Here is a 57,671-nt window from a genome sequence, read left to right on the forward strand (position 1 = left end):
TTCATATCATCGGGGTTGGTGATGGTCGCCATGGACGCACGGTCCATGGTGCCGTCCGCCTTCACCGCAACCTTACCGGAGGTATCCGGCACCTGCTTCACACATACGATTGCTTTCATGTCAATATCCTCCGTTCCTTACTTCACGCCCAGATGGCTGGAAATGACCATGCGCTGAACCTCGCTGGTACCCTCGTAGATCTCGGTGATCTTGGCATCGCGCATCATGCGCTCCACGGGGTACTCACGGGTGTAGCCATAACCGCCAAAGAGCTGAACGGCGCGGCGGGTCACATCACTGGCGGCCTCAGCGGCGAAAAGCTTGGCCATGGCGGCGTCCATGGAGTAGGGCTCGCCATTCTGCTTCTTCATCGCAGCGGAGTACACCAGGAACTGGGCGGCCTGCATGCGGGTGTGCATATCGGCCAGCTGGAACTGGGTGTTCTGGAACTGAGACAGGCGGCGGCCAAACTGCACGCGCTCCTTGGTGTAGTTGATGGCCTCCTCCACGGCGCCCTCGCCCAGGCCCAGAGCCTGAGAGGCGATGCCGATACGGCCGCCGTCCAGCGTCTTCATGGCGATCTTGAAACCCTTGCCTTCCTTGCCCAGCAGGTTCTCCTTGGGCACGATGCAGTCCTCCATGATCAGCTCACAGGTGGAGGAGCCGCGGATACCCATCTTCTTCTCGTGCTTACCGATAGAGAATCCGGGGAAGTCCCGCTCCACGATGAAGGCGGAGATGCCGTGGTTGCCCGCCTTGGGATCGGTCATGGCAAAGACGATGAACACATTGGCAAAGCCGGCGTTGGTGATGAAGATCTTGGAGCCGTTGAGCACATAGTGATCTCCCTCCAGCACCGCGGTGGTCTGCTGTCCGGAAGCATCGGTACCGGCGTTGGGCTCGGTCAGGCCAAAGGCGCCGATCCACTCGCCGGAGCAGAGCTTGGGCAGGTACTTCTTCTTCTGCTCCTCGGTGCCGTTCTCAAAGATGGGGGCGCAGCACAGGGAGGTGTGGGCGGACACAACGACAGCGGTGGTGCCGCACACCTTGGCCAGCTCCTCCACCGCCATGGAATAAGCCAGCACATCGGCGCCGGCGCCGCCGTACTCCTTGGGGAAATAGATGCCCATCATGCCCAGCTTGGCCATCTTCTTGACGGTCTCCTCAGGGAAGCGCTCCTCCTCGTCGATCTCCTCGGCCAGGGGCTTCACCTCATTCTGGGCGAACTCACGGTACATTTTCCGAAGCATCTCATGCTCTTTGGACAGATGAAAATCCATATTGCTTTGCTCCTTCTAGATAAAAATACACATATACGGCTGGGAGCCGGGGACGATCTCCGTCCCCGGCTATCCGAATACTGGAATTACTTCTTGCTGTAGTCGTAGAAACCGATGCCGGTCTTACGGCCCAGACGGCCGCCGCGGACCATCTTGCGCAGCAGCAGGGAAGCGCGGTAACGGGGATCGTTGGTCTCCTTATAGAGAACATCCATGATGGCCAGACACACGTCCAGGCCGATGAAGTCGCCCAGCTCCAGGGGACCCATGGGATGATTGGCGCCCAGTTTCATGGCCTTGTCCACGTCCTCCACAGAGGCGATGCCGCTCTCGACCACATTGATACCCTCGTTGATCATGGGGATGAGCAGGCGGTTGACGACAAAACCGGGGGCCTCGTCTACTTCCACAGGGTCCTTGCCCACGTCCTTGGAGAGGTCAAAGATCGCCTTGAACGTCTCGTCGGAGGTGTTCACGCCGCGGATGACCTCAATGAGCTTCATCACGGGGGCGGGGTTAAAGAAGTGCATACCGATCACCTTGTCGGCCCGCTTGGTGGCGGAGGCAATGTCGGTGATGGAGATGGAGGAGGTGTTGGTGGCCAGGATGGCCTCGGGCTTGCAGATGGCATCCAGCTGAGCGAAGAGCTCCTTCTTCAGGGAGAGCTCCTCCACGGCGGACTCCACAACCAGATCGGCGTCAGCCGCAGCGTTGATGTCGGTCGTAAAGGTCAGCTTGGAGAGCAGGGCCTCCTTGCCGGCCTCGTCCAGCTTGCCCTTGGCAATGCGCTTATCCAGGCTTTTAATGAGGCTGTTCTTATGCTTCTCGGCGCTCTGCTCGCTGGTGGAGCGGATCACGGTATCGATACCCTTGGTCGCAAAAACCTGGCCGATGCCCAGGCCCATGGTGCCGCCGCCGATGATAACGATCTTTTTCATAAACATAGTCCTCCCAAAATTCAGTTGATCCCAAATGCTAAAGTACCCTGCGGACCCGTTCGGTCCGCCCGCGCGTTCTTTCGCGGTGGTACGGAATGTTCCTGCTCATGGTTGGTGACATGCTGTGTATTGGATCTTGCTCTGCGTGCCTCAGTTTGCTTAATCATTTTTAAAAACGGTCCAGATCAGCGGTTGAGGAAATGCTTTTCCTTCCGCTTCTCCAAAAAGGCGCCCATGCCCTCATCCTTGTCGGCCGTGCCGCAGGTGACGCCGAAGGCCTCCGCCTCGAAGGCCGCGGCGGTGTGGATATCGGTCTGCATTCCCATCCGGATGCAGCGCTTGGACTCCCGCACTGCAATCTGTGCATTAGCACAGATCGCCTGGGCCAGTTCCATGGCGCGCTCCATCAGCTCTTCTGGCGGACAGACCGCAGACACCAGGCCGATCTCCTTGGCCTCGGCCGCACCGATGACCCGGGCGGTCAGAATGAGCTCCATGGCCTTGGAGACCCCCACGATACGGGGCAGACGCTGCGTCCCGCCGAAGCCGGGTGTAATCCCCAGGCCCACCTCGGGCTGACCGAACTTGGCCTTCTCACTGGCCAGGCGGATGTCACAGGCCATGGCCAGCTCGCATCCGCCGCCCAGCGCAAAGCCGTTGACCGCGGCGATCACAGGCTTGGACAGATTCTCCAGCTTGAGGAACACATTTCCTCCGCGGACGCCGAATTTCTTTCCGTCACTGGAGGTAAAGCCCTTCATTTCCCCGATGTCGGCCCCCGCCACAAAGGAGCGGCCCGCACCGGTGAGGATGACCACATAGATCTCATCCTCAGCCTCCACTCTTTCCAGAACGGCGTCCAGATCAGAGAGGACCTGACTGTTGAGGGCATTGAGCGCATCGGGCCGGTCGATGGTGATGATTCCAACGTGTCCCTGTTGCTCAAACTTCACAAATGCCACTCGTTCTACCTCCTGTTTCTTGTAAAGTGTTGTTGGACCGTCCGGCAGCTTGTTATTTTTTTAACATATAACCTCCTAAAAAATTGCAACAGCAGGTTTTCTATCCGCAGTTGCACAACTTTACAGGTGGTTTCTTGGCTGTTCCGTTTTCTCGATCCTCGCTTAGTATAGCTCTTTTTTGGCTCATACGCAAGAGGGTTTTTGAAAAAAATCGTATTTTTTATCTACACACTTTCTTTTTTCATTCATTTTATTGTTGGTATTTTACAAATACTTAGTGAAAAAATTGACGATTTCGCGGTCTTTGCGCCTTTTGTTATTTTATTAACATTGATTAGATTCCAAATAAAAAGCACTTCGGAATCCGAAGTGCTTTGCGGAAAGGATGCTCACATCAGGGCGGTCAGCCACCGGGAGAGGGGCAGATAGGCCATGGGCAGAAACATGGCCGGCAGCATATTGCCCACCCGGATCTTTTCCCGGGGCAGTCCCAGCATGTTCAGGGCGATGCCCACGATGATGGTCCCCCCTACTGCGCTCATCTCCACCACCACGTCCTGCGGCAGATAGGGGCCTACAAACTGAGCCAGCAGCGTCAGTCCCCCCTGGTAGAGGAAGAGGGGCACCACACAGAAGGCCACACCCACGCCCATGGCCGAGGCAAAGGTGATGGCGGTCACCCCGTCGATGACACTCTTGGAAATCAGGATGGAATAGTTGTGGTTGAGGCCCGCCTCCAGGCTTCCGTTGATGGCCATGGCTCCCACGCAGAACAGGACTGTGGCATTGACAAATCCCTCTACAAAGCGGCTGTTGCCGCCGCCCCGGAGCAGGCGTCCCCGCACCAGTATGCCGATTCCCTCCAGGCGGTCTTCGATACGCAGTGCCTCCCCCAACAGCGTCCCCACGACCATGCAGACGATCACACACAGGGTATCCTGCGTGCCAATCATACTGGAGACACCGATCCCCATCACACACAGCCCCAGTGCACTGGTCAGTGTGGCGGCAAAACGGGGTTTGATATGGTCCTTGCACACAAGCCCCAGCAAACTGCCCAATAAAATCAGAACGACATTGATAACGGTGGCGATCATGGGTAACTCCTTCCGGCGGGCGCTTTCCCGCTTCACTGTATTAAATATAATGATACTCACCTTTTCGCCCCTTGTCAAAGGGGAATTCTCCTCATGTCCAGGCACTGGACCACATATGGTAGAACAGCGAAGAAAAAGGGGGGCTGTCCTTGAAAGTGAGCCGTTCATCCATGTTATACGGCACCTTACTGCTCACCGGCACCAGTCTGGTGGCCCAGGTGCTGGGATTTATCTACCGCATTTTTCTCTCCCGGCTGGTGGGGGCCGAGATTATGGGACTCTATCAACTCATCCTGCCGGTCTATTCCGTGGTCCTCTCCATCACCGCCGTTGGTCTGACCGTAGCCGTGTCCAACCTCTCAGCCGAGTATGCCGCACGGGGAAACGAGGGTGCCATGGGGGCGGTACTGCGGCGCTGCCTGACCGCCTTTCTGATCCTCTTTGCCCTGGTGGCCGGGGTAACAGTGCTGTTCTATGACCCCATTTCGGTCTATCTGCTGGGAGACGCCAGGACCCAGCTGGGCCTCCTTCTTTTACTCCCCTGTCTCTTTCTTACGGGGATTGAAAATCTCCACAAACACTATTTTTACGGCACGGGAAATATCCGTCCGCCTGCGGCAGTGGAGCTGTGTGAACAGTTCATCCGCACCGGGGCAGTCCTGGGCCTTCTGGCCCTCTTTCTCCCTCAGACGCCGGAGCGCACCGTGGGACTTATCGTGACCGGCATGGTGATCTGTGAGCTCTTTTCCTCCGTTACGCTGGTCATTCTGTACCGAAAACGGGCGGCTGGTCTGCCTCGGACCCCCGCCGACCCCGGGCTGAGCCGCCGGATCCGCGCCATTGCCGTTCCCATCGGCTTTACCGCCCTTTTGGGGAATATCATGGGCTCGGCCAACGCGGTACTCATCCCCCAGCGTCTGGTGGCCTCCGGCTCCGATGTGTCCCATGCCATGAGTTCGTTTGGTGTGCTGTGCGGCATGACGATCCCCATGCTAGTCATGCCCACCGCCTTTATCGGCGCCATGGGGCTGGTTCTGGTCCCCCGTCTGGCCCGCAGCGCCGCCCTGGGTCGTCTGGATCGGATCCGGGACCGGGTCCACAAGGCCATGCTGGCCACATCGGTCCTCATCATGCCCGCCATGGCCTTTCTGGTAGTCCTGGGACCGACCATCGGGCGTTTCCTCTTCCGGGAGGAGAGCGCGGGGGATTTTATCCTCCCCCTCTCACTGGGTGTCCTGCTGTCCTGCTATCAGTCCATCCTCTCCGGCGTGCTCAACGGCGTGGGAAAACAGCGTGCCGCCGCCTGGAACGCCATCCTCTGCGGCGGGGTGCAGCTGGGCTGCACCTTTTTCCTGATGGGCCTGCCTGGTGTGGGACTCAAGGGCTATGTGGCGGGCTTTGTGGCCAGCTCCGCCCTGGGTCTGCTCCTCAACTGGTATCAGGTGGGGCGGTATGCCCATATGCGGCCCCGGCTCTTCCAGTGGTGTACGGCCCCCGCGCTGTCCGCCCTCCTTATGGGCCTGTGCGTCAATCTGCTCTTCCGTTTCCTGTGCCGCAGCGGTGTGGAGGGCATTTGGGCTGTTCTCATCTGCCTGCTCTTCGGAAGTGTGGAATATCTCTGCGCCCTCTCGGCCCAGGGCGTTTCGGTTCGGGCCCTCTTTTCCCTACATTGACTTGTTGGTTTTTCATCCGTTTTTCTCGGCAAAAAGGGGCACTTTTTTGCATTCTCTCACAATTTCCGCCCCGCTGCGCCGGATTCCGCCCTCAGATGCTTGACAGCCCCCCGCCCACGGCTTATAATGACTTTCATGCAGCAAGGACGCTGCGGCCCTGGCCGCAGTGTCTTTTTTTATCGGTCCCCTCTGCCGGGGGACTCCATGGAGGAATGTTTTGATGAGTAAGGTCCCTGAACTCTTTGGCAGCATGGTTTTTAACGACTCTGTCATGCGGGAGCGGCTCCCCAAGGATATCTACCGCGCCCTCCGGCGCACCATCAACGAGGGCACGGCCCTGGACCCCGCCGTGGCCGATGTGGTGGCCGCCGCCATGAAGGACTGGGCGGTGGGCAAGGGCGCCACCCACTTCACACACTGGTTCCAGCCCATGACGGGCATCACCGCCGAAAAGCACGACGCCTTCCTCTCCCCCTGTGGGGACGGATCGGTCATCATGGATTTCTCAGGCAAGGAGCTCATCAAGGGCGAGTCGGACGCCTCCTCCTTCCCCTCCGGCGGGCTGCGGGCCACCTTTGAAGCCCGGGGCTATACCGCCTGGGACCCCACCTCTTACGCCTTTATCAAGGATGATACCCTGTGCATCCCCACCGCCTTCTGCTCCTACCACGGGGAGATCCTGGACAAAAAGACTCCCCTGCTCCGCTCCATGGACGCGGTGAGCCGGGAGGCCATCCGGGTGCTCCGTCTCTTTGGCAAGGATGTACGCCGGGTGACCTCCACCGTGGGCGCCGAGCAGGAGTATTTCCTCATCAACAAAGAGGACTACGGCAAGCGGGCCGATCTGATCCTCACGGGCCGGACCCTCTTCGGTGCGCCCGCCCCCAAGGGCCAGGAGATGGAGGATCACTACTACGGCTCGATCCGTCCCCGGGTCAAGGCCTTTATGGCGGAGCTGGATGAGGAGCTGTGGAAGCTGGGCATCTGCTCCAAGACCGAGCACAACGAGGTGGCGCCCTGCCAGCATGAGATGGCTCCCCTCTTTACCACCGCCAACCTGGCCACCGACCAGAACCAGCTCTCCATGGAGATCATGAAGAAGGTGGCCAACAAGCACGGCTTTGTCTGTCTCCTCCATGAAAAGCCCTTTGAGGGGGTCAACGGCTCGGGCAAGCACAACAACTGGTCCCTCTCCACCGACACCGGGGAGAACCTGCTGGACCCGGGCAAGACCCCCATGGACAACGCCCAGTTCCTGCTCTTCCTCACCGCCGTCATCAAGGCGGTGGACGACTATCAGGATCTGCTGCGCATCTCGGTGGCCAGCGCGGGCAACGACCACCGCCTGGGCGCCAATGAGGCCCCGCCCGCCATCGTCTCGGTCTATGTGGGCGACGAGCTGGAGCAGGTGGTGGATGCCCTGGTCTCGGGCGGAGCCCACGACAAGGCTGTGGATGCCGCCATGGACATCGGCGTCACCGCCCTTCCCCCCATCCCTCTGGACAACTCGGACCGGAACCGCACCTCTCCCTTCGCCTTCACCGGCAATAAGTTTGAGTTCCGTATGCCCGGCTCCTCTTTCAACATCGCCTGCACCAACGTGATGCTCAACACCGCCGTTGCCATGGTCCTGCGGGAGTTTGCCGACGAGCTGGAGGACGCCCCTGTCTTTGACACTGCCCTCTCTGCCCTCATCCGGCGGGAGCTGGCCGCCCACCGCCGGATCCTCTTCAACGGAAACGGCTACGGGACGGATTGGCCCATCGAGGCCCAGCGCCGGGGCCTGCTCAACCTGCGCACCACCCCCGAGGCCCTGGAGCGCTACGACGATCCCAAGAACGTGGCCCTCTTTGCCGCCATGGGCATCTACACCCTGGAGGAGATCCGCTCCCGCCAGGAGATCATCCAGGAGGATTACAGCAAGACCATCCTCATCGAGGCCCGCACCGCCCTGGATCTGCTCCGCCAGCAGATCCTCCCCGCCTGTATGGCCTATTCCAAGCAGGTGGCCGAGGGTGTGGCCGTCAAGCAGTCCATCGGCATCCCCGCCCCGGAGGAGAGCGCATTGGTCCGCTCCCTCACCGAGGAGACCGGACTCCTCTTCCAGCGTGCCGCCGAGCTGGAGTCCTCCCTCACTGCCCTGCCCAGCGGAGCCGCACCCCGGGCGGAATACTGCGCTCAAGCCGTCCTGCCCGCTATGGAGGCGGCCCGTGCCGTGGCCGACCGGCTGGAGGGCATGGTCAGCCACGATTTCTGGCCCTTCCCCACCTATCGGGATCTGCTCTTTTACATCTGATTTTCCTTCCTAATGAGACCGGCCGTCCGGCGGGAGTTTCCCGCCGGACGGCCGGTTTTTATACGGGCAGCTCCCGGGCACTTCTGCTCTTCCGGTGCCATAGCAGGAAGAGCAGACAGAGGGTGATCTGTACCACCGTGGCGCACGGAGTGGCCAGACCGATCTGAAACAGCGTGGGGTGGGGGCGCATACTCACCAGATAGACCACCGGGATGCGCACCAGCACGGCCCCCACGATTCCCTGCACCATCACAAAGAAGGTGTGTCCACAGCCGTTGAAGTACCCCACGCAGCAAAAGAGGATCGAGGTGAGCAGGGTGTCAATGGCGTAGGCCCTCAGATAATCGTGGGCCTGGGCGATAACCTCCGGGTCCCGGGAGAAGATCCCCGCCAGCAGATCTCCCCGGAAAAAGGCAAAGGACGCGATGACCACCGCCACGCCCAGGGCCGTGGCGATGCCATACCCCAGGGCAGCCCGGGCACGGGCCGCCTTTCCCGCCCCCATGTTCTGCGCCACAAAGGCCGACATGGACTGGGCATAGGAGGAGGGCACCAGCATAATGAACCCGCACACCTTTTCCGCCACGCCCACCCCTGCCGAGGCCGTTACATCGATGGCGTTGACCACCGTCTGAATGACGATGAAGGAGATCCCCACCAGGAACTCCTGAAGGGCGATGGGAGCACCCAGTGCCAGCTCCCGGCGCAGATAAAACCCGTCCAGGCGCAGATAGCTGGGCCGAAACTGGAACGGAAGGGGCCGCCCCCGCACCAGGACCAGCGACAGCACCACGCTGATGGCCTGGGAGAGCACCGTGGCCAGCGCGGCCCCCCGTGCCCCCATGTGGAGCACTGCCACAAAGAAGAGATCTCCCAGGATGTTGCACACGCAGGCGATGCACACGGTCACCAGAGGGGTCTTGGAATCTCCGATCCCCCGAAAGACCGCCCCCAGCAGGTTGTAAAGCACAATAAAAACGCCCCCCATGCCGCAGATGCGGATGTAGGCACAGGTCTGCTCATAGGCCTCCTCGGGCGCGTGGAGCAGACGGGCCAGTGTTCCGGCCCCACCGACCAGAAGTCCCGTAAGGAGAATTCCCAGCGCCGTAAAGAGCAGAATACCCGTTCCGATGGCCCGGCCCGCCTCCTCGCGCCGCCCCTCTCCGATCTTCTGGCCCACAAAGATGGTGATTCCCATGGTCAGCCCGGTGACCACCATGGCCACCGTCTGCATCAGCACACTGCCGGTGGAGACGCCTGACACATCCGCCGTATGGGAAAACTGTCCCACCACCAGCAGGTCCACTCCACCGTACAGCGACTGCAAAAACAGCGCCGCAAAGACCGGCATGGCAAAGCGAATCAGGGATGTGAGCACTCTTCCTTCCGTCAGATCTCTTGTCTTTCTCATGGCTTCCCGCTCCTTTGCAATAAAAAAGCTGGATAAGGAACAGACGTCTCAGTCTGTAGCCTTATCCAGCATAACATTTCCAGAGAATGTCATACCCTCCGCGCTGCTGAAAGGGTAGCATATTTCCCGCTCGTTTGTCAAGAGTGGCCGCCCCGGCGGCACATGACCAAGGCGGACAAAACAAAAAAGTCGGAGCAAGCTTTCGCTTGCTCCGACCTGGTGCCTCCGGCCGGAATCGAACCAGCGACACGGGGATTTTCAGTCCCCTGCTCTACCAACTGAGCTACAGAGGCAAATGAAAGGCCCTGCAACCAGAACCTCTCTGGTGCGGGTAACAGGACTTGAACCTGCACGGTCGCCCACCAGAACCTAAATCTGGCGTGTCTGCCAATTCCACCATACCCGCGCATCGGTCATTCTTGTATATATTATCATGCTTTTCTCCATTTGTCAATTGAAAATTTACAAAGATCCAGCTATAATGGGAATACATCCAGAAGTTTATCCGCATCCGCGCGTATTGATATCCCATCTGTAAGGAGTGACCGCTATGAAGCGCGCGCCCGAAGTGGCTGTGATCCAGGATCTGTCGGGATTTGGCCGGTGCTCGGCCACCATCGCCCTGCCGGTACTTGCCGCCATGGGAAACCGGTGTGAGACCCTGCTCACCGCCTATCTCTCCGCCCATACCGCCTATCCCTCCTCGGACCGCGCCGTCTTTCTCGACCTGACCGACGAGATGACCCGGTGCAGTGACCACTGGGCTCAGCTGGGGGCCTCCTTTGAGGCCATTTACAGCGGGTTCCTAGGCTCGGAACGCCAGATCGACGTGCTCCGGGCTTTTATCGCCCGCTTCCGCCGTCCCAATACTCTGGTACTGGTGGACCCGGTCATGGGAGATCACGGCAAGCCGTACAGCACCTATACCCCCGCCCTGTGCCAGCGGATGGGGGCCCTGGCCGAGCAGGCTGACATCATCACGCCCAATCTGACTGAGGCGGCCCTGCTTCTGGAGGAGCCCTATGAGGCTGTCCCCTCCGGCGAAGCCGGGATGGCCGCCTGGCTGGAGCGGCTCTCTCTGGGCGGGCGGCGCTCGGTAGTCATCACGGGGGTGAGTCTCTCCAACGGTGAGGTGGGGGCGGGCTGCTGGGACCGGGAGACCGGCCGCGTCTCCTTCTCCCAAACCCGGCAGGAACCCGCCCATTTCCCCGGCACCGGCGACCTCTTTGCCAGCGTGCTGCTGGGAAGCCTGCTCAAAGGCGCCCCTCTCCCCCAGAGTATGGAGCGGGCCGTCTCCTTTGTCCAGACCTGCGCCGCGGCCACTCTGGAACTGGGCACGCCCATTCTGGACGGGGTGCAGTTTGAACCTCTGCTTCACCTGCTCATGGACTGAAGCCCGAACACAAAACCGGCGGCCCGGAGGACGACTGTCCTCCGGACCGCCTTTCGTTTCATCCGGCTGGATCAGGTGTGAGAGAGCAGAGGGAAGCGGCAGGAATAGCGCTTGAGCAGCTCCTTCCCGTTCCCCAGCATGAAGAGGGTGCTGTCCCGGTCCATCAGAGGGCGGACTGAGCAGGATGCTCCGGCCCGGGGGGTAAAGCCCAGCACCGCCTTCTCGGTCTCGGGCCGGGCCAGGGCGGAGAGGATCTCCCCCAGATCACGGCCGCTGCCGCCGAAGAGATCGTGGCAGTACATGGTCTCCCCATCGTACTCCACCACCGCCACGGTGTCGTGGCTGCCCACATAGTAGATGTGCTCCCGCATCACACCGCCGCAGTGGAAGAAGAGCAGACCCGGGTTGTGCTCCCAGCTGAGCAGGGCGTGGGGATTGCCCTTCTGATAGTGGGAGAGGATCAGGGACTTGTCCTGGGAGAGCTCCGGGATAAGCCGGCACACCTGGCTCCGTCCGGGCAGGGCCTGGACCTGGGCGGTGTGGCGGAACTCCCGCACCTTCTCAAAGCCAAAGCGGGGGTAGAACTCCTGGGTGTCCCGGTTGGCAAAGAGATAGATGCCATGGCATTTCCCCGCCCAGTCGGTGAGCACCCGGGCCATGAGAAAATGGATCAGGCCCCGGCCCCGGAATTCCGGGTCACACATGACGGTACCGATCTGAAGGTAGTGCAGCTCCTTGCCCATGCACCGCAGGTCCATGGGACTCACCGATACGTTGGCCACCACCCGACCCTCGTAGACCAGGGAGTTGGGCCGGTAGCGGTCAGTCCAGTAGCCGGCCCGGTGCCAGGGCTCAAAATCCAGTCCGAACACCTTGCCTGCCAGGGCGTTAAAGCTCTCCCGCAGGCCGGGCTCCTCCTGATAGCAGGTGCGATAGTCAAAGCGGCTTCCATCCAGTGTGATCTCCATTGTGTGTCGTTCCTCTCTTTATCTCTCTATCTCTCTAAGTCCTGCACGGTCATGCGTCCTCCACAACGCAAAGACTGCCCGGAAGTCCGGGCAGCAAAAACAGAGGGGGCGGGCCCGCCGCGGGTCCGTCCCCTCCGTGCAGTTTTACGATTATATCACATCAGACGCGAACCGTCCAGCCATAGGGATCTTCCAGCGTACCCCACTGGATGCCGGTGAGGGTATCGTAGAGCTTCTGGGTCAGGGCACCGATGGCGCCGCCGTTGATGACGGCGTGCTCGTCATTCCAGCCCATCTCGCCCACCGGGGAGACCACGGCGGCCGTACCGGTACCCCAGGCCTCCTCCAGCTTACCGGCCTTGGCCGCGTCAAAGAGCTCCTGGGCGGTGATGAGCCGCTCCTCCACATCCATGCCCCAGTGACGCATCAGCTCCAGGCAGGAGCGGCGGGTGATGCCGGGCAGCACGGAGCCGGTGAGCTTGGGGGTGATGACCTTGCCGTCCACCTTGAACATGACGTTCATGGAACCCACTTCCTCGATGTACTTGCGCTCCACACCGTCCAGCCAGAGCACCTGGGCATAGCCCTGTCCCTCGGCCCGCTCGCCGGCGCGGATGGAGGCGGCGTAGTTTCCGCCGCACTTTGTATAGCCGGTGCCGCCCCGGACAGCCCGCACATCCTCGTTCTCCACATAGATGCGCACCGGGTTGATGCCCTCCTTGTAGTAGGCACCCACCGGGCAGCAGATCACGCAGAAGAGGTAGCTGTGGCTGGCGTGGACACCCAGGCTGGCGTCGGTGGCAATAATAAAGGGACGGATATACAGGGAGGTGCCCGGCTCGCTGGGAACCCAGTCTTCCTCCACCTTTACCAGCGCCTTGATGGCGTCCAGCGCCACGTCCTCCGGCAGGGCGGGGATGCACAGACGCTCACAGGAGTCGTTGAGCCGGCGCACATTGTCCATGGGACGGAAGAGCTGCACGCCGCCGTCAGGCCGGCGGTAGGCCTTCATGCCCTCAAAGACCTCCTGGGCATAGTGGAACACCATGGTGGAGGGGTCCAGCTGGAGAGGACCATAGGGCACGATCCGGCCGTCATGCCAGCCCTGCCCGGCGTCATAGTTCATCAGGAACATATAGTCCGTAAAATTGTGCCCGAAAACCAGCGTCTTGGGGTCGGGCTTGGGTTTCAGCTGCTTGGCGCGCTCAATGGGGAATTCGTTCATATGGATAACCTCCTGCCTTTTTTTGGACTGGCCTTCCGTCCTCGCGGCAAGATCCCCGGGGGCGGCTGACAATTTAGCGATTTAATTATCTGAATTATTAGCATTATAGCAGTCTCATCTTCACCCTGCAAGAGAAAGATTGACAGAAAATAGGCTTTTCCCGCCATTTGACTTATGTTATAATAGCCGCAAAGCCGTTTCTTTTTCCGGCAGCCGGCCTGCCGGACCCGGACGGCGATCAAGCGAATGGGCCGTATCCGCCCAAAAGAGTCCCCGAATATGGTATCATTTCTTTGAAAAAAGCGATTGATTCATCGGGCCTTGAACGCCGGCGCGTTCAAGGCTTGTGGCTTTCTGTCCGGCAGGACCATGTCCCGCCGCCCCCTCCGGGGTATGCAATCTCCTTTGAAACTGGCCGCACGTGCGGCGGAAAGGGCGTTTTTCTATGCGGAAAAAGAAGCTGTCCCGGTTACTGGAGCCCGGTTTTCAGCTCTATTTTGTCTGTCTGGTGCTGTTTGCCATCGCCTCCGCCTTCCTCAGCCCCTGGCTGGGCGGCGCAGAGGGCGTTGTGATCATCCTGCTCTACGTCTATTTCCGCCGGAGCAATGCCCAGCGGCAGAAGGAGATCCTCAAGTATATCGACAACATCACCTGCAACATCGATGTGGCCACCAAGGACACCATGATCAACGCCCCCCTCCCCATGGTCATTTTCCGCCCGGAGAGTGATGAGGTGATCTGGTCCAACGACCGCTTTCTTCAGCTCACCGGTGAGCGGGAACATCTCTTTGACACCAAGCTCTCCTCGGTGGTGCCCGGTTTTTCCTCCCGCTGGCTGATGGAGGGAAAGACGGAATGTCCCATGGAGGTGGAGTTGGCCGACCGCCGCTTCCTGGTCTTCGGCCATCTGGTGCGCACCGACGAAAAGGGGGCCCACAGCTTCCTGGCCACCACCTACTGGGTGGATGTGAGTGACTACTCCGCCGTGCGGGAAGAATTTTACGGCTCCCGTCCGGTGTGCGCCATCCTCACGGTGGACAACTATGAGGAGCTGATGAAGGGCATCAGCGACAATGAGAAGTCCTCGGTGGTCAACGCCATCGACGAGCATATCAGCGCCTGGTGCAAGCCCACCGGCGGTCTGCTGTGCAAGTATGACCGGGACCGGTATCTCTTCCTCTTTGAGGAGCGGTTCCTCGCCCCCCTGCGGGAGGGAAAATTCGCGGTACTGGAGGCGGTGCGGGGCGTGCTCAACCCCAAGGGCATGCCGGCCACCCTCTCCATCGGCATCGGCCGGGACGCCGATACCTTCCAGGAGCTCTTCCAGTACGCCGCCCTCTCGGTGGAAATGGCCCTCTCCCGGGGCGGCGACCAGGTGGTCATCAAGAACAAGTTCAACTTCGAATTTTTCGGCGGCCACGCCAAGGAGCTGGAGCGGCGTACCAAGGTCAAGAGCCGGGTCATGTCCAGCGCGCTGGGCGAGCTGATCGCCGACGCCTCCCACGTCTTTGTCATGGGACACAAGTTCCCCGACTTCGACTGCATCGGCGCCGCGGCCGGCGTGTGTGCCATTGCCCGCAAGAAGGGCACGCCCGTCTATTTTATCAAAGACCCCAACCCCAACCCGGCCAGCGACATGGTGGCCCGTCTCTCCGCCCTGCCGGAGTATAAGGACGTCTTCCTCTCCCCGCAGGATGCGATGATCAAGGCCGATTCCCGCTCCCTTCTGGTGGTGGTGGACACCAACCGCCCGGAACAGACCCTCTCGGAGGATCTGCTCCTCTCCTGCAACAAGGTGGCGGTCATCGACCACCACCGCCGGGCCGCCACCTATATCGCCGATGCGGCCCTCAACTTCCACGAGCCCTATGCCTCTTCGGCCAGTGAGCTGGTCACCGAACTTCTGCAGTACCTGCTGGAGCCGGCCGACCTGCTGCGCACCGAGGCGGAGGCACTTCTCTCCGGCATCGTGCTGGACACCAAACAGTTCACCATGCGTACCGGCAGCCGCACCTTTGAGGCGGCCTCCTTCCTCCGCCGGGCCGGCGCCGACACCGGCGACGTCCGCAAGCTCTTCCAGAACGATCTGGAGGGCACCATTGCCCGGTATGACATCATCCGCAACGCCCGCCTCTACCGGGACGGCATCGCCGTGGCAGTGGTAGACCACACGGTGGGCCGGGTCACCGCGGCCCAGGCCGCCGATGAGCTGCTCAACATCTCGGGCATTGACGCCTCCTTTGTCCTCTTCCCGGACGGCGACCGGGTCATCATCTCGGGCCGCTCCATGGGGGATACCAATGTGCAGCTCATTCTGGAAAAGCTGGGGGGCGGCGGAAATGCCAGCGCCGCCGGCGGTCAGATCCCCGGCGAGATCGACGATATGACCCGCAAACTCCTCACCGCCATCGATCAGTATTTTGAGGAGGAAGTCTGATACGGGGATTTTCCCCCGCGCGGAACCCATTTTAATGCTTGATTCCCACGATTGAATAGAAAGGAACGATATCCATGAAAGTGATTTTGCAGCAGGATGTGAAGGGCCAGGGCAAGAAGGGCCAGATGATCGAGGCCAGTGACGGCTACGCCCGCAACTTCCTCCTTCCCAAAAAGCTGGCTGTGCCCGCCACCGCCGAGAACATCAACACCATGAAGCAGCAGGAGAAGGCCAAGCGCGCCCAGGAGGCCGCTGAGAAGGCCGAGGCCGAGGCCACTGCCCAGCGCCTCAAGGAGATTACCGTCCAGATCAAGGCCAAGGCCGGCAACGGCGGCCGCCTCTTCGGCGCGGTGACCTCCAAGGAGATCTCCGACGCCCTCAGCGAGCAGTTCGGCATCTCCATCCCCAAGGCCAAGATCGTCCAGGACGAGCCCATCAAGGCCTTCGGCGGCTACGACCTCAAGTGCAAGCTGGGCTATGAAGTGGTGGGCACCCTGAAGGTCATGGTGACCGAGGCCTGATTCCAGCGGTTTCATTCCAGAGGAGGTGACGCACATGGATGAGACCCTTCTGGTCCGGCAGATGCCCCACTCGGTGGAGGCCGAGCAGTCTGTGCTGGGCTCCATGCTCATTGATGCCCGCTGCGTGCCTGAGGTGATCGAGTCCCTCAAGAGCGAGGACTTCTATCTCCGGCAGAACCGGGAGATCTATGAGACCATCTACTCCATGTTCAATTTCTCTCTGACCATCGATCCGGTCACCGTACTGGATCACATGAAGCAGAACGGCGTCTACGACGAGAACACCTCCCGCAATTATATCCTCCAGCTCATGGAGATCACGCCCACGGCGGCCAACGTCCGGGAGTATGTCTCCATCGTCAAGGACAAATCCCTCCTGCGGCGCATCGCGGAGACGGCGGGCGCCCTCACCGCCATGGTGCAGGAGGGGACCGGCACCGCCCAGGAGGTGCTGGAGGCCGCGGAGCAGCGCATCTATGCCATCCGGCAGGGCCGCTCCGCCCAGGGGCTGGAGCACATCTCCAGCGTCATCCTGAACGTCTATGAGCGCCTGGCCGAGCTGGCCGCCAACGACTCGGCGGTCCCCGGCCTCTCCACCGGCCTGCCCGATGTAGATATGGCCATCTCCGGCCTGAACAAGTCCGACCTCATCCTGCTGGCCGCCCGTCCCGGCATGGGCAAGACCTCCTTCGCGCTGAACATGCTCCTCCACGCGGGCAAGTTCTCCGGTAAGACCGTGGTCTTTTTCTCCCTGGAAATGAGCCGGGAGCAGCTGGCCATGCGCCTCATTTCGGGCGAGTCCTTTGTGGACAACAAGAAGCTGGTCACCGGCCGCCTGGGTGAGGAGGACTGGAGCCGCATTGCCGCGGCCTCCGCCGCCCTCAACAAGACCCAAATCCTCATCGACGACAACCCCTCCCTCAGCGTGGCCGACATGAACGCCAAGTGCCGCCGGGTGGATAATCTGGGTCTGGTGGTCATAGACTATCTCCAGCTTATGACCTCCGCCGGCGGCTCCACCCGCTCGGGCGACAACCGCCAGCAGATCGTCTCCGACATCTCCCGTGCCCTGAAGATCATGGCCAAGGAGCTCAATGTGCCGGTGGTTTGCCTCTCCCAGCTCTCCCGCGGACCGGAGAGCCGCTCCGACAAGCGCCCCATGCTCTCCGACCTGCGTGAGTCGGGCGCCATCGAGCAGGACGCCGACATCGTCATGTTCCTCTACCGGGACGACTACTATAACGAGGACAGCGAAAACCACAATCTGGCCGAGTGTATCATCGCCAAGAACCGCCACGGTGAGACCAAGACGGTGGAGCTCCAGTGGCTTCCCGAGTATACCACCTTCTCCTCCATCGACCGGCGGCATCAGGAGTATTAGACCCTATGACAGCTTCTCAACTGCCCGGCGGCTTTGCCGCCCTTACCCGCGAATACGCCATGCTCCCCCCGGGGGGACGCATTCTGTGCGCCGTATCGGGCGGCGCCGACTCCGTGTGCCTGCTCCACCTGCTCCGACGGCAGGCGGAGGAGGTGGGCTTCTCCCTCTTTGCCGCCCACTATGACCACCAGCTCCGGGGCGAAGAGTCCACACGGGACGCCTCTTTTGTGGAAAACCTCTGCCGGGAGTGGCAGATTCCCCTCACCCTGGGGCGGGGCGATGTGGCCGAAGAGGCCCGCCGCCGCCGCGCCGGGCTGGAGGAAACCGCCCGGGAAATGCGCTATGCCTTCCTGGAGGAGACTGCCCGTACCCTGGACTGCTCGCTCATTGCCACGGCCCACAACGCCGATGACAATGTGGAGACCGCCCTGCTCCACCTCATCCGGGGTGCTGGGCTTCAGGGCCTGTCCGGGATGGCGCCCCGGCGGGGCTCCCTGATTCGTCCCCTGTTGTCCACAGGGCGGGCTGAAATTGTGGAATACCTGCGCCAGGAGAACCTCCCCTATGTGGAGGACAGCTCCAACCAGGATATCACCTTTACCCGCAACCGCATCCGCCATGAGGTCCTCCCTCTCCTGCACCAGATTAACCCCCAGTTCTCCCAGCGCATGGGACAGACTCTGCGCTCCCTCCGGGCAGACCATGACTTTCTCACGGCCCAGGCCGCCCAGGTGGCCCAGAATGCCCGCTGGGCGGAGGATGATCTGGTCATCGAGGCACGCCACATTGCCCAGGCCCCCGATGCCATCGCCCCCCGCGCGGTGCGGTGGCTCCTCGGCATGCTGGGGGATGGGAGCGACGACTGTACCGCCGCCCACCTCAGCGCGGTGGTGGAGCTGGCCCGGGGAGAGGACCCCTCCGCGGTGGTCTTTCTGCCCGGCGGGAAAATGGCCCAGCGGGTCTACCGGGAGCTTTTGTTCACCACCCGTCAGCCCCCCCAGGCCCTGACCCCCGCGCCTCTGACGCTGGAGGGAGAGACCTGTCCGGCGGGGGCCCTGTGGGCCTGCCGGTGCCGCCGGACGGTCTGTCCGGCCCAGAGCCCGCCCGGCGTATATTACGTCGCCGCATTCCAGGGGACGCCGGTACTCCGTCCCCGCCAGACCGGAGACGAGATCCGCCTCCCCGGCCGGGACACAAAAACCATCAAAAAGCTGCTCATCGACCATAAATTCCCCCGGCGGGACCGGGACCGCCTCCCCGTCCTGGCCGACGAGGGCGGGGTAGTGGCCCTTGCGGGCTTTGGCCCCGAGGTCACCCGTCTGGCCCAGCCGGGCGAAGCGGCGTATGAAATTTCATTTTATCTCCCCTCCACACCTCACAAAACGGTATAGAGAGAAAGGATGCTAAATATGCTGGAACAAGATATTGATCGCGTGCTCTTTACGGAAGAACAGCTTCAGGCCCGGGTGGCGGAGATCGCCGCCCAAATCGACCGGGATTACGCCGGTAAGCAGCCCCTGCTGGTCAGCGTGCTGCGGGGCTCCTTCGTCTTCATGGCGGATCTGGTCCGCCGCATCACCCTGCCCTGCACGGTGGACTTTATGGCGGTTTCCTCCTACGGCAGCGGCACCACCAGCTCCGGCCAGGTCAAGATCGTCAAGGACCTGTCCGAGCAGATCGAGGGCAAGGACGTCATCGTGGTGGAGGACATCCTGGACAGCGGCAACACCCTGTCCTACCTCCTCAAGCTGCTGGAGGCCCGTCATCCCGCCTCCATCCGCCTGTGCACCCTGCTGGATAAGCCCGAGCGGCGCACCAAGCCCGTGGCGGTGCAGTACTCCGGCTTCACCATTCCCGACGAGTTCGTGGTGGGTTACGGACTGGACTACGATGAGAAGTACCGCAACCTGCCCTACATCGGCATTCTGAAGCCCCGTGTCTACGGGGGCGAATAAGTCCTTTTTCCGGCCCCGCGCGGCACAGCGTGGGGCCGGGCCACAGTCTAAGAGCGCGTTCCCCCGCGGGGGTGCGCCGGGGGGAGTGTCCGTTTTTTGAATAAGAGAGGAAGTCTGCGCGACATTGGCTTTTCCCTGCTGGTGGTCGCCATCCTGCTGATGAGCATCTTCACCCTTCAGGGCGTGAACAGCCAGCCCGAGCTGACCTATGGCGACATCCGGCAGCTGCTGGTCCAGCAGAAGGTCTCGTCGGTGGACGTGCAGGGCAATAAGCTCATCCTGACGCTGAAGGATCCATCCGAGTATGGCCGCAGTGTGATCACCCACAACCTGCCCAGCTTTGACACCTTCTATGAGGAATTTAACGATATGCTGATCAGCCAGCACGAGGCCGGACTGCTGACCTACAACTATACCGGCGCCTTCCAGAAGCCCTGGTGGTTTGACGTATTCTCCTGGGTGGCCATCTTTGCGGTGTTCGGTATCCTCTGGTATGTGATGTTCCTCCGCCAGAACAGCGCCGGCGGGGGCGGCGGGGCCGACCGCACCGCCCGCTTTGGCCGGGCCCGCACCCGTACCAACGACGACCAGACCAAGCCCGTCACCTTTTCCGATGTAGCCGGTGCCAAGGAGGAAAAGGGAGAGCTCCAGGAGATCGTGGAGTTCCTGCGGGACCCCAAGCGCTTTTTGAGCCTGGGTGCCCGTATCCCCAAGGGCGTGCTGCTGGTGGGCCCTCCGGGCACCGGTAAGACCCTGCTGGCCAAGGCCGTGGCCGGTGAGGCCGGGGTCCACTTCCTGTCCATCTCGGGCTCTGACTTTGTGGAGCTCTATGTGGGCGTGGGCGCCAGCCGGGTCCGTGACCTCTTTGACCAGGCCAAAAAGAACGCCCCCGCCATCGTCTTTATCGACGAGATCGACGCGGTGGGCCGCCAGCGCGGCGCGGGTCTGGGCGGCGGACACGATGAGCGGGAGCAGACCCTCAACCAGCTTCTGGTGGAGATGGACGGCTTCGGCTCCAACGAGGGCGTGGTGGTCCTGGCCGCCACCAACCGCCAGGACATCCTGGACCCCGCCCTTCTGCGTCCCGGCCGCTTTGACCGGCAGATCTATGTGGGCCCGCCCGACGCCAAGGGCCGGGAGGAAATCCTCAAGGTCCACGCCCGCAACAAGCCTCTGGCCGAGGATGTGGATCTGAGTGAGCTGGCCAAGGGCACCGGCGGCTTTACCGGTGCAGACCTGGAGAACCTGATGAACGAGGCCGCTCTTCTGGCCGCCCGGCGGCATGAGCGGTTCATCGCCATGCGGGACCTGCGGGAGGCTGTCATCAAGGTGGTGGCCGGTCCGGAGAAGAAGAGCCGCGTGGTCATTGAGCGGGAGCGCAACCTCACCGCCTATCACGAGGCCGGTCACGCCATCGTCATCCACGAGCTGGAGACCCAGGACCCCGTCCACCAGATCACCATTATCCCACGTGGCATGGCCGGCGGCATGACCATCTCCCTGCCCCAGGAGGATGTGTCCTTCCTCTCCCGGCAGGCCCTGGCTGAGCGGATCGCCGTGTGCCTGGGCGGACGCTGCGCCGAGCAGCTGGCCCTGGGTGACATTTCCACCGGCGCCGGCAACGACCTTCAGAAGGCCACCGCCATTGCCCGCAACATGGTCACCCGTTACGGCATGAGTGAGAAGCTGGGCAACGTGGTCTTTGACTCGGGCCACGACGAGGTCTTTATTGGCCGCTCCATGGCCCAGACCAAGAACTACTCGGAGGAAGTGGCCGCCCTCATCGATTCGGAGGTCAAGGCCCTCATCGACGCGGCCTATGCCCGCTGTGAGGAGATCCTGTCGGCCCATCGCAGCGAGCTGGACCGCACCGCCCAGTATCTGCTGGAGTATGAGAACATGGACGCCAAGACCTTTGAGATGGTCTTTACCGGAGAGGATCCCCTGCCTCCCCCCGCGGACAGCTCCTCCAGCGGCGTGGACGCAGGTCCCGACCTGCTGCCCGAGGTGACCGGAGCAAAGCCCCGCAAATCGGCCGAAGTTCCGGCTCCCCAGTCGGACGCCTCCGAGGAATCGGACGGAGAGGAGTGATTTCGGTGGCACGTATCACCACCCGCCTGGGCGACATCACAAAGGTAAAGGCAGACGCCATTGTCAACGCCGCCAACCGCACCCTTCTGGGGGGCGGCGGCGTTGACGGAGCCATCCATGCCGCTGCCGGCCCGGAGCTCCTGGCGGAATGCCGTACACTGGGCGGCTGTGAGACCGGTGAGGCCAAGATCACCCGTGGATACCGCCTCCCGGCCTCCTATGTCATCCACACCCCCGGTCCCATCTGGAAGGGTGGAACCAACGGAGAGGATGCCCTGCTGGCGGCCAGCTATCGCAATTCCCTGGCCCTGGCGGTTGCCCATGGCTGCCGTACGGTGGCCTTCCCCTCCATCTCCACCGGCGTCTACCGCTTCCCGCTGGAGCGGGCGGCCGCCATCGCGGTGAAAACCGTGCACGCTTTTCTGGAAGAACACCCCTCCTCTCTGGAAGAGGTCTGTTTTGTATGCTTCCATCCGGAGGTCAAAGAGGCCTATGACCGGGCGCTGGATTCCGCCTCCTTTTGACCCTCAAATCGCCCCTTCCGGTGAATTGCAGTCCTGCAAAATACAAGCACCCCCTGATGTAGTTTTTACCTACACAGGGGGTGCTTTTTTATAGTCTATTTTACCGATCCAGCGCTTTCTACTCATAGCTCCAGAGGTCACTTTATTCAAAATAGTAATAGCAAAAACGTGAATTATTGTATTTATAAAACAAGCTGTTCCTTAATTGACCGTCATACTTCCAAACGCTTATAATAGGTTTCCAGAACCAATCTACGAAATGGAGGCAGGACTGTGGATACATCTTATAAAAAAATCGTTCCTATTGTTACTTGTACGGCTCTGATTTTGGGACTAGCCGCACCGGCCGCCGCCGCGGAAGCAGATGCGCTCAGTGATGTGGTACCGGACCCTGTGCTTCGGGCCGTCATCAACCAGACCCTGAGTACCGAGGAGGCGCCCCGCGCGGACGACGCCCCCATTTCTGCGGAAGATATGAAACAATTGGTGGGCAGCGACGCCGCTGAAATCGACGCCGCAGAAGACGATGCACTCTTTGACCTGAAGGGCCTCTGCTCCGACAATTTGGATTACCTGGAACAAGACCCTGTCTCTCTCAACCCCAGTCACGGTATCCACAGCCTGGAGGGAATGCAATACGCCGTCAACCTGAAGAGCCTGGATCTGAGTGAAAACTCCATTACCGATCTGTCCCCCCTGGCCGGGCTGGAGAACCTGACCTATCTGGAGCTGGACCGAAATAACATCACCGATCTTGCGCCCCTCAGCGGACTCACGGGTCTGGAGCATCTGAATCTGTACAACAACCTCATCTACGACATTACGCCCCTCTCCACGCTGGATCAGATAAACTGGTTTGATCTCCACTACGCCAACCGAGGCGCGGCTCACCTTCCCATTGATGCTCTGGCCGGTATGACTGCCCTGGAGTATATCAGCATCGAGAGCAATGATCTGGTGAACGAGGATATGGCCGCCCTTGCCGGGCTGCAAAACCTAAACTATATCAAGCTCAACGCCAATCACATCACCGATCTCACCGCCATCTCCTCCTATCTGGACGGAATCATGGCAGGGGATGCCTGCCGCATTGAGGCCAACAACCAGTCCCTTCCCGACTGGGAGCCGGCAGTGGTCCAGGCTCAGCCTTCAGGCGGTGATGTAACCCTCACGGTGCCTGCTGTCACCGGCATCGACGCACTCTACCGGGAGCCCTCCGATTGGAGCATCTCCCCCGCCATAGAGGCCGAGATGGACCAGGCGGTGGAGGGTGTGAGTGTCGATTTTCAGACCGATGACGACGGGTATCCGATTCCTGACCAGGCAACCTTTACCTTTGAAAACCGCACCTATGGCAGCGCTCTGCGGGAGCAGGGAGATCTTTGTCTCACCTATGCGGTGACTGCCATGGACTTTGAGACTTTTACCGAAACACTTCCCTTTGTCTACACCCTCTATCTGCCGGTGGAGCTGCGGCAGGATCCGCTCTACCAGGCTGAACTGTCCTGGGAGGGCAATTCCTCCTTCTCCATCATTGATACCGCTGCCGGTGCAGAGGCCTCCACGCCCCTGACCATCCGCCTGAACGCCACTTCCGGTGACCCGGTGGAACTCTCCGAAGTCTCCTCCATCCAGTTCTTTGTCGCCGGAAAGGCCTATGATGCTCCCGTCGAGGGTCTAGAGGCACAGAACATCACCGTTGATGGCAACACCATCTCCTTCCAGGTGGCTTTGACCCAGGAAGCCCCTTTCTCCGGTGCACAGTATATTACCCCCGTGGTCGAGTATCTTCGTACCGGCAGTGACGCGCCCGAGACCATTCAGCGGGACACCCTTTCCTTCCACCTGTTTGCCGGCGATGCTTCGGCCTTCCAGGTGGATGATGTCATCCAGTTTGACTCCGGTACCGCAGAAAACGAAAGCATCACTTCCCGTCCGGTGCGCCTCTCCATTCCCGGAGAGACCATCTCCTTTGTGGACCTTCGGGATGAGTTTGAAAATATACTTGCTTCCGGCAAGAAGCAGGAGGATGGCTCCTACTGCTTTACCGTAAAACAGGAAGATCTTGCGCAGATCGATCACTTCTTGATCTCTGCCGACCAGTTCCTCTATCCGGAGGTCCGTGGTGAGCTGGTCACGCCCCCCTCCGGCGGCGGGTCCTCCAGTGGCTCCGGCGACAAAACTCAGATCACAACAAACCCAGACGGTTCCACCACAACCACTGTGACCAGCCCCGACGGTACTGTCACGGAAACCACCAAGAAGCCGGACGGCTCTAAGGAAGTGGTCGAGACCACCAAGGACGGCAAGGTCACCACCACAACCACCGACGCTGCCGGGACCAAGACTCAGGTCATTGTCCAGCCGGATGGCTCCAGCTCCACCACCGTAAAACATGCGGACGGTTCCTCCTCCGCTACATCCGTCCATGCGGATGGTATGGTAAAGAGCGAAGTGACACTCTCTGCCAAGGCCGTGGAGGCCCGGAATGAAGCTGTACCGCTCCCCATGCCCGCCCTGTCCGCGACCTCCGACCGGGAGCAGGCCCCTGCCGTTACCGTAAAGCTGCCCGGCAATGGCGCTGTCCCGGTGGAAATCCCGGTATCCAATGTCACGGCCGGTACCGTTGCTGTGCTGGTAAAATCCGACGGTACGGAGGAAATCATTAAGCGCAGCCTGACCACTGAGACCGGCGTAGCTGTGGCCCTCACCAATGGGGATACCGTCAAAATCGTAGAGAACAGCAAGCATTTTCTCGACGTAGACACCTCTTATTGGGGGGCTGACGCAGTCGCCTTTGCCTCCAGCCGGGAGCTCTTCTCCGGCACCGGTAAGGAGACCTTCTCCCCTGACGCCCCCATGGATCGGGCCATGATCGTCACCGTTCTGGCCCGTCTGGAGGGTATCGATACCTCCGCCGGAGCGACCTGGTATGAAGCCGGCGCCCAGTGGGCCACTGCAAATGGCATCTCCGATGGCTCCCATCTGGATGCAGTCCTCACCCGGGAGCAGCTGGCCGCAATGCTCTGGCGGTATGCAGGCAGCCCTGCCCCCCAGGGCGCCCTCTCCGGCTTCCGTGATTGCGAGGATGTCAGCGTCTGGGCATCCGACGCCATGTCTTGGGCGGTCGATGCCGGCCTGATCTCCGGTACGGATTCCAGCACACTGGCCCCTCAGGGCAAGGCCACGCGTGCACAGGTGGCCATGATGCTCATGCGCTTCGTCGAATATATGGCTCCGTAAAGTGCACTTAAATCCGAAAAAATCCCATAAAAAAAGAGAGACCGTTACAGAAATCTGTAACGGTCTCTTCTCATTCTTCTCTTTATTTTGCCATAAAGCGGGAGAGAAATTCCCGGGTGCGATCCTGCTTGGGATGGGCAAAGAGCTCCTGAGGCTCTCCCTCCTCGCAGATGACGCCGTCAGCCATGAACACCACATGGTTGCTCACGTCCCGGGCAAAGGCCATCTCGTGGGTGACCACCAGCATGGTCATACCCTCATCCGCCAGGTCCCGCATGACCGAGAGCACCTCGCCCACCATCTCCGGGTCCAGGGCGGAGGTGGGCTCGTCAAAGAGCAGGACCTCGGGCTCCATGGCCAGGGCACGGGCAATGGCCACACGCTGCTTCTGGCCGCCGGAAATCTGGCGGGGCTTGGCATGGACATAGGGATCCATGCCCACCTTCTTGAGGTACTTCATGGCGTTGGCCTTGGCCTCTTCCCGGCTCTTCTTGAGCACCTTGGTCTGGCCCACCATGCAGTTCTCCAGCACGGTCATATTGTTGAAAAGGTTAAAGGACTGGAACACCATGCCCACCTTGGTCCGGTAGGCGGGGGCGTTCACGCCCCGTCCGGTAATATCCTTTCCGTGGAAGAGGATCTCTCCGGCGCTGGGGGTCTCCAGCAGATTGATGCACCGCAGCAGGGTGGACTTACCCGAGCCGGAGGCGCCGATGATGCTGGTCACGTCACCGGGGCGGACCGTAAAGTCGATGTCCCGGAGCACCTGATGCTTTCCAAAGGCCTTGGAGAGGTGCTTGACCTCCAGAATGGCTTCCATACTCATATCAGCGATCCCCCCTGTTCCGTCCAAACTTGAGCTCCTGCTCAACGCGCTCCCGCTGCTCCTTGCTCCGCTCGTCAAAGGGGCTGCCCTTGGCGGGATGATTGTAGGTGCCTGCCGTCATGGTGAGGGAGTCGGTCTGCACCAGCTCATAGTTGTCCGAGCCGTCCAGGACCTTCTCCAACAGCCGCAGCAGGGCGGAGGCAATCAGGGTCATGGTGAGATAGGCGATCATCTCAATGGCAGCGGAGGGGAAGTACATCAGATTCACGCCGGTAATATACCGGTGGGCGGCAAAGAGCTCGGTAAATCCGATGATGAACATCACGGAGGTGTCCTTGATGTTGATGATGAAGTTGTTGCCGATCTGGGGCAGGATATTGCGGAAGGCCTGGGGCAGGATCACGTGAAGCATGGTCTGCACATGGGTCATGCCGATGGCCTTGGCGCCCTCGGTCTGGCCCGGGTCGATGGAGAGGATACCGCCCCGCACCGACTCGGCCATATAGGCGCCCGTGTTGATGGACACGATCAGGATGGCCGCGCTCCAGATGTTGTCAAAGCGCATGGTGTTATTGGAGAAATAGGGCAGGCCATAGTAGATGAACACCGACTGGAGCACCATGGGCGTGCCGCGGAATACCTCCACATATACCCGCACCAGGATGCGCACCAGCCGCAGCAGCACCCGCTTGGGCATGGGATCATGGGGACTGCACGGAATCGTATTGAGAATGCCGCAGGCCAGACCGATGACACAGCCGATCACCGTGGCGATGATGGCCAGGGCGAGGGTGTTGCCCAGGCCGCTCAGGTACTGTTTCCAATAGGCCCCCAGCAAAAGGGCCACATCCTGGCCCAGCTGCATAAAACGTTCCATATATTAAACCTCAGGCTGCACGGCGATGGCCTGGTCCATGATGGTGTTGAAGTCATCCTCGGTCATGGTGGAGAGCACGCTGTTCATCGCGTCCAGCAGCTCGGTGTTGCCCTTGGCCACGGACATGCCGATGTTCACGTTCTCGGCCCGCTCCTCCTCGCTGGCGAACTGGAAGTCGCCCTCGGTGCCGGCGAAGTTAAGGACCACCAGGTTCTCGTCCTTGGCCACGGCGCCGTTGGCGGTGGGCAGGTCGGTGACCACAAAGTCCACGGTGCCGGTCTGGAGCTGCATCACCATGGCGGGAGCGGTCTCCGCGGCGGGCTGGATCTGGGCGTCGGGGATCTGGGGCAGGCAGGTGTCATACCAAATGGTGCCGGTCTGAGCAGTGCCCTTGCCGCCGGCCAGATCGGCAATGCCCTGGGCGGAGGCGTAGGTGCTGTCCTTGGTGGTCAGGCACACGATCTGCGCATAGTAGTAGGGACCGGCCATATCCACCTGGGCCATCCGGTCGGCGGTCATGGACTGACCGGCGATGGCCACGTCAATGGTGCCGCTCTGGAGGGAGGGGGTCAGGGAGTCCCAGGCAGTGGAGACCACTTCCAGCTCCCAGCCGTTCTCCTCGCAGATCTTCTGGGCGATCATCACGTCATAGCCGTTGGCATAGCTGCCGGGGACGTTCTTGATGGGCACGGCGCCGTTGGAGTCGTCCATCTGGGTCCAGTTATAGGGAGCGTAGGCGCACTCCATACCCACGGTGAGGACACCGTCCTCCACACCGGAACCGGCAGCAGCGCTCACCGGAGCAGAGGCCTGGGGTGCAGAGGACTGGGTGGGGGTGCCGCCGCAGGCGGTCAGGGTCAGCGCCAGCGCGGCGCTCAGGGACAGGGCAGTGACAGTCTTTCTCATGTTTGGTTCCTCCAGTCAGTTTGTTTTGCGTCTTTTCCGGATAAGAAAAAACGCCACGAACCTTCCTGGTGGAAGCGTTCATGGCGACAAAATGCATCAGACGGCGAAACTTATGATGCCCTCTTGTCTCAACGATAGCGCTCCACACAGATGATGTGGCAGTCCGTGAGATCTTCTCCCTACGGCCCAGGTTACCGGCCCCCAGGCAAAGGTCCGGCCCTTCGGCGAAACGCCCTTTCTCCGGCGGGGTGCTCTGCCCGTGGATACCGGATACTCTTGCTGTTTCGCGCCTCTATCCTTGCAGCGGGGTTACCCCGCGACAATTGGTTCTTGGGCTGTATTTTACACCCCGAAATTGTCTCTGTCAAGCCCCTCTTTTTCTCTTTTTTGCCCCCATTTCTCCATAATTCGGTATTTATTGGTATGTTTTTGGGAAAGTGTCCCGTTCCTTTGTCACTTTAACGCATAACACTCCTGTTCTGTATCGGTTTTTTAGATATGTTGTCCATCCACAGCGGACGGTCCGTGCTCCCGGCGGCAGAAATATCCCTGGGGCCGGGAACACACGGGACATCGGGCCGGGGCCCCCCGGCTCCACAGGACATGGCCGCACTCCAGACAGACCCACTCTACCGGTTCCTCTGCCACAAAGAGGCATCCGTCCTCCAGCGCCTGGGCCAGACGGTCAAAGGTCTCCCCGTGGAGGCCCTCCGCCCCCGCCACGGCGGCAAAGAGGGCCCCCGCCTCCGGACAGCCCTCCCTCCGGGCCGCCTCGGCCCACCGGGTATAGGGGCGCTGAAATTCCTCCCGCTCACTCTGCCCCGCCTCCCGGAGCATAGCCGAAATCCCCCCGCCTCCACTTACAGCACAGCAGCCCTCCAGCGGCAGGATCTGCCCGGCACAGGGGGCCAGGAGACGGTAAAAGGCCCTGGCATGGACCTCCTCCTGGGCGGCTGCAGCGGCAAAGCTCCGCCGTACCACCTCCAGACCTCCCTGCTCGGCCTGAAGGGCGGCAAAGGCATAGCGGCTGTGGGCCTGACTCTCCATAAAAAAGGCCTGCATCAGATGATGCCTGGTCTCACTGTCTGTCCATTCCATGGTAATCACTCCTTGTTTTAGGCTGCCTCCAGTATCCCCCTTGCCTCCACCCCTTATACCCCCATGCACACCATGTTTTTCCATTGACAAAACATCTGTTCGATGCTAATATGTTCGTACATCAGTTCTATTTTGGAGGGATTCCTGTGGAGCTTATGGACAAACTGACCATCCTGGCCGATGCGGCCAAATATGACGCCGCCTGCACCTCCAGCGGGCTGAGCCGGGGCGGCCGCCCCGGGAAGCTGGGCAGTACCATGGCGTCGGGCTGCTGTCACTCTTTTTCGGCGGACGGACGGTGTATCTCCCTGCTCAAGGTGCTCCTGACCAATGTCTGCGCCTACGACTGTCAATACTGCGTGAACCGCCGCTCCAACGACGTGCCCCGGGCCTCCTTTACGCCCCGGGAGCTGTGCGAGCTCACCATAGGCTTTTACCGGCGCAACTACATTGAGGGGCTCTTTCTCTCCTCGGCCGTGCTCCGGGATGCGGACTATACCACCGAGCGCATGATCGAGACCCTTACCCTGCTGCGGCGGGAGTACGGCTTTGGCGGATATATCCATGCAAAGGCCATTCCGGGGGCCGACCCTCTGCTCACCCACCGGCTGGGCCTGCTCTCCGACCGGCTCAGTGTGAACATTGAGCTTCCCTCTGAGCAGAGTCTGGCCCTTTTGGCCCCGGACAAGGCCAAGACGGCCATCCTCTCCCCCATGGCCCAGATCCGGGATTCCATCGCCCACTCCCGCCAGGAGCTGACGCAGTACCGGGGTGCGCCCCGGTTTGCCCCGGCCGGCCAGTCCACTCAGATGATCATCGGCGCCACCCCGGAGAGCGACCGGCACATCCTCTCCCTCACTCAGGGGCTGTACGACCGCTATCAGCTCAAGCGGGTCTTTTACTCGGCCTATATGCCTGTGTCCAACAGCCGCCTTCTCCCCGCTCCCCAGAGCTTTCGCCCGCCCCTGCTGCGGGAACACCGGCTCTACCAGGCCGACTGGCTGCTGCGCTTCTATCACTTCCGGGCGGAGGAGCTGCTGGACGAGTCTCATCCTAATCTGGACCCCAGAGTGGACCCCAAGTGTACCTGGGCCCTGCGGCACATGGACTTTTTTCCGGTGGAGGTCCGCACCGCCGACTATGAGGCCCTCCTCCGGGTGCCCGGAGTGGGCGTGAAGAGCGCCCGGCGGATCCTGACCGCCCGGCGGGCAGGCCCCCTCTCCTTTGAAGGCCTGAAGCGGCTGGGCGTAGTGCTGAAGCGGGCCCAGTATTTCCTCACCTGCGGGGGAAAGATGCTGGACGGACTGCGGGTGCGGCCCGACCGGATCCTGGGCCATCTGGCCGCCCAGGAGCGCCCGATGCTGCTCCAGACCATGCCGGAGCAGCTCTCCCTCTTCGACCCTGTCACGTGATCTCTGGAGGTGTATGTCATGTCCTGGACTCAGGTATCCTATACCTATGACGGCAGCTTTTCCGGCTTCCTGACCTGTGTCTATGAGAGCTACCGCCACAAGGAGGCCCCCGCCGCCTTCTCCACACCGGAGGACCCCCGGATCTCCCTCTATCCCGAACGGCCGGTGAAGAGCGATCCGGCCAAGGCCCGACAGGTCTATCTCTCCCTGGCCCGGAAAATCTCTCCCTCCGCCCGGGAGCTGGTCACCCTGGGCTTTCTCACCTGCACGGAGGAACGGGAGCTGCTGCTGTGGAACTACATCTGGTACGGCTATGCCCGGGGACGGGCCGCCGGGTACGATTTGAGCGATCCCCGGGTGGCCGCGCTGGAAAAGGCGGTGCGCCATCTGCGCAACGAGGTGCACCTGTTCAAGGGCTTCCTCCGCTTCTCCGATCTGGACGGCGTCCTGGCCGGGGAGATCGAGCCCAAAAACCGGGTGCTCCCCCTTCTGCGCCCCCACTTCTGCGCCCGGTATCCGGACGAGGATTTCCTCATCTACGACCGTACCCACCGGGAGGCCCTCTTTCACCAGAAGGGCAGCTGGGCCATCCTGCCCCTGGAGCAGTTCACCCTGGGGGAGGCCAAAGAGGAAGAGCGGGGCTACCGGGCCCTCTGGCGGCGGTTCTATACGACGATCTCCATTGAGGGACGGGAAAATCCCCGCTGCCGTATGAGCCATATGCCCAAGCGTTACTGGAATACCATGACGGAATTCCAGGAGGATGAGCCCGTTCCCGCCGGCCGACCGGTCTCACCCCCTCCCCTTTCCCTTCCCACCTGAATCGAAAAAACAACGCCGCAGCACTTTTAAGGGTGCTGCGGCGTTGTCCGCGTGTTAGGACGGGGATTGCTCCTCCCCTTTGAAATTACCGTTAAAATCCCGGTGGAACCAGGGGGAGAGCCGCCCCCCATTCCGGACATACCGCCGGAATTCCAGCCATTTCTCCGCGGCGGTTTCACTCTCGCCCTGCAAAATATCGATCAGTGCGCGGCAGAAGGTCTCCCGCTCCGGCAGATAGGAGGACGGGAGAATCACCCCCTCCAGACTCCGGCAGGCCGGGAGGAGCGCCACCATCCGGTTGGCCGTCACTCCCAGACGGGTCCCATGTCCCCGGGCAAAGATAAGGCTGTCCCGCCGCATGGCGGCATAGCCTCGGCGCACCTCGGCGGCTCCCGCCCACAGATAGGCCCGCTCCGCCGCGGCAAATACCGCCTCCTCCCGAATGGGGGGAAGATAGACCTGTCCCCGGGCAGGCAGTCCCCGGTTCTCCATCAGACTGCGGTCCAACTCGGCCTCCACTGCCAGGTGAGCCACCGTCCCCTCCGCCGCCCGGGCATTCACATAGGGGTGACAGGCGGCATCCAGCGCGAAATGACACAGGAACCCGGCGGCATATCCCTCCGCCTCGGGTATGCCGCTCCCCAGTGCCCGGGCCAGGCGGGCAAACACCGGGGCCGCGCTCTCGTGGTGCATCTCCAGGCCCTCCCGGCGGGCTGCGTTGGGCAGCACAGGTCGGTAAAAAAACAGCGGGTCGGGTCCCAGGCACCCCAGATTAAAGGCCTCCCGCTGTGCCCGAATGGGCGCGGCAGCCTCTTCCGGCAGCTGTTTGAGCATTTTCGCTCCAAAAAGCAGGTGTGCAAAATAATTGGGCATGGAACATCCGTCCTTCCAGACTGGCTTCTCTCTGTTTTTTAGCATAGCACAATCTCTTCCGCCGGGAAAGTGGAAATCTCCACCCGTTTATGCCGGTGGATCGGGTTCTTTTTGGTTGGTTAGCCCTAGGATATCGTCCATATCCCATGTGTCATTCCCACTTGGCCGAAAGAGCCATGAAAATATGCGGCGAATTGTCAAGAAGACAATTCGCCGCACGTTTTTCTTTATAAAAGAAGAGTACGCTGTCTTTAGCCGCCCAGGTACGCCTTCTTGACCGCCTCATCCTCCAGCAGCTGCTCACCGGTACCGGTGGCGACTACCTTTCCGGTCTCCAGCACATAGCCGCGGTGGGCGATGGAGAGGGCCATCTGCGCATTCTGCTCCACCAGCAGGATGGTGGTGCCCGCCCGGTTGAGCTCCTGGATGATGTCAAAGATCTGCTCCACCAGGATGGGGGCCAGGCCCATGGAGGGCTCATCCAGCATGAGGAGCTTGGGCTTGGACATCATGGCCCGGCCCATGGCCAGCATCTGCTGCTCGCCGCCGGAGAGGGTCCCCGCCACCTGCTTGCGCCGCTCCTTCAGCCGGGGGAAGCGCTGGTAGATATCGGCGATCCCGTCGGCAATCTCGCTGTTGGGACGGGTATAGGCACCCATCTCCAGATTCTCCTCCACGCTCATCTGGAGGAATACCCGGCGTCCCTCCGGCACATGGGCCAGACCCAGAGAGACCACCTTGTGGGGCGGAATGCCCGCCAGGCTCTTCCCCATGAACTCAATGGAGCCGGTGTGGGAGTGGAGCAGGCCGGACACCGTCTGAAGGGTGGTGGACTTGCCTGCGCCGTTGGCTCCGATGAGGGTGACGATCTCGCCGTCGTTGACCTCAAAGGACACATTCTTGATGGCGTGGATGGCGCCATAATAGACATTGATGTTCTCTACCTTCAGCATGGCGTCATCCCTCCTTCTTCTGGCTGCCCAGATAGGCCTCAATGACCCTGGGATTGTTCTGGATCTCCTCCGGGGTACCCTTGGCGATGACCTGCCCGAAGTTGAGCACACAGATGCCCTCGCAGATACCCATGACCAGGTTCATATCGTGCTCGATAAGCATGATGGCGATCTGGAAGGTATCCCGGATCTTGAGGATATTCTCCATCAGGTCGGCCGTCTCAGAGGGGTTCATGCCCGCCGCCGGCTCGTCCAGGAGCAGCAGGCTGGGATTGGTGGCCAGGGCCCGGACAATCTCCAGCCGGCGCTGGGCGCCATAGGGCAGGGAGCCCGCCTGGTGGTTGGCCAGACCCTCCATATCAAAGAGGTGGAGGAGCTCCATGGCGCTCTCATGGGCCAGCTTCTCCTTCTTCCAGTAGCCCGGCATACGGAACACGCCGCTCCACATGGGATAGCGGATCTGGTTGTGCAGGCCGATCTTTACATTGTCCTCCACGCTCAGCTTGTCGAAGAGGCGGATGTTCTGGAAGGTACGGGCGATGCCCGCACGGTTGACCTGGACGGTGTTCATGCCATGGGTGTCCTTGCCATCGATGAGGATGGTGCCACGGGTGGGCTGGTACACCTTGGTCAACAGGTTAAAGACGGTGGTCTTGCCCGCACCGTTGGGGCCGATGAGTCCGGCGATCTCGGTCCGGCCCACCGTGAGATTGAAGTCATTGACGGCGGTCAGTCCGCCGAAATCGATGCCCAGATGGCTGCACTCCAGGATGGGGGCCTTATCGACGTCCCGCTCCGGCACGATGGAGTGGCTGGGCACAGGCACCATCTTGGTGGCCTGTCGCTTTTCCAGTCGGCTCATTTCGCCGCCCCCTTTCTGCTCATCTTACCATCCTCCTGCGCTCCATGCAGCTTCTCAGCAAAGAACTGGCGGATCGTGGCGTTGTTGGTGGCGATCATTACCAGGATGAGGACCACCGCGTAGATGAGCATCCGGTACTCGCCCACCGCACGGAGCATCTCGGGCAGCACGGTGAGCACTGCGGCGGCAATGATGGAGCCGCGGATGTTGCCCATACCGCCCAGGACCACAAAGACCAGCACCAGGATGGAGGTATTGAAGTCAAATTTCTTGGCGGCGATGGAGCCGTAATTCATGGCGTACAGAGCGCCGGCCGCACCCGCCAGCACCGCGGAGGTGACAAAGGCCATGAGCTTATACTTGGTGGCGCCGATGCCCACGCTCTCGGCGGCGATGCGGTTGTCCCGCAGGGCCATAATGGCCCGGCCCGCCCGGCTGTGAATCAGGTTGAGCACCACCACCAGGGAGACGATGACCAGCAGGAAGCCAGCAGTGAAGGTGGCAAGTTTGGCGTATCCGGTGGCTCCCATGGGCCCCTTGATGACCGCCGTGCCTCCCTCGGCCAGGTTGAGGGCCATCTCACTGGTGACCGAGAAATGCAGGCCGTTCCCGTCCACGCCGATGTAGAGGCAGTTGATGATATTTTTGATGATCTCGCCGAAGGCCAGGGTCACGATGGCCAGATAGTCGCCCCGCAGACGGAGCACCGGCACGCCCACGATGATTCCGGCGATCCCCGCAAACACCGCGCCGATGAGCATGCACACAAAGAGGCGGGCGGGGCCCAGGGGGATGAGGTCCTGAAGGGCCACCGAGGCCACTACGCCGGAGAAGGCACCCACGCTCATAAAGCCGGCGTGGCCCAGGCTCAGTTCGCCCGAGACGCCCACCACCAGGTTCAGGGAAACCGCCATGACCACATAGCAGCAGATGGGGACCAGCTGTCCCTTGAGGGAGCTGGAAAGGCCGCCGCCGGCCTGAATAAACTGGACCACCAGGAAGGCGATCACCACGATACCATAGGTGATCAGATTGTCCAGCAGTCTTTTGTTCTTGCGCGCAGAGAGTTGTTTCATGGCGTCCACCTCAAACTTTCTCGCTGATCTTCTTGCCCAGCAGACCGGTGGGCTTGACCAGAAGCACCACGATAAGCACGGCAAAGACCACCGCGTCGGAGAGCTGAGTGGAGATATAGGCCTTACCGAAGATCTCAATGACCCCCAGCAGAATGCCGCCCAGCAGGGCGCCCGGGATGGAGCCGATCCCGCCGAACACGGCGGCGGTAAAGGCCTTGATGCCGGGCATGGAGCCGGTGGTGGGCATCAGGGTGGGATAGGTGGAGCAGAGCAGTACGCCTGCAATGGCCGCCAGGGCGGAGCCGATGGCAAAGGTCATGGAGATGGTGAAATTCACATCGATCCCCATGAGCTGGGCCGCCCCCTTATCCTCCGAGCAGGCCCGCATGGCCTTGCCCAGCTTGGTGTTGCCGGTGAAAGCCGTAAGGGCGATCATGATGATCACGCAGGCCAGCACGGTGACCAGCGTCACATAGGACACCGAGATCTGACCGCCCAGGAGAGAGACACTGCCCGTGGGCACCACGGAGCGGAAGGATTTCGGATCGGAGCCCCAGAGCTGGAGGGCCATATTCTGTAAAAAGTAGCTCACGCCGATGGCGGTGATGAGCACCGCCAGAGAGGGCGCCTGGCGCAGCGGTTTATAGGCCAGGCGCTCAATGACCACGCCCAGGACCGTACATACCACCATTGCCAGCAGGACCCCCACCACCGGCGGCAATCCAAAGGAGCCAGTGGCAAAGAAGCAAACATACGCGCCCACCATGATGACGTCACCATGGGCAAAGTTGAGCATCTTGGCGATGCCGTAGACCATGGTGTAGCCCAGGGCAATAATGGCGTAGATACTGCCCAGGCTGATGCCGTTGATCAGGTTGTTGAGGAACCCCAGTAACATACCACACACCTCAATATCTTAGGTCTCCTTATCCAGGGGAAAATGCCGCGGCGCCGGGACAGTGTCCACGGCGCTTTCCCCCCGATAAGGGAGGAGGGCTGCCGGGCGCTCCGGCAGCCCTCCCTTACTTATTCTTCCGTTTGGAAGCTGCTGATCTGGTCTGGATTACTCCATGGTGACGTACTTGGCATCCTCGACCTTGACCACAACGGGAGCCTTGGAGACTTCGCCGTTGGTACCCCAGGTCATGCCGGCGCCGGTCAGGCCGTCCACGCTGAAGTCAGAGGCGGTAAAGGTGCTGATGAGCGCCTCACACACGTCCTCGTGGCTCATATCGGCAGTGACACCGGCCTTCTCACAGGCGGCGGCGATGGCGTAGATGCAGTCATAGCCGTCGGCGGCAAACTGGTTGGGAGTGGAACCGTACTTCTCCTCGTAGGACTTGGTGAAGTTGGCGCTCAAATCGTCGGTGCCCCAGGGGTTGAAGGCGGTCATGAGGACCAGGCCGTCGGCCAGAGAGGTGTCAAAGCCCTCCACAGCCAGGATACCGTCCATACCGTCGCAGCCGAAGAAGGTGGGAGCATAGCCCATGTTCTTGGCCTGGTTCAGGATCAGAGAGGCGGGCGTGTAGTAGATGGGCATGAACACCAGGTCGGCCCCGTTGCTCTGGGCATCGCCCAGCTGCACGGAGAAGTCGGTGTTGTCATCCGAGGGGAAGGTGGTCTCAGAAACCACTTCCAGGCCCTTGGCCTCGGCCTCGGCACGGAAAGCGGTGGCAATACCGGTGGAGTAGGCGTCGCCGTTGTTGTAGATGATGGCGATCTTGCTGCCCAGCTCCGGATGCTCAGCGATGTAGTCGGCAGCGGTGGAGCCCTGGTTGGGGTCAGTGAAGCAGATCTGGAACGCGTTATCCTTGCCGCTGGTCACGTCGGTGGAGGAGGCGGAAGGAGTCAGCTGGAAGTAGCGGTCAGCATAGGTGGAGCTGGCCACAGCCACACAGGGGTTGGTGGTGGTGCATCCATAGAGGACCTGCATGCCCCAGTCCTGGAGCACGTTATAGGCGTTGGTGGCCTTCTCAGCGTCGTTCTCATCGTCCTGGAAGTTGAGCTCGAACTGGAGGCCGCCCTTGGCATTGATCTCATCCACCGCCAGCTGGGCACCCTGCTGGGTAGCCACGCCGTACACGGCAGCCGAGCCGGTCAGAGGGCCGATGCCGCCGATCTTGATGGTAGCAGCGGAAGAGCCGCCGGAAGGAGCATCCGAGCTGCCGGGAGCCGGAGTATTCGCCGTTTCAGAGCCGCCGCAGCCGGCCAGGAGCGAGACCGTCAGAGCAGCGGTCGCAGCAAGAGACAAAACACGCATCTGTTTCATAATCATGTACCCTCCTTATAGGTTGTTGACATTATACGCTCAGCACACTAAATTGTCAACTTGTCATTTTGCTCAATACATCCGCCTACAATGTCTCTACACTATGGACATATCGCACAACCTTAAATCAAAATACCGCCGTTGGGGCTGAGAATCTGGCCGGTGATAAAGCGGGCTCCCTCCGATGTGAGGAAAAAGACGCTCTCGGCCACATCCTCCGGCCGGCCGATGCTCTCCAGGGGGGTCTCCTGCCGCAGAGCCTCCAGATCCTCCGGTGTGAGATTGGCGTTCATCTCGGTGTCGATGACCCCGGGAGCCACGCAGTTTACAGTGATTCCAGAGGGTCCAACTTCCTTGGAAAGTGCCTTGGTAAGGCCAATAACGGCCGCTTTTGTGGCTGAATAGGCCACTTCACAGGAACCTCCCGTAAGCCCCCACATGGAGGACATGGTCACGATTTTTCCCGCCTTCCGGTGGATAAAATGGGGCAGTACCGCCCGGCAACAGTAGAAGGTCCCGTCCACGTTGGTGCGGAAGAGTGTCCGCCAGTCTCCATCGCTGATGTCCGTGAACAGCTGTTGGCGGGCAATCCCGGCATTGCATACCAGAATGTCAAGTTGACAAAATTTATCCAACACATTGTCAACCATGCGTGCCACCTGCTCGGAATCGCCCACGTCGGCCTGTACCGCGATGGCCGTACCCCCCGCGGCCCGGATCTCCTCCACCAGCGCCTCGGCCGCCGCCTGGGCGTGGTGGTAATTGATCGCCACCCGGTCCCCCGCGGCGGCAAACCGTCGGGCGCAGGCCGCCCCGATCCCGCGGCTCCCCCCGGTAATGAGGACGGCGCGTCCTGTGGATGTCTCGTTCATATCCCTTTCCTCCCCGCTTCTCCGGTGTGATGATAACAAAAAACCCCTGGAACAAATCGTTCCAGGGGATGTTGGTGGACGATACAGGACTTGAACCTGTGACCTCCCGCACGTCAAGCGGATGCTCTACCAGCTGAGCTAATCGTCCGAACAGCGTAGTTTATTATAGACCATACATCTTTTTTTGTCAATACCTTTTTTACTTTTTTCTGATAGAAATGGAATGGGGAGGACGGCCGGTCGGCCGTCCTCCCCATTCCATGAGAAAAAGAGAGAGAAAATGAAAAGAATCTGTATCCAAAACACGGAAGATTCCGTGGAATTGTTTGTCTGCTCCCGCAGTCTGGAGCAGTGGTGGTTGGGTATTCCCTGACTGCATCTATAGGATACCACTCCTCCCGCGGAGAATGTTGAACGATCTTTGGCAGAATTTTAAATGTTCTGTAAACTGCCCTTCTCCCTGTCCACACAAAAAACCCCGTCCATTTGGACGGGGTTCTTTGCTTGAAAAGAGAGAGAGAGAGGAGGTACACAATGTTATCTATATACGCAAACACGGAGCTCTCCGTGGAATTGCTTGTCTGCTCCCGCAGCCCGGAGCAGTGATCGTTTTGGGGTTTTCCCCCGACTGCATAGATAGGATACCACCCTTTTCTCTCCAATTGTTGGACAGTTTTTGAAAGGCCTGTGAACAATATGTAAACACAGCCTTCCGCGCTTACTTGAAGTAAGCCGCGCCGCTCTCAAAGAGGGGCTGATGGCGCTCGCCCGGGATATTCTTGCCCACGAACGCGCCACGGCGCTCCGAGTGGCCCATCTTACCGAAGACCCGGCCGTCGGGGGAGAAGATGCCCTCGATAGCCCGCAGGGCGCCGTTGGGGTTCACGTCGATGTCCAGGGAGGGGATGCCTGCGGCGTCCACATACTGGGTGGCCACCTGGCCGTTGGCGACCAGCTGATCCAGCAGGGCCTCGGGCGCCACGAAGCGGCCCTCGCCGTGGGAGATGGGGATGGCGTGCAGATCGCCCACCTGGCTCTGGAGCATCCAGGGAGAGCGGACCGAGGCGATGCGGGTGGTCACATAGCGGCTCTGATGGCGGCCGATGTTGTTGAAGGTCAGGGTGGCGCAGCTCTCATCCATGGGACGGATCTCGCCATAGGGCACCAGTCCCAGCTTCACCAGCGCCTGGAAGCCGTTGCAGATGCCCAGCATCAGGCCGTCCCGGTTCTTGAGCAGATCGTGGATGGCGTCGGTGATGCGGGGATTGCGCAGGAAGGAGCAGATGAACTTGGCCGAACCGTCGGGCTCGTCGCCGCCGGAGAATCCGCCGGGCAGCACCATCATCTGGGCGCCCTGAATGGCCTTTTCCAGCGCGTCGGCCGACTGGGCCAGAGCACTGCCGGTCAGGTTGCGCACCACCAGAATTTCCGGCTCGATCCCGGCCCGCAGGCAGGCCGCAGCGGTGTCATATTCACAGTTGGTGCCGGGGAACACAGGGATGACCGCCTTGGGCATGGCCACCTTGTGCTTGGCCACGATGGGAGCGCGCTCGGTGCAGGAGATGGGCTCCACCGCGCCGGTGTCGGCGGTGCGGGTGGGATAGACCTCCTCCAGCACACCCTCGCTGATGGAGAGGAGCTCGGCAACCGGGACTTCCTCCCCGCCCAGACGGATGACCGGCTCCTGGGTGGTGTAGCCCAGCAGGAGGCCGCCCTCCACCTCGCCGTCGCACTCGGCCAGGATGGCGCCGGGCCGGGCGCCGAACCACAGGTTCTGCGCGTCCTCCCGGGCGGCAAAGCCGATCTCGTTGCCGAAGGACATCTTCATGATGCCCTCGGCCACATTCTCCTCCACCGCCCAGGCGGCCCGGATCTTACCGGCCTCGCTCAGGGCGTGGACACGGGCAAAGCAGGCGTTGATCTCATCGCAGTCCAGAGCATTGTCCGCCTGGAAGAGATAGACCGGGTGGCCCGCCTCCTTGAACTCAGGGGAGAGCACCTTCTCGGCCTTGGCGGGCGCGATGGCAAAGGAGATGAGTGTGGGGGGCACATCCAGATCCAGGAAGGAGCCAGACATGGAGTCCTTGCCGCCGATGGCGGCCACACCCAGGCCCAGCTGGGCGGAGAGGGCGCCCAGGAGAGCGGCAAAGGGCTTGCCCCAGCGCTCCGGCTCGTCCCGCAGCTTCTCAAAGTACTCCTGGAAGGAGGCGTAGGCGGCCGTGGGGTCACAGCCCGCCGCCACCAGCTTGGCCATGGAGGTCAGCACCGAGATAAAGGCGCCGGTGTAGGGATTGCGCTCCATGAGGTCGGGATCAAAGCCCCAGGCCATCACCGAGCAGGTGTCGGTGGTGTGGCCCGGTCCCACCGGGAGGAGGGCAGCCATGGCCTGGGTGGGGGTACGCTGGGTCTTTCCGCCGAAGGGCATCAGGACGCTGCCCGCGCCGATGGAGCTGTCAAAGCGCTCCACCAGACCGCGGCGGCTGGCGGTCTTGAGGCTGGCAGCGGTGGACCGGAGGCTCCCCTTGTGGAAGAGGCTCTCCGGGGTAAAGTAGTCGGGCACCCGCACGGTGGTGTGCTTGGCTGCGCCGTTGGTATTCAGGAAGGCACGGGAGAGGTCGGCCACCTTCTTGCCCCGCCAGGTCATGACCATCCGGGGAGACTCGGTGACCTCGGCCACCACATAGGCCTCCAGGTTCTCGGCCTCGGCATGGGCGATGAAGGTGTCCACGTCGGCGGGAGCCACCACCACGGCCATACGCTCCTGGCTCTCGGAGATGGCCAGCTCGGTGCCGTCCAGGCCGTCGTACTTCTTGCGCACGGCGTCCAGGTCGATGGCCAGGCCGTCGGCCAGCTCACCGATGGCCACGCTGACGCCGCCCGCGCCGAAGTCGTTGCACCGCTTGATGAGGCGGGTCACCTCGCCGTTGCGGAACAGGCGCTGGATCTTGCGCTCCTCGGGGGCATTGCCCTTCTGGACCTCGGAGGCCATGGTGGCCAGGGACTTCTGGTTGTGGCTCTTGGAGGAGCCGGTGGCGCCGCCAATGCCGTCCCGGCCGGTACGGCCGCCCAGAAGGATCACCTTATCCCCGGGGGCGGGGACCTCCCGCCGGACATTGGAGGCGGGGGCGGCGCCCACTACGGCGCCGGTCTCCAGGTGCTTGGCAATGTAGCCCTTGTGATAGACCTCGGCCACGTGTCCGGTGGCCAGGCCGATCTGGTTGCCGTAGGAGGAGTAGCCCGCCGCGGCCGTCTGGGCCAGCTTGCGCTGGGGGAGCTTGCCCTCCATGGTCTGGCTCAGGGGGACGCGGGGATCGCCGCAGCCGGTGACGCGCATAGCCTGATAGACATAGGAGCGGCCGGACAGGGGGTCCCGGATGGCGCCGCCGATGCAGGTGGCCGCGCCGCCGAAGGGCTCGATCTCGGTGGGGTGGTTATGGGTCTCGTTTTTGAACATGAGGAGCCAGTCCTGCTCCTCCCCGTCCACGGTGGCGGTGACATGGACCGAGCAGGCGTTGATCTCCTCGCTCTCGTCCAGGTTCTTCAGGACGCCCCGCTTCTTGAGGACCTTGCCCGCGATGGTGGCCAGGTCCATGAGGGTCTGGGGCCGCTTGGCGGCCTTCTCCTTGCCGTAGACCTCCTCCCGGGCGGCCAGGTACATCTGATAGGCGGCCGCCACGTCGGCGTCATGGATCTCCACGTCATCGATATGGGTGGAGAAAGTGGTGTGGCGGCAGTGGTCGGACCAGTAAGTATCCACCAGGCGCAGCTCGGTCAGGGTGGGGTCCCGCTTCTCCTCGTCCCGGAAATAGGTCTGGAGGAACTTCAGATCGGCCAGGTCCATGGCAAGGCCGTACTCGCCGATCAGGTCGGAGAGACCGGCCTCGTCCCGGTCCCGGAAGCCCTCCAGCACCGCCACATCGGCGGGCACGGCATAGGTGCGCTCCAGGGTCTCCACCCGGTCCAGTCCGGCCTCCCGGCTCTCCACCGGGTTGATGAGGTAGCTCTTGACCCGCTCCAGCTCTCCGTCGCTCACCTCGCCCTGGAGGATGTAGACGGTGGCGGCGGCGGCCAGAGGCCGCTCTCCGCCCGTGAGGAGCTGGATGCACTGGGCGCAGGAGTCGGCCCGCTGGTCATACTGCCCCGGCAGGGCCTCCACCGCGAAGACCCGGCAGGGCGCGGGGGCATCGGGGAAAGTCTCGTCATAGACGGCGTCCACCTGCGGCTCACTGAGCACGGTGGTGCGCACAGCCTGATAGGTGTCCCCGTCGATCCCCTCCACGTCGTAGCGGTGGAGGATGCGGACGCCCGTCAGGCCCTGAAGTCCCAGCTCGCTTCTCAGCTCACCCAGCAGGCGCCGGGCCTCCACGTCGAAGCCGGGCTTCTTTTCGGCATAGCAGCGAAATACGTTACCCATTACCATAACCCCTTATTCTCATATATAGTTGAATAAAAAACAGGCGCGGAGGGGCGCATCCCTCCGCGCCTGTCGGTTCCTCTTACATCATACCCGAAAAAACGCAGGAACTCAATTGGCGAAACTCCAATTTCCAAATCCATAGAACAGATTTTGTTGGGTGGGCGTGGCATTGGACACCTGCCCCCACTGGCTCAGCATGGACCAGTTCTTGAAGCAGAGCACTGCAAAGGGCGCTTGTTCCCCCAGCCGCTCATAGAGCGCCTTGGCCGCCGTGGTCCGCTCCTCCCCCTGGGCCGCCCGGAAGGCAGAGAGCAGTCCCGTTGCCGTGGGATCGTTGTACTTACCGTAATTGAGGGCCCCGCCGCTCAGCAGCGGAGAGGGATCAAAGTCGGCGCTCAGTTTGACCTCGCCCAGGTAAAGATCAAACTCCCCCGCGCTCAGGGCGGCGGTAAAATCCTCCCAGGAGAGCTTTTTCACCGTCACCGATACACCCGCTGCCGTCAGATCCCGCCCAATGGCGTCGGCCACTCCCGTCTTATAGGAGTTGTCCTGGTTGACCAACAGGGTCAGCTCCAGCTTCTCTCTCCCCTTCTGATAGACGCCGTCGCTCCGGCTCCATCCGGCCTGCGTGAGAATGGAATCCATCTCCTGGAGGGAGTAGTTGAGGGTGCCCGCCGTCTCGGCGTCATAGACGCTGCTCACCGGGTGGGCGGGCAGCATAGCGGCCACCGCATGCCGGGAGAGCAGGGCCGAGCAGATGCTGTCCCGGTCCATCCCCCGCCCCAGCGCCTGGCGGACCGCTGCGTCCCGACAGGGGCCCTGGGCCGTATTAAACCCGATATAGAGCATATTTGTCGTGGGATAGTCCATGGTCTCAAAGCTGCCCGAGAACCCCAGGGCGCCCACACCGGTGGAGTCGGTCCCCACCAGGGAGATCTCCTGGGTGTCAAAGGCATAGAGCAGGTCGTTGGCCTCCTCCACCGTCCGCAGAGGAATGGTCTCCAGCGCGGGCGCGGGGGTACGCCAGCTGTCATTCCGCCGCTGGAGGATATAGCTCTCCCCGCTCTGCTGGAGCACATAGGAGCCCGTCCCCAGAGGCACGCCTCCAGTCTCCCGGATGACCGGGATGTCCAGCAGGGCCGGCAGATTTCCGTTGGGACTGGTCAGGCGCACGGTCACAGCGCCCTCTCCGGCCTGGACCGAGGCAATCCCCGCCAGGCGGTTGCCGTACAGGGCGCTGGTCTTGGCCTGGGTCAGGGAAGCGGCCACATCGGCCGCCGCCATGGGGGTACCGTCCGAGAAGGTGACGCCGCCGCGCAGGGTAAAGGTCCAGGTGAGTCCGTCCTCTGAGACAGTATACCCCGTCGCCAGGGCAGGCTGGGGCGTAAAGGTCTGATCCAGCTCATAGAGGCCGTCATAGAGCAGCCCTCCCAGGGCCAGATTGGTCCGGTTGGTCCCCTGGATGGGGTGAAAACCGGCCTCCGGATAGCAGGGCAGCGCAAATTCCTTGGGCTGTGCCGTGGCCGTAGCAGTGGGCGTAGGGGTCTGCGTGGGCGTGGGAGCGGGCTCTTCCTCCCCACAGGCGCTCAGAACGGTGCTCAATAGCAGGACGGCGGCCAGGAGCCGCAGGTTTTTCTTCCGCTTTTTCATGGCTTTCCTTATCCCAGCAGCTGGACCATAGCGGCCTGGCTTCCCCGCACGCCCTGGGTGTAGCGGTGGGACCAGAAGCGCTCGTGCTCACACATGGTGCAGGCCTCGGAGACCGCGATATGGTCCCGTTCCAGACCCATCTTTTCCAGGCGCAGGACATTGAGCCCCTTGAGGTCCACATGGAACTTCCCGCTCTCCTGCAGCTCGATGCACTTCAGCGCGGAGGCACCCAGCGCGCCGGTGAGAGCGTTGGGCACATCCTCATCGGTCTCAAAGCAGCACTTGGAGATCCCCGGGCCAATGGCGGCCAGGATGTCCCCGGGCTTGGAGCCGTATACCTCCACCATCTTTTCTACGGCACGGCCCGCGATCCCGTTGGCGGTGCCCCGCCAGCCCGCATGGACGGCCGCGATGACCCGGCGCACCGGGTCATAGAACAGAATAGGCAGACAGTCCGCCCCAAAGACCGTGAGGCACAGGCCCGGAATGTCAGTGATGAGTCCGTCCGCCTCATAATCGCCCTTGCTGTGGATGCCCTTCCCCTTGTCGGCGGCGGTCACGGTGCGCACCGTGTCCCCGTGGACCTGGTTGGACAGGACCAGTCCCTCATAGTCCGCGCCGATGGCGGCGGTGAAGCGGCGGTAATTCTCCAGTACTTTTTCCCGGTCATCCCCCCGGCAGAATCCCAGATTGAGGGTGGCATAGGTCCCCTCGCTCACGCCCCCTTCCCGGGTGGAAAAGCCGTGGGCCACACCCCCCGCCTGTAAAAAGCCCTCGCTGGCCAGGAAGGGGACATTTTTGTTGACGCAAGTCACAATGCTCATAGTCAAAATCCTCAGTGAAACAGAGAAAAGCAGAATGGTCCCTCAGAGGCTGTCTCATTCTGCTTTTCCCATCGGTTTTCGGTTTTCACAGGGCGCGGCCCCTCACGGGGCCGGAGGCCGTCTTACTGATATTCAGGGCCGTGGTACTCCGCGCAGTCGCACTTCTTCCACTTCTTGCCGCTGCCGCAGGGGCAGGGATCGTTGCGGCCGATCTGAACGCCCTTCTTGACGGGCTGCTTCTTCACGGTCTCGTCGCTGCCGCCCGACTCGCCGGTGACACGGGCCACACGCTCGCGCTTGACGGCACCGCCCACCTGCACCCGGGCCAGGTAGATCCGGCGGATGGTCTCCTCCTGGATGGCGGCGATCATGTTCTCGAACATCTCGTAGCCTTCCCGCTTGTACTCCACCACCGGGTCGTTCTGACCGTAAGCCCGCAGGCCGATGCCCTGGCGCAGCTCCTGCATGGCGTCGATGTTGTCCATCCAGTACTCGTCCACCACGCGCAGCATCATTACCCGCTCCAGCTCACGCATGAGGGGCTCACCCAGCTCCTGCTCCTTGCGGGTATAGATCTCAGTGGCCCGCTCCATGAGCTGCTCCACCAGCTGCTCGCCGCTGTACTGCTGCAGCTCGCCGTCGGTGTACTTGAGCTCATCGGGCCGCAGGAACAGGCCACGGAAGGGAGCGCACACCTCGCGCCAGGTCTCGGCGTCCAGGTGCTTCTGCTCGCCCATCTGGCCCATGACCGCCCGGTTGATCACCGTGGAGAGCATCTTCTGGATGGCGTCCTTCAGGTTCTCGCCGTCCAGGACCTTGCGGCGCTCCTCATAGATGACCTTACGCTGGGTGTTCATCACGTCGTCGTACTCCAGCACCGTCTTACGGGTCTGGAAGTTGCGGGATTCCACCTGCTTCTGGGCGTTCTCAATGGCGCCGGAGAGCATCTTGGCGTCGATGGGGGTGTCCTCATCCACGCCCAGGCGCTCCATCATGCCCATGACCCGCTCGGAGCCGAACAGGCGCATGATGTCGTCCTCCAGGGAGAGGTAGAACCGGGTCTCACCGGGGTCGCCCTGACGGCCGGCACGGCCCCGCAGCTGGTTGTCGATACGGCGGGATTCGTGCCGCTCGGTGCCCAGAATGAACAGGCCGCCCACCGCACGGACCTTCTCGGCCTCGACTTTGATGGTCTCCTTATACTTGGCCTCGGCGTCCGCAAACATCTTGCGGGCATTGAGGATTTCCTCATTGTCGGTCTCGGCGTAGCCGGTGGCCTCGGCCATCAGCTCATCGCTCAGTCCGGCCTTGCGCAGGTCGGCCATGGCCAGATACTCGGCGTTACCGCCCAGCATGATGTCGGTACCGCGGCCGGCCATGTTGGTGGCCACGGTGACGGCACCCAGCTTACCGGCCTGGGCCACGATCTCGGCTTCCTTCTCATGGAACTTGGCGTTCAGAACCTTGTGGGGGATCCCCTTGCGCTTGAGCATGCCGGAGAGCTCCTCCGACTTCTCGATGGAGATAGTACCCACCAGCACGGGCTGGCCCTTCTTGTGGCACTCCTCGATCTGCTGGACGATGGCGCGGAACTTGCCCGCCTCGTTCTTATAGACCACGTCGGGGTGATCCACACGCTGCACAGGCTTGTTGGTGGGGATCTCCACGATATCCAGGGAGTAGATGGTGCCGAACTCCTCCTCCTCGGTCATGGCGGTACCCGTCATGCCGGAGAGCTTGTTGTAGAGGCGGAAGTAGTTCTGGAAGGTGATGGTGGCCAGAGTCTTGGACTCCCGGGCGACCTCCACCTTCTCCTTGGCCTCGATGGCCTGGTGCAGGCCCTCGGAGTAGCGGCGGCCGTACATCAGGCGGCCGGTGAACTCGTCCACGATGATGACCTCGCCGTCCTTGACCACGTAGTCGATATCCCGCTGCATGAGGCCCCTGGCGCGGATGGCCTGGTTGATGTGGTGGGAGAGGGTGGTGTTCTCCACGTCGGCCAGGTTCTCCAGATTGAAGGCCTCCTCCGCCTTCTTGATGCCGCGGGCGGTAAGGGTGACGGTGCGCGCCTTCTCATCCACGATGTAGTCGGCGTCCTCGTCGGGATCTTCCTCTTCCTTGGTATCCACCTTGGCCACGCGCTTACCCTTCAGCTTGGCCACAAAATTGTCCACAATGGTGTAGAGCTGGGTGGACTGATCCCCCTGACCGGAAATGATGAGGGGGGTACGGGCCTCGTCGATGAGGATGGAGTCCACCTCGTCCACGATGGCAAAGGCATGGCCGCGCTGCACCATCTCGGCGGCGTAGATGGCCATGTTGTCACGCAGATAGTCAAAGCCGAACTCGTTGTTGGTGCCGTAGGTGATGTCGGCCTGATAGGAGAGCTTGCGCATCTGGGGCAGGATGTCGTGGATCACCAGGCCCACGGTCAGGCCCAGGAAGCGGTAGACCTTGCCCATCCACTCGCTGTCGCGCTTGGCCAGGTAGTCGTTGACGGTGATCACGTGCACACCCTCGCCGGTCAGGGCGTTCAGATAGGCGGGCAGGGTAGCCACCAGGGTCTTACCTTCACCGGTGCGCATCTCAGCGATGCGGCCCTGGTGGAGGATGATGCCGCCCACCAGCTGCACCCGGTAGGGCTTCATGCCCAGCACACGCCACGCGGCCTCACGGCAGGTGGCAAAGGCCTCGGGCAGGATATCGTCCAGCGTCTCACCGTTGCGCAGGCGCTCTTTGAATTCGGGGGTCTTGGCTTTCAGCTGCTCATCGGTGAGCTTGCTGTACTCCGCGTCCAGCGCTTCGATCTTGTCCACAATGGGATAGATGGCTTTCAGCTCTTTGGCGGAGCTGCTGCCAAACAGCTTTTTTAAGAAATTCATGTTAGGTCATTCACCTTTCTTGCATGGTGCGGGAAAACCAATGCCTGTAAAACGTCATGTTAGAGTATAGCACATCCCCCTGTAATAAAAAAGGGGAAATTATGAACAAACGCCCTTTCTGCCCTCCTTTTCTTCCCTCTTCCGTCCTTTGGGCCCGTCATTTTGACCGAATCACCTTTTAGTTTGCCTCGACTTCCCGTATATTTTGTGGTACCCTATGGGCAGGCGGCGCCCTGTCCGCTGTCTCCGGTCGGGCCCGGAGGCTGGAGCGGGCGTCTCATTCCTTTTGGACAACTTGTAAAAAGGAGGATCTTGTATGAAGAAACAGTATCTGCGCAGGGCTCTGGCCTCTGCCATGGCTGTGGCCATGCTGGCCGGTCTCGTCCCGGCCGCTCTGGCCGCGGAGGGGGAGACTCACCTCACCATCATCGGTACATCCGACACCCATGGCAATATCTGGGGCTATTCCTATGAGGACATGAAGGAGAGCTCCAAGGACGGCCTGGCCCGTGTCTCCACCTATGTCAATCAGGTGCGTGCCGAGAATCCCAACACCATCCTGGTGGACGCTGGTGACACCATCCAGGGCACCATCATGACCGACGACCTCTACTCCAAGGACACCGCCGGCCATCCCGTGCCCGCGGCTCTCAACTACATGAAGTATGACGCCTGGACCCTGGGCAACCACGAGTTCAACTTCGGTGTGGACAAGCTCAAGTCCATCCTGGAGCAGACCGATGTTCCCGTGCTCTCGGCCAACATCAAGAACGCGGACGGCAGCTATCTCACCGGCGCCGGCTACACCATTGTGGAGCGGGGCGGTGTGAAGGTGGCCATCATCGGCGTCACCACGCCCAACATCCCCCGCTGGGACGGCACCAAGCAGGGCGTGTCCGACCTGACCTTTGAGCCCATGGCCGACGCGGTGGCCGAGTGCATCCAGGAGATCGGCGACAAGGCCGACGTCATCATGGTCTCCACTCACGCCGGTCTGGAGGCCGAGTACTCCACCGACGGCTCCGATGCCGCTCAGACCATCCTGGACAAGTGCCCCGAAGTGGACGTGCTCCAGCTGGGCCACACCCACACCACCTATATCAACAATGAGAAGATCCCCGTGGGCGAGGTCAAGAGCAACGCCGGCGAGGTGGTCCGCTATGACCTGACCCTGAACGCCGACAAGGAGATCACCACCGCTACCGTGGAGACCGTCTCCATGGAAGGCGTGGAGCCCGACCAGGGTCTGCGGGATGTGCCCGCCATCAAGGCTGCCCAGGAAAAGACCGTTTCCTTTATCCAGGATAACGTTCTGGGCCATGCCGCCGCGGACTTCCAGCCCGCCAACGAGATCAAGGGCCTGCCCGAGGGCCGTCTCCAGGACACCGCCGTCATCGACCTCATCGGCACCGTGCAGCTGGAGAACTCCGGCGCCGATGTGACCGCCGTGGCCCTCTTCAAGGACACCAGCGATCTGAAGAAGGGCGATCTCAACTACGGCAACATGTTCGACATCTACAAGTTCCCCAACGTGCTCTACACCGTCAAGGTCACCGGCGCCGAGATGAAGGCCTACATGGAGTGGGCGGCCGCGTGCTGGAACCAGTGGCAGGAGGGCGACATCAACATCTCCTTCAATCCCGACAAGCCCGGCTACCTCCACGACCACTTCATCGGCCTGAACTATGAGGTGAACCTCTCCAAGCCCGCTGGAGAGCGCATCGAGAACGTGACCTTCCAGGGCAAGCCTCTGGCCGACGACCAGGTGCTCACCCTCTGCGTCAACGACTACCGCTATACCGGCCTCAAGAATGAGGGCATCATCTCCGGCGAGAAGGAGTGGGAGTCCCCCAACTCCGTGCGCGACATGCTGGTGGCCTATCTGGCCGAGCATGATCCTCTCCAGCCCACCGTGGACAACAACTGGAAGATCACCGGTGTGGATCTGAGCAAGGACGATCCTCGCCGCCAGGAGATCATCAACCTCATCAACGTGGGCAAGCTGGACACTCCCTACAACAAGAGCTACAATCTGGCCGACTATGACGCCCTGATTGCGGAGGCTCAGTCCCGCAATGTCATTGTGGACGGCAACGCTTTCCAGGTCGACAGCGCAGTCAGCAGCGGTCTGGGTGATACGGTCTTCTACCGTCTGCGTGATCTGGCAGTCGCCTTCAACGGCACCCCTGCTATGTTCAATGTAGAGTGGAATGGCCAGGTGGCCATCACCAAGGGCAGCGAGTACACCGCTGCGTCTCTCGCCCCCCGTCCGGAAGGCTCCGCCATTGATTACGCCAACATCACCATTCAGGTGGATGGCGTCGATGTGGAGACCTCCACTCTGCTCATCGGCGGCAACTACTATGTCTCCGCGGATGGACTGAACGCTCTTCTGGGCGTCTCTGCGGTTGAGGCCGACGGCGTGCTGACGGTCACTACCAAGTAAGTTTTTCCCCATCGGTCAAAAACGGGCGCGCGGCTGCGCGCCCGTTTTTTTACTTTTTCTGTCTCAAAATGGGCCTTCCGTACGTTATAGAAAAAGAACCCCGGCTTTCCGCCCCCGCCGAACAGGCGCTTCTAACGGGAGGCCGCCGTTCTCGACTCTACACAAACAGCGGAAAAAGGAGGAATCTCACATGAAACGTCTGCACCCGCTCCTCTCTCTGGGCCTTGCGTCGGCCCTGACCCTGGGCCTGCTCTGTCCCGGGGCCGCCGCGGCGGCCTTCTCCGACCAGGACCAGATCGTTCATCCGGATGCCGTCACTGCCGTGGCCGACCTGGGGCTCTTTGCCGGTCTGCCGGATGGCTCCTTTGCCCCCGCACAGAACATCGACCGGGCCTCCTTCGCCCGGCTGGTCACCCTCATGCTCAACGGCGGAAAGATCCCCACCCTGGAGAATGCCGCCGCGTCCTTCCCGGACACCGAGGGCCACTGGGCCAAGGACTGTATTACCTACTGTGCCTCCCTTGGGATTATCTCCGGCCGGAGCGAGACGGTCTTTGCCCCCGACGACCCGGTCACCATTGCGGAGGGGGCACGGATGCTCCTCTCCGCCCTGGGCTATCGGGCGGACTACGAGGGGATCAGCGGTGCCACATGGCGCATCACGGTAGATATTCTGGCCGATCAGGCCGGGCTCTATGCGGACATGGGCTCCTTTGACAGCTCCACGCCCCTGACTCGGGATATGGCCGCCCAGATGGTCTATAACGCCCTGAACATCCCCCTTGTGACCTATGAGGAGACCACCGGTTCCGACGGCGTCAAACGCTGCACACGGGTGGAGCAGAAAGACACCCTCCTCACCAGCGTCTTTGCACAGGCAGAATCCGAATAGTACGGCAGAGCGGCGGCGCCCTCTTTAAGGGCGCCGCCGTTCTGTACGCCTGTCACAAAACCGCTTTACCGTGCGTTATATGGGTGAAAACCGGTTTTCCAATCCAGCAGAAAGGAAGTGGTAGGATGGACACACAGGCACTGGAGGAGCGCTTCCCCGAGGCAGATGACGAGATCCTCTCAGAGGCCGTCTCTCGGTATGGCCCTCCTCTGCTGCGCTACTGTCACCACATTTTATGTGATTACCATGAGGCGCAGGACGCAGTCCAGATTACGTTTTGTAAAGCTTATACCCGCCGCGCCCGGTTCCGGCGCGGCTCCAACCTCTCCGCCTGGCTCTACCGGCTGGCCTATACCACCTGCATAGATCTCCTGCGCCGCCGGAAGCGGCAGCTCTTTTCTCCCCCGGCCGCCCCTGTGTCTGATCCGGACTACATCGGTCCCCAGCTCCGCGCGGCGCTCCTGACTCTCTCCCCGCAGGAGCGGGCGCTGGTCTTTGGCCGCGTCATGGAGGAGCGCAGCTATGAGGAGCTCTCCCAAATGTTAGGGCACAGCGCGGCCACCCTGCGGAAACGCTATGAGCGCGCCCGGCATAAACTGGCCCGGGCTCTGACCGAACAGGAGGAATCTCTATGAAACGCACACCGGAAGAAGAGCGGATCTTCCAGGCCCTCTCCTCCATCCAAACGCCCCCCGCCCCGCTGGAAGCGGGCATCCATGCCCGCCTCGCCGCGCGCAGAACGCCCCGGCGCCCTTATGTCCGCATGGCCCTGGTCTGTGCCTGTCTGCTGGCCGTTTTGGGCGCTGCCGCGGCGGCCGTCGGTCTCACGGACGCCTGGCGGTATTTCTTCTCCTCGCCCATTCCTGCCAGCGCGGTGACCGAGCTGGGGCTCTCCCAGACCAAAGGGGAATACACCCTCACGCTGGAGGACGCGGTGGCCGAGGATACCGGCGTCCTGCTCCTCCTCTCCCTCACCCGGGCGGATGGCGGGGTGATCGACCCGGCGGTGGGCCTCAACCTCTCCTCCCTGCGCCGCGCCCCGTCCCTCTCTCTGTCCAACGGCACATCTCTGTCCCTGCACGCGGTTTCTCCCCCGCAGCAGAGCACAGACCAAAAGGCCCTCTACTATGTCCTTCAGGCCTCCACTGACGACCAGGCCGCCTCCCTGGCGGGTGAAACCCTGACCCTGGACCTCTTTGCCCTGGGAACGACCCCATACAACAAAACAGCGGTTTTGTCTCTGGCGGAGCTCTCCGCAGAGCACTGGGACACCTATTTCCCCTCTGATTTTTCCGGGATCTCCGCCGCGCTCTCCCGCCAGAATGCCGCTCTCCCGGTCCCGGCTGTCGATGGTTTCTCCGGTGCTGTTCTTCATGGTGCGGTCATGCTGGAGGAGAAGGGCCTTTCCATCGGGATCAGCGCTCCGGACATGGGCGTACAGAACAACATCCTCTGTGATAAGGTCTACCCCAACGCCATCGTCGATACCCGCACCGGTGCGCGGTACTATCATGGCTCCATGCGCCGCTATGAGCTGGAAAACGGGGAAGGCTCCTATGTGTACAGCTTCCAGGACTGCCCTCTTACCCCGGAGGACCTCCCCTGGCTGGAGCTGGAGGTCGTCTATGCCTGTACTCCGCTGGTGCCTGACTCCTCCTTCTCCATCCCCTTCCAGGTAGATACCGTCACAAGCATCTCCGTTCCGCTGGACGGACTGGAGCTGGCCGGCCAAACCTTGCCCATCCACACCTTGCAGGTCACCCCCCTGGGGATCTCCCTGATCGGTGCGGGGAATGATCTCACCCCCTATGAATGCCTCTATCAGGACACGCAGATCCCCTGCTCTCTCACCAAAACAGACGGCACCGTTCTTTCCCTGGAGTGTACCGGCGGCTATGTGAGCGAATTTGCCGGAGAGAGCTGCTGTGTCCTCTCCCTCTCCAGGCCTCTTTGCTCGGATTCCGCCTTTACTTTCTGGGACCCCGGCGAGATTGCCTCCATTGCCATCGGGGACTGCGTGCTTCCCGTGGCATGACCGCCCGCACCCGCCTTGCAGCGTCTTTACACAGGCGGAATTCTGATGACAGCACAACGGCGGCGCCCTCCAAAAGAGGGCGCCGCCGTTGTCTACCTTTGCCCCGGGTGGAACAGCGCGTCCACCGTGGTCCCCAGAGCCTGAGCCAGATGGAAGGCCAGTCCGAGTGTGGGGTCATACTTCTTGTTTTCGATGGCGTTTACCGTCTGCCGGGATACACCGCAGATCTTCGCCAGCTCCTCCTGCGAGATCCCCAGCTCCCGCCGCCGCTCTTTGATCTCATTTTCCATGTTCATCCCCCGTATCTGCGCCGGAAATACAATAGGATGATAAAATAGAGGATCGCCCCAGTCCCCAACTGAATAAAGGGGTTCGCCGTCACCGCCTGCCCCCGCACGAGGGACTCTATTATATCGATGATCATACCGCCCGTCATGCCCAGGAGTGTCCAGGTGCTGGCCTTCCAGACGATCATCTGCCTGCGCTCGTCCCCCAGCCGCACCAGAGAGACTACCATCGCCACATCCAATAGGATCAGGATGCCGAGAAATCCCAGGAAGCCCGCAATCAAAATCTGTTCCATCGATAGTCCTCCTTTTCAAAATGTCAAATACTTTTTACACTTTAAGGATAGCACCGGTCTTTCAAAATGTCAATAGTTTTTGACACCCCACATTCACACGCCCCTCCGTCCCCAAGTTGCCCCTGCCCTGCTTTTGTGGTAGAATAGCCGAAACACCACGCCCGGCCGAGCGCGGGCTGACAGAAGGATGTGCGAACATGGCGCTGCCAAAACTGATCGTGATACTGGGCACCACCGCCTGCGGCAAAAGCGGCCTGGGTGTGGAGCTGGCCAAGCATGTGGGAGGCGAGATCGTCTCCGCCGACTCCCGGCAGGTCTATCGAGGCCTGGACCTGGGCACCGGTAAGGTCACAGAGGAGGAGATGGACGGGATATCTCACCACCTGCTGGACGTGGTCTCCCCCAACCAGAGCTATTCGGTGGCCGAGTTCCAGCGGGACGCCTACGCCGCCATCGACGACATCCTGGCCCGGGGGAAGGTCCCCCTCCTGGTGGGGGGCACCGGGCTCTATGTCCGGGCGGTGGCCGAGGGGTACACCTTTCAGGAGAGCCAGCCCGACCCCGTCCTCCGGACGCAGCTGGAGCGCAAGAGCACCGAGGAGCTCTACGCCATGTTCCGCGCCCAGACCGGGCGCACCCTCTCGGGCGGCGAGGAGAAGAACCGTCACCGACTGGTGCGCACCATGGAAAAACTTCTCTCGGGAGATTCCCTCACCGAATCCCCCCGTGTGCCCCGGTATGAGGTCCTCCAGCTGGGCATGACCTATCCCCGGGATGTCCTCTGCCGGCGCATCGACGAGCGGCTCCAGAAGCGGCTGGACGACGGCATGATCGAGGAGGTGGCACGTCTCCGGGCGGAGGGGGCCACCGACGCCTTCCTGGAGGGATTGGGGCTGGAATACCGCTACATCCTCTGGTATCTCACCGGCAAGCTCTCCTCCCAGGACGAGCTCTTTGACGAGCTGGGCCGGGCCATCAAGCGCTTTGCCAAGCGTCAGATGGTATGGTTCAAAAAGGACCGGGACGTCCTCTGGCTGGACACGGAGGGAGACCCCCTCTCCCAGGCCATCCAGGCCGCCGACGCCTTCCTCCGGGACTGAGGGCGGGTCTTGCGCCCCTTGACGGCACATGGTAAAATAGGGAAGTAAGCCCATTCCGCCCTGCCTTGGCGGAACCGGGCACAGACCTTTACCATGGCCCGTTCTTCCGGGCTGTGAAACCATCCAAGGGAGGAACGGAGTGTAATGGGCTTTCGTATCGTCACCATCAACCGGGAATTTGGCAGCGGAGGACGCACCATCGGCAAGCAGGTGGCCCAGCGCATGGGCGTGACCTGCTACGATGAGGAGCTGGTCACCCAGATTGCCAAGGAGAGCGGTATGTCCCAGAGCTTTATCCAGAGCTTCAGCGAGGAGGCCAGCGCCACCAGCAGCTTCCTGTTTACCCTGAACAACTGGGCCAACAACGCCCTCTCCGATCAGATCTATATCACCCAGCGCAAGATCATTCAGGATCTGGCCGAGCAGGGTCCCTGCGTCATCGTGGGCCGCTGCGCCGACTATTTCCTCAAGGAGCGCACCGACTGTCTCAACGTCTTTATCCACGCCAATATGGAGTTTAAAAAGGACCGCATCGTCCGGCTCTACGGCGAAAAGGCGGACACGCCGGAAAAGCGCATCCTGGACAAGGATAAGCGCCGCATCGCCTACTATAAGTACTATACCGACCGCAACTGGGGGCAGGCCGCCAACTACCACCTCTGCCTGGACAGCAGCGTGCTGGGTGTGGATCGCTGCACTGATCTGATCTACTCTCTGGTGGAGGGTTGATTTCCGCTCCACGCTCTCCTTTATTGCGTCATCAAAGACGCCCGCATGTCTGCGGGCGTCTTTTTTATCGTGTACAGGCCGCCGTTTCTTCCTCTCTTTCCAAAAGTTTTACCCGCTCTTTTGAAAATCTTAAAGAGTTCGTCTCATGTTCTTTACCTTCCTCTGGTATCCTAGAGCTACAACCAGAGAAAGGAGTCCGCCCTATGTGGAATTTCAAATACAGAGACGAATATCTTCCCTTTGTGGAGGATCTTCTGGCCCATCCGGATGTGTGCGCCATGCGCCAGCTTCCCCAGCATGCCAAGGGATTCAGCTGTTTTCACCACAGCCTGCTGGTATCCTATCTCAGCTTCCGCCTCTGCCGCGCCCTGGGCCTGGATATGCGCTCGGCCGCCCGGGGCGGACTGCTCCACGACCTCTACCTCTACAACTGGCAGGACAAGTCCACCCATCCCCATGTGAACCACGCCTTTGACCACCCGCTGGTGGCGCTGGAGAATGCCCAGGCGCGCTTTCCGCTCAACCCCACAGAGGCCGACATCATCGCCACCCATATGTTCCCTCTCGCCATCACCCGCCCCCATCACTGCCTGGAGTCCGTGGTGGTGGGCGCCATGGACAAGCTCTGTGCCGTGGCAGAGCTCCTCCGTCTGACGCCCCCGGTCGTGGAAGAGGCCCCCGTCACCCTGCTCTCCCCCGCCCAAAGCGCCACTCTGGGCCGGGCGGCTTAATTCTCATTCAAAAATACAGTGGCCCCGGTACCATCTCCCGCAGGAGAGGTGCCGGGGCCGCTCTGTTTGCTTAAAATCGGGATGGCTCTGCCGGTGCCAGGGAAAACCAGTAGGAAATGCAGGGCTCCTCCCCGGCATTGGCGTAGGTATGGGGGGTGTGGGCGGGTACCAGCGCCACGTCCATGGGGTGCAGAGTACAGGACATGCCCTCCATCTCCAGACGCATGCTCCCCTGGGTGACCAGGAGAAAATTCCCCTCGGGCAGGCCCATACTGTACTCCTTTTCCTCCCCGCCCCCCTGCATGGTGATGCAGACGCATTTGTAGGGCGGATTGCCGCACAGGGCCAGCTCATACTGCACCCGGGAGTGGAGGCGGAACACCGGCTCAAACTCCTCCCGCCGGGCATAGAGGCGGTGCTCCTGGGCGGGCTCTGTCAAAAAATCCGCAATCAGGATGTCCAGCGCCTGGCAGATCTGTCCCAGATGCTGGAGCGTGGGACTGGTGGCCTCCCGCTCCACATTGCTCAGGTAGCTCACCGAGAGCCCGCTTTTGTCGGCCAGCGCCTGAAGCGTGAGCCCCCGCTCTTTCCGCAGGCGCTTGAGCTTTTCTCCCACTTCCATTCCCGTTCCTCCTGTCGGCCGTTTTTGTCTATTATAGCAGTCGTATCCCTCGCCCGTCAAAGCTTTTTTATAATTATAAAATTTTATTGACATTTATAAAAATCAGAGCATAATAGAACCATCCATATCTGGTTCAGGAGGGATACTTATGCAGGCAGACCGTCTGATCGTTCACGCAACCCTGGTCACCATGGATCCCCAGCGCCGCATTCTTTCCGACCACGGCATCGCCATCCGGGATGGCCGGATCGCCGCCATCCTTCCCACCCAAGCGCTGCTGGAGCAGTACAGCGCCCCCCATGTTCTGGACGCCTCCGGCTCCATTGCATACCCCGGCTTTATCAACACCCACAACCACCTCTTCCAGATGCTACTGAAAAATCTCGGCAAGGATCTGGGGCTCATCCGCTGGCTGGATGAGTGCATTATCGCCCATTACCGCAACATTACCCCGGAAAACATCTACTGGGCCGCTCTGGTGGGCTGTGCGGAGCATCTCCACAGCGGTGTGACCACCTG

At 61.4% G+C, this 57,671-nt stretch carries 46 protein-coding genes, 3 tRNA genes, 1 pseudogene and 1 riboswitch (1 of these 51 running past the window's edge); of the genes and pseudogenes, 21 read left to right on the forward strand and 29 right to left on the reverse strand.

All coding sequences use genetic code 11. The features are described 5' to 3' along the window. The 5 genes and pseudogenes from H8S34_RS15160 to H8S34_RS11080 all read right to left on the reverse strand — a co-directional run. A pseudogene (locus H8S34_RS15160) lies at nucleotides 1-119 on the reverse strand (electron transfer flavoprotein subunit beta); the annotation flags it as partial. Nucleotides 120-137: 18 nt separating this feature from the next. Beyond that, nucleotides 138-1,280: an acyl-CoA dehydrogenase gene (locus H8S34_RS11065; RefSeq protein ID WP_101691009.1), complete on the reverse strand. Its 1,143-nt coding sequence runs from the start codon at nucleotides 1,278-1,280 to the stop codon at nucleotides 138-140. An 86-nt stretch (nucleotides 1,281-1,366) separates the two neighbouring features. Further along, nucleotides 1,367-2,218, reverse strand: coding sequence for a 3-hydroxybutyryl-CoA dehydrogenase (locus H8S34_RS11070; protein ID WP_101691008.1), 852 nt, complete (start codon nucleotides 2,216-2,218; stop codon nucleotides 1,367-1,369). A gap of 185 nt (nucleotides 2,219-2,403) precedes the next feature. Next, entirely contained in the window at nucleotides 2,404-3,180 is a 777-nt protein-coding gene (locus H8S34_RS11075; RefSeq protein WP_186964007.1) for an enoyl-CoA hydratase-related protein, read from the reverse strand. Between the two features lie 389 nt (nucleotides 3,181-3,569). Further along, the gene (locus H8S34_RS11080; RefSeq protein ID WP_186964008.1) at nucleotides 3,570-4,277 is read right to left on the reverse strand and encodes a DUF554 domain-containing protein; all 708 of its coding nucleotides are present in this window, start codon (nucleotides 4,275-4,277) and stop codon (nucleotides 3,570-3,572) included. Between the two features lie 170 nt (nucleotides 4,278-4,447). Here H8S34_RS11080 and H8S34_RS11085 point away from each other — a divergent pair, with 170 nt between their 5' ends. Further along, the gene (locus H8S34_RS11085) at nucleotides 4,448-5,950 is read left to right on the forward strand and encodes a putative polysaccharide biosynthesis protein (protein ID WP_186964078.1); all 1,503 of its coding nucleotides are present in this window, start codon (nucleotides 4,448-4,450) and stop codon (nucleotides 5,948-5,950) included. A 220-nt stretch (nucleotides 5,951-6,170) separates the two neighbouring features. Further along, the gene (locus H8S34_RS11090) at nucleotides 6,171-8,246 is read left to right on the forward strand and encodes a glutamine synthetase III family protein (RefSeq protein ID WP_101691004.1); all 2,076 of its coding nucleotides are present in this window, start codon (nucleotides 6,171-6,173) and stop codon (nucleotides 8,244-8,246) included. A gap of 58 nt (nucleotides 8,247-8,304) precedes the next feature. Here H8S34_RS11090 and H8S34_RS11095 read toward each other — a convergent pair whose 3' ends face one another. From H8S34_RS11095 to H8S34_RS11105, 3 genes are all read right to left on the reverse strand, one after another. After that, complete coding sequence (locus H8S34_RS11095) at nucleotides 8,305-9,657, reverse strand: MATE family efflux transporter (protein ID WP_186964009.1); 1,353 nt, start codon at nucleotides 9,655-9,657, stop codon at nucleotides 8,305-8,307. A 217-nt stretch (nucleotides 9,658-9,874) separates the two neighbouring features. Continuing rightward, nucleotides 9,875-9,950, reverse strand: a tRNA-Phe gene (locus H8S34_RS11100). 30 nt (nucleotides 9,951-9,980) lie between these two features. Continuing rightward, nucleotides 9,981-10,063, reverse strand: a tRNA-Leu gene (locus tag H8S34_RS11105). 144 nt (nucleotides 10,064-10,207) lie between these two features. Between H8S34_RS11105 and H8S34_RS11110 the strand changes: the two genes are divergently transcribed. Beyond that, entirely contained in the window at nucleotides 10,208-11,050 is an 843-nt protein-coding gene (locus H8S34_RS11110; protein WP_101691003.1) for a pyridoxamine kinase, read from the forward strand. A gap of 71 nt (nucleotides 11,051-11,121) precedes the next feature. Here H8S34_RS11110 and H8S34_RS11115 read toward each other — a convergent pair whose 3' ends face one another. After that, complete coding sequence (locus tag H8S34_RS11115; RefSeq protein WP_101691002.1) at nucleotides 11,122-12,018, reverse strand: GNAT family N-acetyltransferase; 897 nt, start codon at nucleotides 12,016-12,018, stop codon at nucleotides 11,122-11,124. 160 nt (nucleotides 12,019-12,178) lie between these two features. Further along, entirely contained in the window at nucleotides 12,179-13,243 is a 1,065-nt protein-coding gene (locus tag H8S34_RS11120; protein ID WP_101691001.1) for a branched-chain amino acid aminotransferase, read from the reverse strand. Nucleotides 13,244-13,688: 445 nt separating this feature from the next. Between H8S34_RS11120 and H8S34_RS11125 the strand changes: the two genes are divergently transcribed. The 8 genes from H8S34_RS11125 to H8S34_RS11160 all read left to right on the forward strand — a co-directional run bounded on the left by H8S34_RS11125 (nucleotide 13,689) and on the right by H8S34_RS11160 (nucleotide 25,395). Next, nucleotides 13,689-15,680 (forward strand): DHH family phosphoesterase, encoded by a 1,992-nt coding sequence (locus tag H8S34_RS11125; RefSeq protein ID WP_186964010.1) that lies wholly within the window; start codon nucleotides 13,689-13,691, stop codon nucleotides 15,678-15,680. Nucleotides 15,681-15,754: 74 nt separating this feature from the next. Further along, the gene (rplI, locus tag H8S34_RS11130; RefSeq protein WP_101690999.1) at nucleotides 15,755-16,201 is read left to right on the forward strand and encodes a 50S ribosomal protein L9; all 447 of its coding nucleotides are present in this window, start codon (nucleotides 15,755-15,757) and stop codon (nucleotides 16,199-16,201) included. Nucleotides 16,202-16,235: 34 nt separating this feature from the next. Then, nucleotides 16,236-17,582: a replicative DNA helicase gene (gene dnaB / locus H8S34_RS11135; RefSeq protein WP_101690998.1), complete on the forward strand. Its 1,347-nt coding sequence runs from the start codon at nucleotides 16,236-16,238 to the stop codon at nucleotides 17,580-17,582. 5 nt (nucleotides 17,583-17,587) lie between these two features. After that, on the forward strand, nucleotides 17,588-18,973 hold the full coding sequence (gene tilS, locus H8S34_RS11140; RefSeq protein WP_186964011.1) for a tRNA lysidine(34) synthetase TilS: 1,386 nt from the start codon (nucleotides 17,588-17,590) through the stop codon (nucleotides 18,971-18,973). Nucleotides 18,974-18,991: 18 nt separating this feature from the next. After that, a complete protein-coding gene (gene hpt / locus H8S34_RS11145; RefSeq protein ID WP_180956676.1) occupies nucleotides 18,992-19,537 on the forward strand; it encodes a hypoxanthine phosphoribosyltransferase in 546 nt (181 codons plus the stop codon). Nucleotides 19,538-19,633: 96 nt separating this feature from the next. Further along, complete coding sequence (gene ftsH / locus H8S34_RS11150; RefSeq protein WP_207724963.1) at nucleotides 19,634-21,628, forward strand: ATP-dependent zinc metalloprotease FtsH; 1,995 nt, start codon at nucleotides 19,634-19,636, stop codon at nucleotides 21,626-21,628. A gap of 5 nt (nucleotides 21,629-21,633) precedes the next feature. Beyond that, nucleotides 21,634-22,152: an O-acetyl-ADP-ribose deacetylase gene (locus tag H8S34_RS11155; RefSeq protein ID WP_101690995.1), complete on the forward strand. Its 519-nt coding sequence runs from the start codon at nucleotides 21,634-21,636 to the stop codon at nucleotides 22,150-22,152. A gap of 327 nt (nucleotides 22,153-22,479) precedes the next feature. Continuing rightward, on the forward strand, nucleotides 22,480-25,395 hold the full coding sequence (locus H8S34_RS11160) for an S-layer homology domain-containing protein (RefSeq protein ID WP_186964012.1): 2,916 nt from the start codon (nucleotides 22,480-22,482) through the stop codon (nucleotides 25,393-25,395). An 82-nt stretch (nucleotides 25,396-25,477) separates the two neighbouring features. On the opposite strand, the gene H8S34_RS11165 is transcribed toward H8S34_RS11160, so the two are convergent. From H8S34_RS11165 to H8S34_RS11180, 4 genes are all read right to left on the reverse strand, one after another. Beyond that, a complete protein-coding gene (locus H8S34_RS11165) occupies nucleotides 25,478-26,215 on the reverse strand; it encodes an amino acid ABC transporter ATP-binding protein (RefSeq protein ID WP_180956683.1) in 738 nt (245 codons plus the stop codon). A 7-nt stretch (nucleotides 26,216-26,222) separates the two neighbouring features. Beyond that, nucleotides 26,223-27,098 (reverse strand): amino acid ABC transporter permease, encoded by an 876-nt coding sequence (locus tag H8S34_RS11170; RefSeq protein WP_101690992.1) that lies wholly within the window; start codon nucleotides 27,096-27,098, stop codon nucleotides 26,223-26,225. A gap of 3 nt (nucleotides 27,099-27,101) precedes the next feature. Beyond that, entirely contained in the window at nucleotides 27,102-28,004 is a 903-nt protein-coding gene (locus H8S34_RS11175) for a transporter substrate-binding domain-containing protein (RefSeq protein WP_186964013.1), read from the reverse strand. A gap of 127 nt (nucleotides 28,005-28,131) precedes the next feature. Further along, nucleotides 28,132-28,307, reverse strand: a riboswitch (Lysine riboswitch). Between the two features lie 189 nt (nucleotides 28,308-28,496). Then, on the reverse strand, nucleotides 28,497-29,102 hold the full coding sequence (locus H8S34_RS11180) for a rubrerythrin family protein (protein WP_186964014.1): 606 nt from the start codon (nucleotides 29,100-29,102) through the stop codon (nucleotides 28,497-28,499). A 146-nt stretch (nucleotides 29,103-29,248) separates the two neighbouring features. On the opposite strand from H8S34_RS11180, the gene H8S34_RS11185 reads away from it, so the two are divergent. Beyond that, entirely contained in the window at nucleotides 29,249-30,514 is a 1,266-nt protein-coding gene (locus H8S34_RS11185) for a putative DNA modification/repair radical SAM protein (protein ID WP_186964015.1), read from the forward strand. A gap of 18 nt (nucleotides 30,515-30,532) precedes the next feature. Further along, nucleotides 30,533-31,336, forward strand: a complete 804-nt coding sequence (locus H8S34_RS11190; protein WP_101690988.1) for a TIGR03915 family putative DNA repair protein — start codon at nucleotides 30,533-30,535, stop codon at nucleotides 31,334-31,336. A gap of 54 nt (nucleotides 31,337-31,390) precedes the next feature. On the opposite strand, the gene H8S34_RS11195 is transcribed toward H8S34_RS11190, so the two are convergent. The 12 genes from H8S34_RS11195 to secA form a co-directional block, all read right to left on the reverse strand. After that, nucleotides 31,391-32,254, reverse strand: a complete 864-nt coding sequence (locus tag H8S34_RS11195) for a zinc dependent phospholipase C family protein (RefSeq protein WP_101690987.1) — start codon at nucleotides 32,252-32,254, stop codon at nucleotides 31,391-31,393. 206 nt (nucleotides 32,255-32,460) lie between these two features. Continuing rightward, on the reverse strand, nucleotides 32,461-33,162 hold the full coding sequence (locus H8S34_RS11200; RefSeq protein ID WP_101690986.1) for an ABC transporter ATP-binding protein: 702 nt from the start codon (nucleotides 33,160-33,162) through the stop codon (nucleotides 32,461-32,463). A 4-nt stretch (nucleotides 33,163-33,166) separates the two neighbouring features. Further along, on the reverse strand, nucleotides 33,167-33,991 hold the full coding sequence (locus tag H8S34_RS11205; protein WP_390453520.1) for an ABC transporter ATP-binding protein: 825 nt from the start codon (nucleotides 33,989-33,991) through the stop codon (nucleotides 33,167-33,169). 29 nt (nucleotides 33,992-34,020) lie between these two features. Continuing rightward, a complete protein-coding gene (locus H8S34_RS11210) occupies nucleotides 34,021-35,100 on the reverse strand; it encodes a branched-chain amino acid ABC transporter permease (RefSeq protein ID WP_101691092.1) in 1,080 nt (359 codons plus the stop codon). Between the two features lie 10 nt (nucleotides 35,101-35,110). After that, nucleotides 35,111-35,992, reverse strand: coding sequence for a branched-chain amino acid ABC transporter permease (locus H8S34_RS11215; RefSeq protein WP_101691091.1), 882 nt, complete (start codon nucleotides 35,990-35,992; stop codon nucleotides 35,111-35,113). A gap of 171 nt (nucleotides 35,993-36,163) precedes the next feature. Next, nucleotides 36,164-37,369, reverse strand: a complete 1,206-nt coding sequence (locus H8S34_RS11220) for an ABC transporter substrate-binding protein (protein WP_101690984.1) — start codon at nucleotides 37,367-37,369, stop codon at nucleotides 36,164-36,166. A gap of 122 nt (nucleotides 37,370-37,491) precedes the next feature. Then, a complete protein-coding gene (ymfI, locus tag H8S34_RS11225; RefSeq protein WP_101690983.1) occupies nucleotides 37,492-38,241 on the reverse strand; it encodes an elongation factor P 5-aminopentanone reductase in 750 nt (249 codons plus the stop codon). A 72-nt stretch (nucleotides 38,242-38,313) separates the two neighbouring features. Continuing rightward, nucleotides 38,314-38,389: transfer RNA gene (locus H8S34_RS11230), tRNA-Val, on the reverse strand. A gap of 570 nt (nucleotides 38,390-38,959) precedes the next feature. Beyond that, nucleotides 38,960-42,655 carry a phosphoribosylformylglycinamidine synthase gene (locus H8S34_RS11235; protein WP_186964017.1) on the reverse strand — a complete coding sequence of 1,232 codons (3,696 nt, stop codon included), beginning with the start codon at nucleotides 42,653-42,655 and terminating at the stop codon, nucleotides 38,960-38,962. 111 nt (nucleotides 42,656-42,766) lie between these two features. Next, nucleotides 42,767-44,308, reverse strand: coding sequence for an ABC transporter substrate-binding protein (locus H8S34_RS11240; RefSeq protein ID WP_243208002.1), 1,542 nt, complete (start codon nucleotides 44,306-44,308; stop codon nucleotides 42,767-42,769). A gap of 8 nt (nucleotides 44,309-44,316) precedes the next feature. Beyond that, nucleotides 44,317-45,132 (reverse strand): peptidoglycan editing factor PgeF, encoded by an 816-nt coding sequence (gene pgeF, locus H8S34_RS11245; RefSeq protein ID WP_101690980.1) that lies wholly within the window; start codon nucleotides 45,130-45,132, stop codon nucleotides 44,317-44,319. A gap of 122 nt (nucleotides 45,133-45,254) precedes the next feature. Further along, nucleotides 45,255-48,014: a preprotein translocase subunit SecA gene (secA, locus tag H8S34_RS11250; protein ID WP_101690979.1), complete on the reverse strand. Its 2,760-nt coding sequence runs from the start codon at nucleotides 48,012-48,014 to the stop codon at nucleotides 45,255-45,257. Between the two features lie 316 nt (nucleotides 48,015-48,330). Here secA and H8S34_RS11255 point away from each other — a divergent pair, with 316 nt between their 5' ends. From H8S34_RS11255 to H8S34_RS11270, 4 genes are all read left to right on the forward strand, one after another. Next, nucleotides 48,331-50,460 (forward strand): bifunctional metallophosphatase/5'-nucleotidase, encoded by a 2,130-nt coding sequence (locus H8S34_RS11255; RefSeq protein ID WP_186964018.1) that lies wholly within the window; start codon nucleotides 48,331-48,333, stop codon nucleotides 50,458-50,460. Nucleotides 50,461-50,650: 190 nt separating this feature from the next. Further along, nucleotides 50,651-51,352: an S-layer homology domain-containing protein gene (locus H8S34_RS11260; RefSeq protein ID WP_101690977.1), complete on the forward strand. Its 702-nt coding sequence runs from the start codon at nucleotides 50,651-50,653 to the stop codon at nucleotides 51,350-51,352. 125 nt (nucleotides 51,353-51,477) lie between these two features. After that, nucleotides 51,478-51,987 (forward strand): RNA polymerase sigma factor, encoded by a 510-nt coding sequence (locus H8S34_RS11265; RefSeq protein WP_101690976.1) that lies wholly within the window; start codon nucleotides 51,478-51,480, stop codon nucleotides 51,985-51,987. Then, nucleotides 51,984-53,387, forward strand: a complete 1,404-nt coding sequence (locus H8S34_RS11270; protein ID WP_186964019.1) for a hypothetical protein — start codon at nucleotides 51,984-51,986, stop codon at nucleotides 53,385-53,387. The genes H8S34_RS11265 and H8S34_RS11270 overlap by 4 nt, the downstream gene beginning before the upstream one ends. A gap of 92 nt (nucleotides 53,388-53,479) precedes the next feature. On the opposite strand, the gene H8S34_RS11275 is transcribed toward H8S34_RS11270, so the two are convergent. Continuing rightward, on the reverse strand, nucleotides 53,480-53,677 hold the full coding sequence (locus tag H8S34_RS11275; protein WP_186964020.1) for a helix-turn-helix transcriptional regulator: 198 nt from the start codon (nucleotides 53,675-53,677) through the stop codon (nucleotides 53,480-53,482). Nucleotides 53,678-53,679: 2 nt separating this feature from the next. Continuing rightward, nucleotides 53,680-53,970 carry a hypothetical protein gene (locus H8S34_RS11280; RefSeq protein ID WP_186964021.1) on the reverse strand — a complete coding sequence of 97 codons (291 nt, stop codon included), beginning with the start codon at nucleotides 53,968-53,970 and terminating at the stop codon, nucleotides 53,680-53,682. 197 nt (nucleotides 53,971-54,167) lie between these two features. Here H8S34_RS11280 and miaA point away from each other — a divergent pair, with 197 nt between their 5' ends. From miaA to H8S34_RS11295, 3 genes are all read left to right on the forward strand, one after another. Then, on the forward strand, nucleotides 54,168-55,070 hold the full coding sequence (miaA, locus tag H8S34_RS11285; RefSeq protein ID WP_186964022.1) for a tRNA (adenosine(37)-N6)-dimethylallyltransferase MiaA: 903 nt from the start codon (nucleotides 54,168-54,170) through the stop codon (nucleotides 55,068-55,070). Nucleotides 55,071-55,214: 144 nt separating this feature from the next. Then, nucleotides 55,215-55,799, forward strand: coding sequence for a cytidylate kinase-like family protein (locus H8S34_RS11290; protein WP_101690973.1), 585 nt, complete (start codon nucleotides 55,215-55,217; stop codon nucleotides 55,797-55,799). A 203-nt stretch (nucleotides 55,800-56,002) separates the two neighbouring features. Continuing rightward, on the forward strand, nucleotides 56,003-56,530 hold the full coding sequence (locus H8S34_RS11295) for an HDIG domain-containing metalloprotein (protein WP_186964023.1): 528 nt from the start codon (nucleotides 56,003-56,005) through the stop codon (nucleotides 56,528-56,530). A gap of 70 nt (nucleotides 56,531-56,600) precedes the next feature. Here the strand turns inward: H8S34_RS11295 and H8S34_RS11300 are convergent, their stop codons facing one another. After that, nucleotides 56,601-57,152 (reverse strand): helix-turn-helix domain-containing protein, encoded by a 552-nt coding sequence (locus H8S34_RS11300; RefSeq protein ID WP_186964024.1) that lies wholly within the window; start codon nucleotides 57,150-57,152, stop codon nucleotides 56,601-56,603. Nucleotides 57,153-57,300: 148 nt separating this feature from the next. Here H8S34_RS11300 and H8S34_RS11305 point away from each other — a divergent pair, with 148 nt between their 5' ends. Then, nucleotides 57,301-57,671, forward strand: the 5' portion of a protein-coding gene (locus tag H8S34_RS11305; RefSeq protein WP_186964025.1) for an amidohydrolase family protein. The gene runs 994 nt beyond the window's last position; the window shows 371 of its 1,365 coding nt (coding positions 1-371); it begins with the start codon at nucleotides 57,301-57,303; its stop codon lies off the right edge, out of view.

The organism is Pseudoflavonifractor hominis, assembly GCF_014288125.1.
GTDB lineage: Bacteria > Bacillota > Clostridia > Oscillospirales > Oscillospiraceae > Pseudoflavonifractor_A > Pseudoflavonifractor_A gallinarum.

Excerpts from the sequence above, each read along its gene's own strand:
- H8S34_RS11200 (WP_101690986.1), bottom strand. The coding sequence starts at position 33,162 with ATGCTGAAGGTAGAGAACATCAATGTCTATTATGGCGCCATCCACGCC.
- H8S34_RS11210 (WP_101691092.1), bottom strand. The coding sequence starts at position 35,100 with ATGAAACAACTCTCTGCGCGCAAGAACAAAAGACTGCTGGACAATCTG.
- H8S34_RS11080 (WP_186964008.1), bottom strand. The coding sequence starts at position 4,277 with ATGATCGCCACCGTTATCAATGTCGTTCTGATTTTATTGGGCAGTTTG.
- H8S34_RS11195 (WP_101690987.1), bottom strand. The coding sequence starts at position 32,254 with ATGCTAAAAAACAGAGAGAAGCCAGTCTGGAAGGACGGATGTTCCATG.
- H8S34_RS11295 (WP_186964023.1), top strand. The coding sequence starts at position 56,003 with ATGTGGAATTTCAAATACAGAGACGAATATCTTCCCTTTGTGGAGGAT.
- H8S34_RS11180 (WP_186964014.1), bottom strand. The coding sequence starts at position 29,102 with ATGGAATGGACAGACAGTGAGACCAGGCATCATCTGATGCAGGCCTTT.
- H8S34_RS11205 (WP_390453520.1), bottom strand. The coding sequence starts at position 33,991 with ATGGTGCCTGTGCCCAGCCACTCCATCGTGCCGGAGCGGGACGTCGAT.
- H8S34_RS11235 (WP_186964017.1), bottom strand. The coding sequence starts at position 42,655 with ATGGGTAACGTATTTCGCTGCTATGCCGAAAAGAAGCCCGGCTTCGAC.
- ymfI (WP_101690983.1), bottom strand. The coding sequence starts at position 38,241 with ATGAACGAGACATCCACAGGACGCGCCGTCCTCATTACCGGGGGGAGC.
- H8S34_RS11255 (WP_186964018.1), top strand. The coding sequence starts at position 48,331 with ATGAAGAAACAGTATCTGCGCAGGGCTCTGGCCTCTGCCATGGCTGTG.
- H8S34_RS11220 (WP_101690984.1), bottom strand. The coding sequence starts at position 37,369 with ATGAAACAGATGCGTGTTTTGTCTCTTGCTGCGACCGCTGCTCTGACG.
- pgeF (WP_101690980.1), bottom strand. The coding sequence starts at position 45,132 with ATGAGCATTGTGACTTGCGTCAACAAAAATGTCCCCTTCCTGGCCAGC.
- H8S34_RS11165 (WP_180956683.1), bottom strand. The coding sequence starts at position 26,215 with ATGGAAGCCATTCTGGAGGTCAAGCACCTCTCCAAGGCCTTTGGAAAG.
- H8S34_RS11260 (WP_101690977.1), top strand. The coding sequence starts at position 50,651 with ATGAAACGTCTGCACCCGCTCCTCTCTCTGGGCCTTGCGTCGGCCCTG.
- H8S34_RS11275 (WP_186964020.1), bottom strand. The coding sequence starts at position 53,677 with ATGGAAAATGAGATCAAAGAGCGGCGGCGGGAGCTGGGGATCTCGCAG.
- H8S34_RS11085 (WP_186964078.1), top strand. The coding sequence starts at position 4,448 with ATGTTATACGGCACCTTACTGCTCACCGGCACCAGTCTGGTGGCCCAG.
- secA (WP_101690979.1), bottom strand. The coding sequence starts at position 48,014 with ATGAATTTCTTAAAAAAGCTGTTTGGCAGCAGCTCCGCCAAAGAGCTG.
- H8S34_RS11095 (WP_186964009.1), bottom strand. The coding sequence starts at position 9,657 with ATGAGAAAGACAAGAGATCTGACGGAAGGAAGAGTGCTCACATCCCTG.
- H8S34_RS11170 (WP_101690992.1), bottom strand. The coding sequence starts at position 27,098 with ATGGAACGTTTTATGCAGCTGGGCCAGGATGTGGCCCTTTTGCTGGGG.
- H8S34_RS11120 (WP_101691001.1), bottom strand. The coding sequence starts at position 13,243 with ATGAACGAATTCCCCATTGAGCGCGCCAAGCAGCTGAAACCCAAGCCC.
- rplI (WP_101690999.1), top strand. The coding sequence starts at position 15,755 with ATGAAAGTGATTTTGCAGCAGGATGTGAAGGGCCAGGGCAAGAAGGGC.
- H8S34_RS11240 (WP_243208002.1), bottom strand. The coding sequence starts at position 44,308 with ATGAAAAAGCGGAAGAAAAACCTGCGGCTCCTGGCCGCCGTCCTGCTA.
- H8S34_RS11300 (WP_186964024.1), bottom strand. The coding sequence starts at position 57,152 with ATGGAAGTGGGAGAAAAGCTCAAGCGCCTGCGGAAAGAGCGGGGGCTC.
- H8S34_RS11270 (WP_186964019.1), top strand. The coding sequence starts at position 51,984 with ATGAAACGCACACCGGAAGAAGAGCGGATCTTCCAGGCCCTCTCCTCC.
- H8S34_RS11115 (WP_101691002.1), bottom strand. The coding sequence starts at position 12,018 with ATGGAGATCACACTGGATGGAAGCCGCTTTGACTATCGCACCTGCTAT.
- H8S34_RS11175 (WP_186964013.1), bottom strand. The coding sequence starts at position 28,004 with ATGAGAAAGACTGTCACTGCCCTGTCCCTGAGCGCCGCGCTGGCGCTG.
- H8S34_RS11065 (WP_101691009.1), bottom strand. The coding sequence starts at position 1,280 with ATGGATTTTCATCTGTCCAAAGAGCATGAGATGCTTCGGAAAATGTAC.
- H8S34_RS11110 (WP_101691003.1), top strand. The coding sequence starts at position 10,208 with ATGAAGCGCGCGCCCGAAGTGGCTGTGATCCAGGATCTGTCGGGATTT.
- tilS (WP_186964011.1), top strand. The coding sequence starts at position 17,588 with ATGACAGCTTCTCAACTGCCCGGCGGCTTTGCCGCCCTTACCCGCGAA.
- H8S34_RS11070 (WP_101691008.1), bottom strand. The coding sequence starts at position 2,218 with ATGAAAAAGATCGTTATCATCGGCGGCGGCACCATGGGCCTGGGCATC.
- H8S34_RS11265 (WP_101690976.1), top strand. The coding sequence starts at position 51,478 with ATGGACACACAGGCACTGGAGGAGCGCTTCCCCGAGGCAGATGACGAG.
- H8S34_RS11125 (WP_186964010.1), top strand. The coding sequence starts at position 13,689 with ATGCGGAAAAAGAAGCTGTCCCGGTTACTGGAGCCCGGTTTTCAGCTC.
- H8S34_RS11280 (WP_186964021.1), bottom strand. The coding sequence starts at position 53,970 with ATGGAACAGATTTTGATTGCGGGCTTCCTGGGATTTCTCGGCATCCTG.
- miaA (WP_186964022.1), top strand. The coding sequence starts at position 54,168 with ATGGCGCTGCCAAAACTGATCGTGATACTGGGCACCACCGCCTGCGGC.
- H8S34_RS11090 (WP_101691004.1), top strand. The coding sequence starts at position 6,171 with ATGAGTAAGGTCCCTGAACTCTTTGGCAGCATGGTTTTTAACGACTCT.
- H8S34_RS11190 (WP_101690988.1), top strand. The coding sequence starts at position 30,533 with ATGTCCTGGACTCAGGTATCCTATACCTATGACGGCAGCTTTTCCGGC.
- hpt (WP_180956676.1), top strand. The coding sequence starts at position 18,992 with ATGCTGGAACAAGATATTGATCGCGTGCTCTTTACGGAAGAACAGCTT.
- dnaB (WP_101690998.1), top strand. The coding sequence starts at position 16,236 with ATGGATGAGACCCTTCTGGTCCGGCAGATGCCCCACTCGGTGGAGGCC.
- H8S34_RS11290 (WP_101690973.1), top strand. The coding sequence starts at position 55,215 with ATGGGCTTTCGTATCGTCACCATCAACCGGGAATTTGGCAGCGGAGGA.